Source organism: Kitasatospora sp. NPDC059673 (assembly GCF_042734215.1).
GTDB lineage: Bacteria > Actinomycetota > Actinomycetes > Streptomycetales > Streptomycetaceae > Kitasatospora.
This window is the reverse complement of sequence record NZ_JBHWEN010000035.1, coordinates 1-57,671: the sequence shown is the minus strand read 5'-3', so window position 1 is coordinate 57,671 and position 57,671 is coordinate 1. Positions and strand designations below refer to the sequence as shown.

48 protein-coding genes and 1 tRNA gene (1 of these 49 running past the window's edge) are annotated in these 57,671 nt (G+C 71.0%); 31 read left to right on the top strand and 18 right to left on the bottom strand.

What is annotated here, in order from left to right; all coding sequences use genetic code 11:
- Positions 1–1,012: the start of a DEAD/DEAH box helicase gene (locus ACFV18_RS29970; protein ID WP_380488380.1), read on the bottom strand. The gene continues 1,385 nt to the left of window position 1, outside the view; 1,012 of the gene's 2,397 nt are visible here — the first part of the coding sequence; its start codon is at positions 1,010–1,012; its stop codon lies beyond the left edge, outside the window.
- A gap of 223 nt (positions 1,013–1,235) precedes the next feature.
- Between ACFV18_RS29970 and bldG the strand changes: the two genes are divergently transcribed.
- From bldG to ACFV18_RS29910, 12 genes are all read left to right on the top strand, one after another.
- Entirely contained in the window at positions 1,236–1,577 is a 342-nt protein-coding gene (gene bldG / locus ACFV18_RS29965) for an anti-sigma factor antagonist BldG (RefSeq protein WP_073807489.1), read from the top strand.
- 157 nt (positions 1,578–1,734) lie between these two features.
- Entirely contained in the window at positions 1,735–2,148 is a 414-nt protein-coding gene (locus ACFV18_RS29960; protein ID WP_380488379.1) for an ATP-binding protein, read from the top strand.
- A gap of 162 nt (positions 2,149–2,310) precedes the next feature.
- Entirely contained in the window at positions 2,311–3,039 is a 729-nt protein-coding gene (locus ACFV18_RS29955; protein ID WP_380488378.1) for a small secreted protein, read from the top strand.
- Positions 3,040–3,105: 66 nt separating this feature from the next.
- Positions 3,106–4,632 (top strand): methyltransferase, encoded by a 1,527-nt coding sequence (locus ACFV18_RS29950; RefSeq protein WP_380488377.1) that lies wholly within the window; start codon positions 3,106–3,108, stop codon positions 4,630–4,632.
- A 298-nt stretch (positions 4,633–4,930) separates the two neighbouring features.
- Positions 4,931–5,419, top strand: coding sequence for a DUF3592 domain-containing protein (locus tag ACFV18_RS29945; RefSeq protein WP_380488376.1), 489 nt, complete (start codon positions 4,931–4,933; stop codon positions 5,417–5,419).
- Between the two features lie 413 nt (positions 5,420–5,832).
- The gene (gene topA, locus ACFV18_RS29940) at positions 5,833–8,712 is read left to right on the top strand and encodes a type I DNA topoisomerase (RefSeq protein WP_380488375.1); all 2,880 of its coding nucleotides are present in this window, start codon (positions 5,833–5,835) and stop codon (positions 8,710–8,712) included.
- A gap of 78 nt (positions 8,713–8,790) precedes the next feature.
- Positions 8,791–11,877, top strand: coding sequence for a dTMP kinase (gene tmk, locus ACFV18_RS29935; protein ID WP_380488374.1), 3,087 nt, complete (start codon positions 8,791–8,793; stop codon positions 11,875–11,877).
- 140 nt (positions 11,878–12,017) lie between these two features.
- Complete coding sequence (locus tag ACFV18_RS29930; protein WP_380488373.1) at positions 12,018–13,223, top strand: DNA polymerase III subunit delta'; 1,206 nt, start codon at positions 12,018–12,020, stop codon at positions 13,221–13,223.
- Positions 13,224–13,397: 174 nt separating this feature from the next.
- Positions 13,398–14,459: a hypothetical protein gene (locus tag ACFV18_RS29925; RefSeq protein ID WP_380488372.1), complete on the top strand. Its 1,062-nt coding sequence runs from the start codon at positions 13,398–13,400 to the stop codon at positions 14,457–14,459.
- Positions 14,460–14,707: 248 nt separating this feature from the next.
- A complete protein-coding gene (locus tag ACFV18_RS29920) occupies positions 14,708–16,294 on the top strand; it encodes an alpha/beta hydrolase (RefSeq protein ID WP_380488371.1) in 1,587 nt (528 codons plus the stop codon).
- 120 nt (positions 16,295–16,414) lie between these two features.
- Positions 16,415–17,068, top strand: coding sequence for a leucine efflux protein LeuE (gene leuE, locus ACFV18_RS29915; RefSeq protein WP_380488389.1), 654 nt, complete (start codon positions 16,415–16,417; stop codon positions 17,066–17,068).
- Between the two features lie 107 nt (positions 17,069–17,175).
- Positions 17,176–17,249 (top strand) — tRNA-Thr (locus ACFV18_RS29910).
- 130 nt (positions 17,250–17,379) lie between these two features.
- Here the strand turns inward: ACFV18_RS29910 and ACFV18_RS29905 are convergent.
- Together ACFV18_RS29905 and ACFV18_RS29900 are read right to left on the bottom strand one after the other, a co-directional pair.
- The gene (locus ACFV18_RS29905; protein ID WP_380488370.1) at positions 17,380–18,975 is read right to left on the bottom strand and encodes a tyrosine-type recombinase/integrase; all 1,596 of its coding nucleotides are present in this window, start codon (positions 18,973–18,975) and stop codon (positions 17,380–17,382) included.
- Entirely contained in the window at positions 18,972–19,730 is a 759-nt protein-coding gene (locus ACFV18_RS29900) for a helix-turn-helix domain-containing protein (protein ID WP_380488369.1), read from the bottom strand. The genes ACFV18_RS29905 and ACFV18_RS29900 overlap by 4 nt, the downstream gene beginning before the upstream one ends.
- A gap of 36 nt (positions 19,731–19,766) precedes the next feature.
- Here ACFV18_RS29900 and ACFV18_RS29895 point away from each other — a divergent pair, with 36 nt between their 5' ends.
- The 6 genes from ACFV18_RS29895 (at position 19,767) to ACFV18_RS29870 (ending at position 27,606) form a co-directional block, all read left to right on the top strand.
- On the top strand, positions 19,767–19,994 hold the full coding sequence (locus ACFV18_RS29895) for a hypothetical protein (RefSeq protein ID WP_380363736.1): 228 nt from the start codon (positions 19,767–19,769) through the stop codon (positions 19,992–19,994).
- Between the two features lie 303 nt (positions 19,995–20,297).
- The gene (locus ACFV18_RS29890; protein ID WP_380488368.1) at positions 20,298–21,650 is read left to right on the top strand and encodes a DUF3631 domain-containing protein; all 1,353 of its coding nucleotides are present in this window, start codon (positions 20,298–20,300) and stop codon (positions 21,648–21,650) included.
- A 476-nt stretch (positions 21,651–22,126) separates the two neighbouring features.
- A complete protein-coding gene (locus ACFV18_RS29885) occupies positions 22,127–22,942 on the top strand; it encodes a DUF2637 domain-containing protein (RefSeq protein ID WP_380488367.1) in 816 nt (271 codons plus the stop codon).
- A 401-nt stretch (positions 22,943–23,343) separates the two neighbouring features.
- Complete coding sequence (locus tag ACFV18_RS29880) at positions 23,344–23,904, top strand: MobC family plasmid mobilization relaxosome protein (RefSeq protein ID WP_380488366.1); 561 nt, start codon at positions 23,344–23,346, stop codon at positions 23,902–23,904.
- Between the two features lie 8 nt (positions 23,905–23,912).
- A complete protein-coding gene (locus ACFV18_RS29875; RefSeq protein ID WP_380488365.1) occupies positions 23,913–25,637 on the top strand; it encodes a relaxase/mobilization nuclease domain-containing protein in 1,725 nt (574 codons plus the stop codon).
- A 277-nt stretch (positions 25,638–25,914) separates the two neighbouring features.
- Entirely contained in the window at positions 25,915–27,606 is a 1,692-nt protein-coding gene (locus ACFV18_RS29870; protein WP_380488364.1) for a hypothetical protein, read from the top strand.
- 147 nt (positions 27,607–27,753) lie between these two features.
- On the opposite strand, the gene ACFV18_RS29865 is transcribed toward ACFV18_RS29870, so the two are convergent.
- Genes ACFV18_RS29865 through ACFV18_RS29855 form a run of 3 tightly spaced genes read right to left on the bottom strand, consistent with a single transcriptional unit; the run spans position 27,754 to position 29,990 of the window.
- Positions 27,754–28,164 carry an NUDIX hydrolase gene (locus ACFV18_RS29865; RefSeq protein ID WP_380488363.1) on the bottom strand — a complete coding sequence of 137 codons (411 nt, stop codon included), beginning with the start codon at positions 28,162–28,164 and terminating at the stop codon, positions 27,754–27,756.
- 3 nt (positions 28,165–28,167) lie between these two features.
- Positions 28,168–28,719, bottom strand: a complete 552-nt coding sequence (locus tag ACFV18_RS29860; protein ID WP_380488362.1) for a flavoprotein — start codon at positions 28,717–28,719, stop codon at positions 28,168–28,170.
- Entirely contained in the window at positions 28,716–29,990 is a 1,275-nt protein-coding gene (locus tag ACFV18_RS29855) for a helix-turn-helix domain-containing protein (RefSeq protein WP_380488388.1), read from the bottom strand. Before ACFV18_RS29855 ends, ACFV18_RS29860 begins: the two co-directional genes overlap by 4 nt.
- A gap of 528 nt (positions 29,991–30,518) precedes the next feature.
- On the opposite strand from ACFV18_RS29855, the gene ACFV18_RS29850 reads away from it, so the two are divergent.
- The 5 genes from ACFV18_RS29850 to ACFV18_RS29830 are packed head-to-tail and all read left to right on the top strand — an operon-like array spanning position 30,519 to position 34,992.
- Positions 30,519–31,229, top strand: coding sequence for an ATP-binding protein (locus ACFV18_RS29850; protein WP_380488361.1), 711 nt, complete (start codon positions 30,519–30,521; stop codon positions 31,227–31,229).
- Positions 31,226–32,128 carry a phosphotransferase gene (locus tag ACFV18_RS29845; RefSeq protein ID WP_380488360.1) on the top strand — a complete coding sequence of 301 codons (903 nt, stop codon included), beginning with the start codon at positions 31,226–31,228 and terminating at the stop codon, positions 32,126–32,128. The genes ACFV18_RS29850 and ACFV18_RS29845 overlap by 4 nt, the downstream gene beginning before the upstream one ends.
- A 34-nt stretch (positions 32,129–32,162) precedes the next feature.
- Complete coding sequence (locus ACFV18_RS29840; RefSeq protein ID WP_380488359.1) at positions 32,163–33,158, top strand: nucleotidyltransferase domain-containing protein; 996 nt, start codon at positions 32,163–32,165, stop codon at positions 33,156–33,158.
- 10 nt (positions 33,159–33,168) lie between these two features.
- Positions 33,169–33,846: a histidine phosphatase family protein gene (locus ACFV18_RS29835; RefSeq protein WP_380488358.1), complete on the top strand. Its 678-nt coding sequence runs from the start codon at positions 33,169–33,171 to the stop codon at positions 33,844–33,846.
- Between the two features lie 9 nt (positions 33,847–33,855).
- A complete protein-coding gene (locus ACFV18_RS29830) occupies positions 33,856–34,992 on the top strand; it encodes a hypothetical protein (protein WP_380488357.1) in 1,137 nt (378 codons plus the stop codon).
- Positions 34,993–35,142: 150 nt separating this feature from the next.
- Here the strand turns inward: ACFV18_RS29830 and ACFV18_RS29825 are convergent, their stop codons facing one another.
- Positions 35,143–38,232 carry an N-6 DNA methylase gene (locus ACFV18_RS29825; RefSeq protein ID WP_380488356.1) on the bottom strand — a complete coding sequence of 1,030 codons (3,090 nt, stop codon included), beginning with the start codon at positions 38,230–38,232 and terminating at the stop codon, positions 35,143–35,145.
- A gap of 821 nt (positions 38,233–39,053) precedes the next feature.
- Here ACFV18_RS29825 and ACFV18_RS29820 point away from each other — a divergent pair.
- Positions 39,054–40,331: an MFS transporter gene (locus ACFV18_RS29820; RefSeq protein ID WP_380488355.1), complete on the top strand. Its 1,278-nt coding sequence runs from the start codon at positions 39,054–39,056 to the stop codon at positions 40,329–40,331.
- 27 nt (positions 40,332–40,358) lie between these two features.
- On the opposite strand, the gene ACFV18_RS29815 is transcribed toward ACFV18_RS29820, so the two are convergent.
- The 5 genes from ACFV18_RS29815 to ACFV18_RS29795 form a co-directional block, all read right to left on the bottom strand.
- Positions 40,359–41,261 carry a LysR family transcriptional regulator gene (locus ACFV18_RS29815; protein ID WP_380488354.1) on the bottom strand — a complete coding sequence of 301 codons (903 nt, stop codon included), beginning with the start codon at positions 41,259–41,261 and terminating at the stop codon, positions 40,359–40,361.
- A 155-nt stretch (positions 41,262–41,416) separates the two neighbouring features.
- On the bottom strand, positions 41,417–42,202 hold the full coding sequence (locus tag ACFV18_RS29810) for an SDR family oxidoreductase (RefSeq protein WP_380488353.1): 786 nt from the start codon (positions 42,200–42,202) through the stop codon (positions 41,417–41,419).
- 47 nt (positions 42,203–42,249) lie between these two features.
- Entirely contained in the window at positions 42,250–43,143 is an 894-nt protein-coding gene (locus ACFV18_RS29805) for an RNA polymerase sigma-70 factor (protein ID WP_380488352.1), read from the bottom strand.
- A gap of 79 nt (positions 43,144–43,222) precedes the next feature.
- Positions 43,223–43,825 (bottom strand): superoxide dismutase, encoded by a 603-nt coding sequence (locus tag ACFV18_RS29800; protein WP_380488351.1) that lies wholly within the window; start codon positions 43,823–43,825, stop codon positions 43,223–43,225.
- 123 nt (positions 43,826–43,948) lie between these two features.
- Positions 43,949–45,475 (bottom strand): ATP-dependent DNA ligase, encoded by a 1,527-nt coding sequence (locus ACFV18_RS29795; protein WP_380488350.1) that lies wholly within the window; start codon positions 45,473–45,475, stop codon positions 43,949–43,951.
- Positions 45,476–45,620: 145 nt separating this feature from the next.
- On the opposite strand from ACFV18_RS29795, the gene ACFV18_RS29790 reads away from it, so the two are divergent.
- Positions 45,621–45,857, top strand: a complete 237-nt coding sequence (locus tag ACFV18_RS29790) for a hypothetical protein (RefSeq protein WP_380488349.1) — start codon at positions 45,621–45,623, stop codon at positions 45,855–45,857.
- 12 nt (positions 45,858–45,869) lie between these two features.
- Here the strand turns inward: ACFV18_RS29790 and ACFV18_RS29785 are convergent, their stop codons facing one another.
- The gene (locus tag ACFV18_RS29785) at positions 45,870–48,323 is read right to left on the bottom strand and encodes a YbhN family protein (RefSeq protein ID WP_380488348.1); all 2,454 of its coding nucleotides are present in this window, start codon (positions 48,321–48,323) and stop codon (positions 45,870–45,872) included.
- A gap of 128 nt (positions 48,324–48,451) precedes the next feature.
- On the opposite strand from ACFV18_RS29785, the gene ACFV18_RS29780 reads away from it, so the two are divergent.
- Together ACFV18_RS29780 and ACFV18_RS29775 are read left to right on the top strand one after the other, a co-directional pair.
- On the top strand, positions 48,452–48,730 hold the full coding sequence (locus ACFV18_RS29780) for a hypothetical protein (protein ID WP_380488347.1): 279 nt from the start codon (positions 48,452–48,454) through the stop codon (positions 48,728–48,730).
- A gap of 89 nt (positions 48,731–48,819) precedes the next feature.
- Entirely contained in the window at positions 48,820–49,314 is a 495-nt protein-coding gene (locus tag ACFV18_RS29775; RefSeq protein ID WP_380488346.1) for an NUDIX domain-containing protein, read from the top strand.
- A 174-nt stretch (positions 49,315–49,488) separates the two neighbouring features.
- Here ACFV18_RS29775 and ACFV18_RS29770 read toward each other — a convergent pair whose 3' ends face one another.
- Genes ACFV18_RS29770 through ACFV18_RS29760 form a run of 3 tightly spaced genes read right to left on the bottom strand, consistent with a single transcriptional unit; the run spans position 49,489 to position 51,715 of the window.
- Positions 49,489–50,184 (bottom strand): class I SAM-dependent DNA methyltransferase, encoded by a 696-nt coding sequence (locus ACFV18_RS29770; RefSeq protein WP_380488345.1) that lies wholly within the window; start codon positions 50,182–50,184, stop codon positions 49,489–49,491.
- Between the two features lie 52 nt (positions 50,185–50,236).
- A complete protein-coding gene (locus ACFV18_RS29765) occupies positions 50,237–50,974 on the bottom strand; it encodes a tyrosine-protein phosphatase (RefSeq protein ID WP_380488344.1) in 738 nt (245 codons plus the stop codon).
- A 51-nt stretch (positions 50,975–51,025) separates the two neighbouring features.
- Entirely contained in the window at positions 51,026–51,715 is a 690-nt protein-coding gene (locus tag ACFV18_RS29760) for a hypothetical protein (protein WP_380488343.1), read from the bottom strand.
- A gap of 314 nt (positions 51,716–52,029) precedes the next feature.
- Between ACFV18_RS29760 and ACFV18_RS29755 the strand changes: the two genes are divergently transcribed.
- From ACFV18_RS29755 to ACFV18_RS29740, 4 genes are all read left to right on the top strand, one after another.
- Entirely contained in the window at positions 52,030–52,764 is a 735-nt protein-coding gene (locus tag ACFV18_RS29755) for an RNA polymerase sigma factor (RefSeq protein ID WP_380488342.1), read from the top strand.
- The gene (locus ACFV18_RS29750) at positions 52,761–53,669 is read left to right on the top strand and encodes a hypothetical protein (RefSeq protein WP_380488341.1); all 909 of its coding nucleotides are present in this window, start codon (positions 52,761–52,763) and stop codon (positions 53,667–53,669) included. The genes ACFV18_RS29755 and ACFV18_RS29750 overlap by 4 nt, the downstream gene beginning before the upstream one ends.
- Positions 53,670–53,945: 276 nt before the next feature.
- Positions 53,946–54,083, top strand: a complete 138-nt coding sequence (locus tag ACFV18_RS29745) for a hypothetical protein (protein WP_380488340.1) — start codon at positions 53,946–53,948, stop codon at positions 54,081–54,083.
- A gap of 112 nt (positions 54,084–54,195) precedes the next feature.
- The gene (locus ACFV18_RS29740; RefSeq protein WP_380488339.1) at positions 54,196–55,731 is read left to right on the top strand and encodes a protein kinase; all 1,536 of its coding nucleotides are present in this window, start codon (positions 54,196–54,198) and stop codon (positions 55,729–55,731) included.
- Positions 55,732–55,738: 7 nt separating this feature from the next.
- Here the strand turns inward: ACFV18_RS29740 and ACFV18_RS29735 are convergent, their stop codons facing one another.
- Together ACFV18_RS29735 and ACFV18_RS29730 are read right to left on the bottom strand one after the other, a co-directional pair.
- Entirely contained in the window at positions 55,739–56,242 is a 504-nt protein-coding gene (locus ACFV18_RS29735; protein ID WP_380488338.1) for a potassium channel family protein, read from the bottom strand.
- Positions 56,239–57,549: a hypothetical protein gene (locus ACFV18_RS29730; RefSeq protein ID WP_380488337.1), complete on the bottom strand. Its 1,311-nt coding sequence runs from the start codon at positions 57,547–57,549 to the stop codon at positions 56,239–56,241. Before ACFV18_RS29730 ends, ACFV18_RS29735 begins: the two co-directional genes overlap by 4 nt.
- Positions 57,550–57,671: the final 122 nt, after the last annotated feature.

The following is a 57,671-nucleotide window of genomic DNA, read 5'->3' as shown; positions in this document are numbered from 1 at the left end:
CGCGGTAGGCGGCCACCCGGGCGGCGAGCGGTTGGCCGAGCTGTTCCTGGGCCTGCAGGGCGACCAGTTCGGCGGCCCGGCGGGAGCGGACGAAGACCACCGTCCGGGTGCCGCCGTGGACGAGGTCGGTGAGCAGGTGGCCGGCCTCGGCGGTGGCGGAGCGGCGGACGGGCGCGCCGTGCTCGCCGACGTTCTCGGTCAGTGGCGGTTCCCACAGCGCGAACACCAGCGGGCCGCGTGGCGAGCAGTCCTCGGTGACGGCGGTCGCGGGCAGGCCGGTGAGTCGCTGCGCGGTGACGGCCGGCTCGGCGGTGGTGGCGGAGGCCAGCAGGAAGGTCGGCGACGCGCCGTAACGGGCGCACAGCCGTCGCAGCCGGCGCAGTACCTGGGCGACGTGCGAGCCGAACACGCCGCGGTAGGTGTGGCACTCGTCGATCACCACGTACTTCAGCGCCTTAAGGAAGGACGACCAGCGCGGGTGGGCAGGGAGTATGCCCCGGTGCAGCATGTCGGGGTTGGTCAGCACGTACGACGCGTACTGGCGGACCCACTCGCGCTCCTGCGGCGGCGTGTCGCCGTCGTAGAGCGCCACCCGGACCCGGTCGGGGACAAGTTCGGCGGCGCGCCGGCGCTGGTCGGCGGCCAGCGCCTTGGTCGGGGCGAGGTACAACGCGGTGGCGCCGCGTCCGGTGCGGGCTTCGGTCCCGGTCAGCAGGTCGCTCAGCACGGGGGCCAGATAGCCCAGCGACTTGCCCGAGGCAGTACCGGTCGCGATCACCGTGGTCCGCCCGGCCGCGGCCAGGTCCATGGCCTCGGCCTGGTGCGCCCAGGGCAGCAGCACGCCCAGCCGGGCGGCGGCCGCGACCACCTCCTGACGAATTCCTTCCGGCCAAGGGGCGTAGCGCGCCTCCCGTGCGGGCAATTGCTCCGTATGGGTGAGGCGATCCGACCTGCCGCGTTCGGTGGAAAGCGTCGCGAGCAGGGCCTCGGGCTGGTGGTGACGGGGCGGCATGAAGACCCAGTGTGTCACCGGCGTGACGGAGAATCGCTGTTAACCATCGTGCGCCCATGGTCGCAAGTGGTTGAATGAAGCCCGTGACGGCCGCATGGCCGAGGGCCGCAGAAACCGAGGCTCCGACCTGCCGGTCTGCCGCGCCCTGGGCCTGCGACCACGCGGTCGCAGCCACGGGGCTGAAGATCGCAATGACGTAGCAAGGCAAGGTGCTGGAGGTTCCGTGGACCTGTCCCTGTCGACCCGTACTGTCGGCGATCGCACGGTCGTCGAGGTTGGCGGCGAGATCGATGTGTACACCGCCCCCAAGCTGCGCGAGCAGCTTGTCGAGCTCGTCAACGACGGCAACTACCACTTGGTCGTGGACATGGAGGGCGTGGACTTCCTCGACTCCACCGGCCTCGGTGTGCTGGTCGGTGGCCTGAAGCGGGTGCGCGCGCACGAGGGCTCGCTGCGCCTGGTGTGCAACCAGGAGCGCATCCTGAAGATCTTCCGGATCACCGGTCTGACCAAGGTGTTCCCGATCCACAACTCGGTGGACGACGCCGTCGCGGCGACCGACTGATCCTTCCGTCGGTCCGCCGTTCCAACCGAATCTTCTCGATCGACCGCCGCCGGTCGGCCGGGCGCTGAGCCCTGCCCGGCCGGCGTGGTCGGTGTTCCCGCCGCCGCCGCGCGGGCCGGAGTGGCCCTGCGGCGGGGAGCAACCCCGGAGGGGAGACATGGCAACCGTCGAACTTCGATTCAGCGCACTGCCCGAGCACGTGCGGACCGCCAGGCTGGTGGCCGCCGCGGTGGCCAGACGCGCCGGGGTGGACGAGTCGGTGCTCGACGAGTTGCGGCTCGCGGTGGGCGAGGCCTGCTCCCGTGCGGTGGCGCTGCACCAGCGCAACGGCGTGGACGGCGCGGTCCGGGTCGCGCTGATCGAGCAGGAGAAGCGTTTTCTCATCGAGGTCGCCGACGAGGCCGGCCCGGCGCAGGCCGCCGGTGCTGAAGGCGGCGGCTCGGAGGACGAGGACGCGCTCGGCCTGGCGGTCATCACCGGCCTGGTCGAGGATGTCGAGGTCGGCAACGGCGCCGACGGCGGGGTGATCCGGATGAGCTGGTCGGTCTCCCCGACCGACGCCGACGTCTGAGGCCCGCCTGCTCCCCGCGCACCGGTGGACCGGAGCCGGGCTCAGGCCGCTGAGCTGCCCGGATGCCTCTGGCTGAGGCCTTCCGCGCAGGCCGGGGCGGGCGGCCGTGTAGGTTCGCTGGTCGATGCCCGGGACCGGGTGTCAGCGACCGAAAGGGCCCCGGTGAAGAAGCGACTGGTCACCGTCTCCGCGCTCGGCGCGCTGCTCGCGCTCGCCGCTGTCGGCTGTTCCGCCGACGACTCGGCGAAGAAGCTCGACGGCTGGGCGAAGAACGTCTGTGATGCCGCGAGGGACCCGATCTCGCAGTCCCGGGCGGCGCTTGCCGACACCGGGAACGTCAAGGACGGCGAGTCCCCGGTCGACCTGCAGAAGCGGCTGTCCACCGACCTGGCCGCGCTGGCCACCACCAACCAGCAGCTGGCAGACGCCGTGCAGAAGGCCGGCGCGCCGAAGATCGACAACGGGGCGAAGGTCCAGCAGGACGCCGTCAACGAGCTGAAGCAGGTCGCCCAGGGCTATCTGGACGCGCAGAAGAAGCTGGACGGGCTGACCAACGCCGATCAGGCCAAGTTCGCGGACGGCCTGCGCAGCGTCGGCGACCAGGTGCAGCGCCTGTCCCAGGTCTCCACCGGCGCGCTCGCCACGCTGCAGAGCGGCGACCTCGGCGCCGCGCTCAAGAAGCAGCCCGGCTGCAAGGCGGCCTCCACCGGCGCACCCGCCGCCGATCCGTCCGGCGGCGCCAACCCGTCCGGTGGCGCCAACCCGTCCGGCGGCGCCAACCCGTCCGGGGGCGCGTCCCCGGACGCGTCCGCGTCGCCCGGCGGCAACGGCGCCCCGTCCTCCGGGGCACCCGGCCAGGGCTCCGGCTCGCCCTCGCCGAGCAAGAGCTGAGGTCCCGTCGGCCCGTCGCCGGGTGCGGTGGACGGGCCGCGCTGGTGGACGGGGGAGAATGGCGGGGTGACGAACAGCCCCGTTCTTGATACCGGCCGGACGGCGGAACTGCGGGAGGCGCTGCTGAAGGCCTCCTTCACCGCCGATGGATTGCTCGACCTGCTCGGCCCGGCCGCGTACGCGGCGCTGGCCCGCAGCGAGGCCGTCCCGGCGCTGCGGGCGACCCGTGGCGGCTCGCCGCTGGAGACCCTGGTGCGGCTGTTCCTGCTGCAACAGCCGGTGCCGGAGGCCGCCGCCGCGGCCGCCCTGCCCGTCGAGGGCCTGCTGGCGGACGGCTGGCTGGTGCGCGACGGCGCAGAGCTGCGCGCCACCGTCGACGTGCGGCCGTACGCCGACGAGGTGGCCGGCCTGCCCAGCGCGGCCGCCTGGGTGGTGTCCGACCTCGGCTGCGCCGTCGGCGGCGCGGGCGGCATCGGTTCCGGGCGGACGGCGGCCGGCATCGAGCGCCGCGACCTGGTGCTCGGGGTGGGCGGCGCGTCCACCACGCTGGCCAACCTGACGGTGCGTCGCCCGGTCCGCGAGGTGCTGGACCTGGGCTCCGGTTCCGGCGTGCAGGCGCTGCACGCGGCCCGGCACGCCCAGCGGGTCACCGCCACCGACCTCAACCCGCGTGCCCTGCACTTCACCCGGCTGACCGCCGCGCTGTCCGGCTTCGACAACGTCACCACCGCCGAGGGCAGCCTGTACGAGCCGATCGGCGAGCGGCGCTTCGACCTGATCGTCTCCAACCCGCCGTTCGTGATCTCCCCGGCGGGCCGTTTCACCTACCGGGACGGCGGGATGGCCGGCGACGAGCTGTGCCGCAGCGTGGTGCGCGGCGCCGCCGACCACCTGGAGCCCGGCGGCTACTGCCAGCTGCTGGCGAACTGGCAGCACGTCAAGGGCGAGGACTGGCGCGACCGGCTGGCCGGCTGGGTGGCCGGCACCGGCCTGGACGCCTGGGTGGTGCAGCGCGAGGTGCAGGACGTCGCCCAGTACGCCGAGCTGTGGCTGCGTGACGGTGGCGACCACCGCGGCGACGAGTACCGGGCCCGGTACGAGGAGTGGCTGGACAGCTTCGAGGCGGCCGGCGTGGAGGGCATCGGCTTCGGCTGGATCACCCTGCGGGCGTCCGGCGCGGCCGACCCGGTGGTGCGGATCGAGGAGTGGCCGCACCCGGTGGAGCAGCCGCTCGGCCCGCACATCGAGGAGTGGTTCGCCCGCCAGGACTTCCTGCGCGGCCACGACGACGCCGGGCTGCTGGCCGCCCGCTACCTGCTCGCCGACGAGGTGGTGCAGGAGCAGATCGGCGCGCCCGGCTCCGAGGACCCCGAGCACGTGGTGCTCCGGCACAACCGGGGCATGCGGCGCGCCACCAAGGTGGACACCGTCGGCGCGGGTTTCGTCGGCGTCTGCGACGGCACGCTGGCCGCCGGGGAGATCATCGACGCGATCGCCCAACTGCTCGGCGAGGACGCGGCGCAGTTGCGGGCCCGGGTACCCGAGTCGCTGCGGCTGCTCACCGAGCAGGGGTTCATCGAGCCGGTCCGCTGAGCCGGCCGGAGCCCGGGCCGGGCGGGCTGAGCCGGCCGGAGCCGGGCGGGCAGAGCCGGCCGGTGCGCAGGCGGTGACATTGGTCACCCGGAGCCTCGACAGGGCGCGTTCCCGTGGTCGAAGCTCCGGGTGACCTGTGCGGCCCGGCCGCGTTGGACACCATCGGCCCCGGGCGGCCGCCGTGTTCACCCTGGCGTTCCCCGGGGGTGGTCCGTCGGACGCCGAGTGTCCGCCGCCGGTTGTCCACCGGGTGCCAGGGTGCTGTCCACAGGCTGTGGGCAGTGCGGGGGAGGACCGGGTGGAGACGCCGACGACGCTGGTGGGCGGGGCGGTCCTGGCGGTCTTCGGGAGCGCGCTGCTGCTGTGGTGCGCCGTGGAACTGCGCCTTCGCCACCACCTGCGCCGGTACGGCGTGCCCGCCACCGCCCAGGTGGTCGCCGACCCGGACCGGACCGAGGCGATGGACAGCAGCCCGCTGCTCTCCTACCCCGTGGACGCCGCCGGCGGGCCCGCTGACGCCGGCCTCGGCACCGTCCACGAGCTGCGCCCCGACCCGCGGGGCCGCCTGGTGCTGGCCCGCCCGCGCGGGCACACCCCGCTGCGCCGCCCGCCGCAGCTGGCAGCCGGCGCGGCCGTTCAGGTCGCATACGACCCGAGGCGGCCGGACCGGGTGGTGCTGGCCGCGCACCAGGAACTGCCCTCGCTGCCCGCCGACCTGTTCTGGGCGCTGCTCGGCACCTCGGCGCTGGCGGGCGGCCTGTCCCTGCTCGCGCTCGCCCTGCGCTGAGCGAACCGGCCCCGCAGGCCCCGCGCCGAGCGAGCCGTCCCGCCCGATCCGCGCCGAGCGAACCGCCCACCGACGCACGGTTGCCCGTTCCCGTCCGGGACGGCCCGGCCCGATTACGGAGCGCACTGTTCCGCTCTCCTTCCCCCGCCGTCCGGGATGCCGGTAAACCCACCCGGACCGCCCGTGGACGCGCCGGTCCGGGCCCGGTGGAAGGCCTGCTTGCCCCGGAAAGACATGCCCGAAGAGCGGCCATCGGGTTACCGTTCGAGTGGCGTCGGTCGGCCTTGCCGGTGAAAAAGCGGTATCCGTCCGTTTGACAAGGGTGGCCAGGGTACGGTCACACTCCGCTGGTGGGACCGTCGCTGGTGCGACAGCCCAGGAGCTTTGGTTACGACCGGGAGAGAAGAGCGAAGGTGTCCCCGAGCAGCGAGACCGCGCACGGCAAGCGACTCGTCATCGTCGAGTCGCCGGCCAAGGCCAAGACGATCAAGGGCTACCTCGGCCCCGGCTACATCGTCGAGGCCAGCGTCGGTCACATCCGCGATCTGCCCGGCACGGCCGCCGAGGTTCCGGACGAGTACACCGGCGAGGTGCGCCGCCTCGGAGTCGACGTGGACCACGACTTCGCGCCGATCTACGTGGTGAACCCGGACAAGAAGTCCCAGGTCACCAAGCTGAAGTCGCTGCTCAAGGAGTCCGACGAGCTCTTCCTGGCCACCGATGAGGACCGCGAGGGCGAGGCGATCGCCTGGCACCTGCAGGAGGTACTGAAGCCCAAGGTGCCGGTGCACCGGATGGTCTTCCATGAGATCACCAAGGACGCCATCCAGGAGGCCGTGCGCAACCCGCGCCACCTGAACAAGCGCCTGGTCGACGCGCAGGAGACCCGCCGCATCCTGGACCGCCTCTACGGCTACGAGGTCTCCCCGGTGCTGTGGAAGAAGGTCATGCCGAAGTTGTCGGCGGGCCGGGTCCAGTCGGTCGCCACCCGCCTGGTGGTCGAGCGCGAGCGTGAGCGGATCGCCTTCACCTCCGCCTCCTACTGGGACTTGGTCGGCACCTTCGCCACCGGCCGCACCGCCGCCGACGCGGCCAACCCCGAGAGCTTCGGCGCCCGGCTGGTCACCGTGGACGGCAAGCGGGTGGCCACCGGCCGCGACTTCGGCACCGACGGTCGCCTGAAGAACGCCGCGAACACCCTGCACCTGGACGAGCAGGCCGCCCGCACGCTGGCCGCCGCGCTGGAGCAGACCGCGTTCAGCGTCCGCAGCGTCGAGTCCAAGCCGTACCGTCGCTCCCCGTACGCGCCGTTCCGCACCACCACGCTGCAGCAGGAGGCCAGCCGGAAGCTGGGCTTCGGCGCCAAGCGGACCATGCAGGTCGCGCAGAAGCTGTACGAGAACGGCTTCATCACCTATATGCGTACCGACTCGACCACGCTGTCGGAGACCGCGGTCGTCGCGGCCCGCGCGCAGGTCACCCAGCTGTACGGGGCCGACTACCTGCCGTCCGCGCCGCGCACCTACGCCTCCAAGGTGAAGAACGCGCAGGAGGCGCACGAGGCGATCCGCCCGTCCGGCGACCGGTTCCGGACGCCCGCCGAGACCGGGCTGGCCGGCGACGACTTCCGGCTGTACGAGCTGATCTGGATGCGCACCGTCGCCTCCCAGATGAAGGACGCGGTCGGCCAGTCCGTCACCGTCAAGGTCGGTGGCCGTTCCGCCGACGGCCGGGACGCCGAGTTCTCCGCTTCCGGCAAGATCATCACCTTCCACGGCTTCCTGAAGGCCTACGTCGAGGGCGCCGACGACCCGAACGCCGAGCTGGACGACCGCGAGCGCCGGCTGCCGCAGGTGGCCGAGGGCGACCCGCTGGCCGCCGAGCGGCTCACCCCGGAGGGTCACGCCACCAAGCCGCCGGCCCGGTACACCGAGGCCTCGCTGGTCAAGGAGCTGGAAGACCGCGAGATCGGCCGCCCGTCCACCTACGCGTCGATCATCGACACGATCATCAACCGGAAGTACGTCTTCAAGAAGGGCACCGCCCTGGTGCCGTCCTTCCTCTCCTTCGCCGTGGTCAACCTGCTGGAGAAGCACTTCGGCCGGCTGGTCGACTACGACTTCACCGCGAAGATGGAGGACGACCTCGACCGGATCGCGGCCGGCCAGGCCGAGTCCGTGCCGTGGCTCAAGCGCTTCTACTTCGGTGAGGGCGAGGCCGACGGATCGGCCGCCGCCGGCGCGGGCAACGGTGACGGCGACCACCTCGGCGGCCTGAAGGAACTGGTCACCGACCTCGGCGCGATCGACGCCCGGGAGATCAGCTCCTTCCCGATCGGCGACGGCATCGTGCTCCGGGTCGGCCGCTTCGGCCCGTACGTGACGCGCCCGGCCGCCGTCGAGGGCGAGCCCGAGCAGCGCGCCGACGTCCCCGACGAGCTGCCGCCGGACGAGCTGACCGTCGAGCTCGCCGAGGAACTGTTCGCCAAGCCCAGCGGCGAGCGCGAACTCGGCACCGACCCGATCAGCGGCAACCCGCTGGTCGCCAAGGCCGGCCGCTACGGCCCGTACGTCACCGAGGTGCTCCCCGAGGGCACCCCGAAGACCGGCAAGAACGCCGTCAAGCCGCGCACCGCCTCGCTGTTCAAGTCCATGGACCTGGACACCGTCACGCTCGAGGACGCGCTGCGCCTGCTCTCGCTGCCCCGGGTGGTCGGCACCGACCCCGAGGGCAACGAGATCACCGCGCAGAACGGCCGTTACGGCCCGTACCTCAAGCGCGGCACCGACTCGCGGTCGCTGACCAGCGAGGACCAGCTGCTCAGCATCACCCTGGACGAGGCGCTGGCGATCTACGCCCAGCCCAAGCAGCGCGGCCGGGCGGCTGCGGCCGCCCCGCTGAAGGAGCTCGGCAACGACCCGGTCAGCGAGAAGCCGGTGGTGGTCAAGGACGGCCGGTTCGGGCCGTACGTCACCGACGGGGAGACCAACGCGACGCTCCGCAAGGACGACGAGGTGGAGACCATCACCCCGGAGCGGGCGTTCGAGCTGCTCGCCGAGAAGCGCGCCCGCGGACCGGTGAAGAAGGCCGCCAAGAAGGCCCCGGCGAAGAAGACCGCCACGGCCGCCAAGAAGACCACGGCGACCAAGACCGCAGCGACCAAGACCGCCGCGGCCAAGAAGACGGCGGCGAAGAAGACCACCGCGGCGAAGACCACCGCGGCGAAGAAGACGGCGGCGAAGACCGCGGCGAAGAAGTCCGCCACCGCGGAGAACACATCCGAGGAGAGCTGACGGACGCTGCGTAACGGGCCTGTTCGAATCCGGGCGGGCCCGTTAAGGTCAGGCCCGCGCACTCGCTACGCTGACGGTATGACGAGCGAGGAGCCGCCCCCCACCGCACGCGCCGCCGCCCGCGGCCTCCCCGAGGTCGCCCCCGCCGGGACGCCCGGCGAACGGGCCCGCGCGTTGCTCCGGCTGCGGCCCTACCGGAAGCTGTGGACCACCCAGCTGGTCGGCGGCACCGCCGACCGGCTGTCCGTTCTGGTGCTCGTCCCACTCACCGTGGTCGCCGCCGTGCTCGGCGGGCAGTTCGGGCACGGCTACCGCTCGCTCGCGCTGGCCGTCGCCGCCCTGTTCGCGGCCCGGCTGCTCGCCTCCGGCCTGTTCGGGGCGGCCCTGCTCGGCCCGGTGCACGCCCTGGTCGGCGGCCGGATCGACCGGCGCTGGAGCCTGCTCGGCGCGGATCTGTTCCGCGCCCTGCTGATCGGCCTCGCCCCCTGGTGGGTGATCTGGTCGCCCGGCTCCGCCACCTGGGCGCTGCTCGGCTCGGTGTTCCTGGCCGGCGCCGCCGAACGGGTCTGGACCATCGGCAAGGACGCCGCCGTCCCCGGGCTGCTGGCCGTCCCCGAACAGGCGGGCCCGCCGGCCGCCGCCTCGCTGGACGCCGTCCGCACCCTCGACCTGCGCACCGGCTGGGCGTCGCTGCCGCTGGCCGCCACCGGACTGATCGGCTTCACGCTGCTCAACAACGTGCTCGCCGCAGTGGGCCTGCACTGGCTGCGCGACCACCAGCTCACCGCCGCCGCACTCGGCACCGCCGCGCTGTTCGCCGTCAACGCCGCACTGCTGTACTTCCAGGAGCTGCCCGCCGGGGCCACCGCCGCGCCGCGCTCCCCGCTGCAGGGTCTGCGCGCGCCCACGGACGCCACGCCCGGCCCGTCCCTGAAGAAGGGCCGCACCGGCTCCGCCCCGTACTTCACCTTCTCGATCGCCGCCGCCTACGCCTCGATGGCGGGCGTCGCCGCGCTCGGGCTGCTCACCGCCACCGAGCACCTGGCCGGCCCGATCGGCTACGGCCTGGTGGTGCTCGCCGCCGCCGGCGCGCCCGCCGTCGGCATCCGGCTCAGCCGCGCCACCCTGCCCGGCCTGTCCCGCCGCCGGCTGCTCGCGCTCGGCCTGGTCACCGCCGGCGTGGCGCTGATCCTCGCCGGGCTGGTCCTCGACTTCGTCCTGGTGCTGCTGTTCACCATGCTGGCCGGCCTCGCCGCCGGCGTGGTCATCGCCACCGGGCGCGGACTGCTCGCCCAGGAGATCGAGGAGATCCGCCTCGGCAAGGTCACCGAGCACCTGTACGCCGTGCTGCGGGTGGTCGTCGCCGTCGCCCTGATCGGCATGCCGCTGCTGGCCGCCGCCTACGGCGAGGTCTCGCTCGGCCAGGTCCGCGCCGGCAGCTTCACCTTCATCCACGGCGGCGCCGCGCTCGCGGTGTCCACCGCCGGACTGCTCACCCTGGTGCTCGCCGCCGTCGTCCTGCTGAAGACCGACGACCAGCGCGGCGTGGTCCCGTTCGGCCGGGAGCTCGTCCAGGCCGTCCGCGGTGGTGCCGGGGCCGCACCGCACCGGGTGGCCGGCAAGGGCTACTTCATCGCCCTGGAGGGCGGCGACGGCGCCGGCAAGTCCACCCAGGCGCAGGCGCTCGCCGAATGGATCCGCGCCAAGGGCCACGAGGTCGTCGTCACCCGCGAACCCGGCGGCTCCCCGATCGGGCAGCGGCTGCGCGCCCTCGTCCTGGACGTCGGCAACACCGGCCTGTCGCACCGCGCCGAAGCGCTGATCTACGCCGCCGACCGGGCCGAGCACGTCGAGAACGTGATCCGGCCGGCCCTGGAGCGCGGAGCCGTCGTCATCACCGACCGCTACATGGACTCCTCCATCGCCTACCAGGGCGCGGGCCGCGACCTGGCGGCCACCGAGGTCGCCCGGATCTCCCGCTGGGCCACCGGCGGGCTGGTGCCCGATCTGACCGTCGTGCTCGACGTCGACCCGACCGCCGCGCGGGATCGTTTCACCGAGGCGCTCGACCGGCTGGAGTCCGAGCCCACCGAGTTCCACCAGCGGGTCCGCTCCGGGTTCCTCGCGCTGGCCGCCGCCGACCCGGCCCGCTACCTGGTCGTCGACGGCAGCCAGGCGCCCGCCGTTGTCACCACCGCCATCCGGCACCGGCTCGACCGCGAGCTGCCGCTCTCCGACCAGGAGAAGCTCGCCAAGGCCGAGCAGGAACGCAAGGCCCGCGAGGAGGCCGCCCGCAAGGCCGCCGAGGCCGAAGCCGCCCGCAAGGCCGCCGAGGAGGCCGAGCGCAAGCGGCTCGCGCTGCTGGAGGAACTGCGCGCCGAGCAGGCCGAGAAGGACCGGCTGGCCGCGGAGGAGGCCGCCCGCGTCAAGGCGGAGCAGGAACGCAAGGCCGCCGAGGAAGCCCGCCTCGCCGCCGAGGCGGAAGCCGCCCGCAAGGCCGCGGCGGAGGCCGAGCGGCAGGCAGCCGAGCAGGCCCGCCTCGCCGCCGAGGCCGCCGCTGCCCGCAAGGCCGCCGCCGAGGAGGCCGCCCGGGTCGAACTCCAGCGCCAGCGCGACCTGCAGCGGGAGGAGCAGCGGCGGCGCGCCGAAGAGGCGCTGCAGCGGGCGGAGGAGGCCCGGAAGGCCGCCGAGGCCGAGGCGGACCGGACCGCGGTGCTCCCCAGGATCGAGGAGCCGGCCGCCGAGTCCGACAGCGAGACCACCCGGGAGCTGCCGAAGCCGGTGATCGACGAGACGGCCGTGCTGCCGAAGGTCGAGGACGCCGAGACCGCGGTGCTGCCCAAGGCCGAGCCTGCGCCCAAGCCCAAGCCGGCGCCCGGGGCTCCGAAGCCCACGCCTGGGACGCAGAAGCCCGAGGCCGCCGCGCCGAAGCCCGAGGCCAAGCGGGTGCCGCCCGGGCTGTTCCGCGACGAGGACGACTCCTCCCGCACCCGCGAGCTTCGGCCCCGGCCGGACTGGGCGGAGGAGACCCCGCTCGACGACCTGCCCAGCCTGACCGACAGCCTGCTCGGCTCCCGCGAGGAGTGGGCCCGCTGGGAGGCCGAGGCCCCCGAGGCGGCGCAGGACGAGCAGCCGAAGCGGGGCTGGCGCCGCCGCAAGGACTGACCGCCGACGGCAGGACCAATCGCGGGGAGCCGCACGGCGCAGGACCGGCCGCGCGGCTCCCCGCGCCCGTCCGCTGCGCCGACTGTGTCTCCGTGCGGCGTTAGGCTCGTCGGGTCGGTGACGGCGAGGAGGAGCGCGGCGTGAGTGTGTGGGACGACCTGGTCGGACAGGACCGGGTGGTCGAACAGTTGCAGGCGGCCGCGCGGGCGGCCCGGGCCTCCGTACTGGCGGGCCGGGGCGAGGCCCCCGAGGGCAACGCCTCGCTGATGACGCACGCCTGGCTGTTCACCGGCCCGCCCGGCGCGGGGCAGGTGACGGCGGCCCGGGCCTTCGCGGCGGCGCTTCAGTGCACCAGCCCCGACCTGGACCTGGGCGGGACGCCCGGCTGCGGGTTCTGCGACGGCTGCCACACCGTGCTCTCCGGCAGCCACGCCGACGTCAAGCAGGTGCGCACCGACGGTCTGTCGATCGGCGTCGGCGACATGCGCGACCTGGTGCTGCGGGCATCGAGCTACCCGACCGGCGGCCGCTGGTCGGTGATCCTGGTGGACGCCGCGCACCGCCTCACCGAAGCGGCCGCGAACGCGCTGCTGAAGGGCGTCGAGGAGCCGTCGCCGCGGACGGTGTGGCTGCTGTGCGCGCCGTCCGTGCAGGACGTGCTGCCGACCATCCGCTCGCGCTGTCGGCTGCTGGTGCTGCGCACGCCCCCCGCGGAGGCCGTCGCCGACATGCTGGTCCGGCGCGACGGGGTGGAGCCCGAGGCGGCCCGGCTGGCCGCGCTGGCCGGGCAGGGCGACATCGACCGGTCCCGGCGGCTCGCGGTGGACGAGCAGGCCCGGGCCCGCCGCGCCGAGGTGCTGCGGATCCCGCTGGAGGTCGCGGACCTGGGCGGCTGCCTGGCCGCCGCGCAGCGGCTGGTCGACACCGCGAAGGCGGACGCCGAGGCGCTGGCCGAGACCCAGGACGCCAAGGAGACCGACGACCTGCGGGCCGCCTACGGCGCGGCCGAGGGCAGCCGGGCGCCGCGCGGCATGGCGGGCGCGGTGAAGGAACTGGAGAAGCGGCAGAAGAGCCGGGCGACCCGGACCCGCCGGGAGACGCTGAACGTGGCGCTGGGTGACCTGCTGGGCTTCTACCGGGACGTGCTGGCGGTCCAGCTGGGCGCGGGCGGGCCGCTGGCCAACGAGGACCAGCGGCCGGCCGTGCAGCGGGTGGCCGGCGAGGGCGCCGCCGAGAACACGCTGCGGCGGATCGAGGCGGTGCTGGCCTGCCGGCGGGCGCTGGAGCGGAACGTGGACCCGCTGCTGGCGGTCGAGGCGATGACGGTGGCGCTGCGGGCGGGCTGAGCGGTTGCTGTGACCGTGGGCTGAAGGCTTGGGGCGTCGTTGCCGTTAGCTCGTTCGAGTGAACGTGGGGAGACGCCCGTACCGGCCGGCGGTCCGCAGGCGCGCGGTCTTGCACCCTGTGCACTGGCCACGCGCCCGCGTCCGGCCGGTCCTTCCCCGAGGTGGTGCGTCCCCATGCCCCGATCGCTCCTCGTCCTGTTGTTGCTGGTGGCCGTGGTGGCGGGCGGTTGGCTGGCCCGGTCGGCGGTGTCGCGCTGGCGGGACCTGCGGGCCGCGCAGACGTACGAGCTGGCGGCGGAGGCGCGTCCGGTGCTGGTCCGGGCCGGGGCGGCGGTGCTGTGCCTGATGTGCGTGAGCGCGCTCGGGGTGGCGGCGCTGCTGGGGGCGGGCTTCGGTCGGGTGGCGGTACGGCAGGCGGGGGCGGTGGTCGGCGCGGAGCGGCCCGTCCTGGCGGCGCCCCCGGAGCCCGCTGCCGCGTCGTCGGCGGCGTTGTTCAGCAATGTGAGCCGGCCGGCGGGCGGCGAGTTGCTGCAGGGCGAGGTGCCCGGTCCGGACGGGCGGCCGCGCGCGGTGCGGGTGTGGCTGCCCGCCGAGTACCGGCAGGAGCCCGCGGCGAGGTTCCCGGTGATCGTGGTGCACTCCGGGACGGCCGGGCGGACCGCCGACGAGGACATGCCGGGCGTGTTCGACGGCGTGGCGTCGGCCGTCGAGCTGGGCAGGGCCCGCCCGTTCGTGCTGGTCGTCCCCGAGGCCCCGAGCGGCACCGGCCACCCCTGCGACCTGGTGACCGCTGCCCCGCAGGCGGTCGCGGACGACGAGGCGCTGCGCGCGGCCGTCGGCGCGGTCTTCCGCACCCGGCCGGCCGGCCCCGACAGCTGGGCCGTGCTGGGCGTGGACGACGGCGCCCCCTGCGCGGCCGCGGCCGGGCTGACCCGCCCCGACCTGTACGGGGCGGCCGCCGCGGTGTCAGGCCAGTACGACGGGCGGGCGCTGGCGAGTGCCGCGGGCGAGGCGCCGGCCGGGTCCTCGTCGGCGCGGCTGCTGCTGGCCGCGGCCAAGCGGGACACGGACGGGCTGGAGTCCGCCCGGGCGGTGCAGCAGGCGCTGCGGGAGGCCGGGGCGCGGGCGGAGGTGCGGATCTCCGACATCGTCCAGGACTTCTCGGCGGACCGGGAGCGGATGCGGCTGGTGCGGGTCGCGGTGCAGTACCTGGCGGAGCAGCTGCCGAAGCCCTGAGCGGCGCGCTCGGTCCTGAACGGCGCGCTTTGTTCTGAGCGCCGCGCTCGGGCCTGAGCGGCGCGCTTGGTACTGAGCGGCGCGCTTGATGGTGTGACGATCGGATTTTGGGCAGGGTGGCCGCGCGAGGTGGCGGGCGGGTGGAGTCCCGGGTGCGGCGTTCGCGGCCGCTAGGCTCGGCCTTCCGGCGACGGCCGGGACGGTCGGCTCGCGGGTCGGCCCGCTTCCAGGGGAGAGGACCCACGTTCATGAGAGTCGCCCGGCCCCGCCGGCTCCTGCCCGCCGCCGCGCTGGCCGCCGCCGCGTCCCTGCTGCTGGCGGGCTGCACCTCGGGCCACCCGGCGCCCACGGCGGGCGGCCCGCCCAGCCAGTCCGCCGCGGCTCCCGCGAACGGCGCCACCCCGCTGGAGCCGCTGCCCACCGACCTGCCGCCCGGCCTCGCGCCCTACTACGCGCAGCAGCTGAGCTGGAAGCCGTGCACCACGGACTTCGAGTGCGCCACCTTCAAGGTGCCGCTGGACTACGCCCACCCCGGCGACGGCCACGACGTGGAACTGTCCGCGATCCGCAAGCCCGCCACCGACAAGGCGCACCGGCTGGGCTCGCTGCTGCTCAACCCGGGCGGCCCCGGCGGCTCGGCGATCGAATACGTGCAGGCCGTCGCGTCGCGCTACGACCCCGGGGTGCGCGCGAGCTACGACCTGGTCGGCTTCGACCCGCGCGGCGTCGGCAAGTCCGCACCGGTGACCTGCCTGGCCGATGACCGGATGGACGCCTACGCCGCCGCCGACATCACCCCCGACGACCAGTCCGAGATCGACGCCCTGGTGGCCGTCGACAAGGAGTTCGCGGCGGGTTGCTCGGCTCGGGCCGGTGAGCTGCTCGCCCACGTCTCCACCGTCGAGGCGGCCCGGGACATGGACATGCTGCGGGCGCTGGTCGGCGACCAGAAGCTCCACTACGTCGGCAAGTCGTACGGCACCTTCCTCGGCGCGACGTACGCGGGCCTGTTCCCGGGCAAGGTCGGCAAGGTGGTGCTGGACGGCGCGATGGACCCGTCGCTGGACGCCCGGGCCGGCAACCTCACCCAGGCCGGCGGCTTCGAAACCGCGTGGACGGCGTTCGCCAAGGACTGCGTCAAGCGCGACGACTGCCCGGTCGGCCGCACCGAGCAGGAGGCCGGCGACAAGCTCGCCGCCCTGTTCAAGAAGCTCGACGCGCAGCCGATGCCCACCGACACCAACCGGCCGCTCACCGAGGCCCAGGCGCTCACCGGCGTCGCCGAGGCGATGTACACCGAGGCCCTGTGGCCGCACCTGCGCGCCGCTCTGGCCACCGCCCAGGCGGGCAACGGCAGCGGACTGCTGCGGCTCGCCGACGAGTACTACAGCCGCTCCGAGGACGGCACGTACGAAAACCTGATGTACGCCAACATGGCCGTCAACTGCCTCGACCTGCCGGCCTCGTTCGCCGACCCGGCGGCGGTCACCGCCGCACTCCCGGACTTCGAGAAGGCCGCGCCGCACTTCGGCCGCGACATGGCCTGGATGGCGCTCAGCTGCGCGTACTGGCCGGCCAAGCCCACCGGCGCCCCGCACACCGTCCGCGCGGCCGGCGCCGACCCGATCGTCGTGGTCGGCACCACCCGCGACCCCGCCACCCCCTACGCCTGGGCCAAGTCCCTGGCCGGGCAGCTGGAGTCCGGGCGGCTGCTCAGCTACGACGGCGACGGCCACACCGCGTACGGGCGGCACAACACCTGCGTCGACGACGCGGTGAACCGGTACCTGCTCGGCGGGGCGGCGCCCGACAACGGGAAGGTCTGCAAGGACTGACGCCCGCCATGGTCCGGATACCGGGACCATCTGTCAGGAGTGTTTGTGCGTGAAGGGGCTGGCGCTAGCATGGCGCAGCCCCTTCGGCGTTCCTGCCTCCCGGACCCCTTGGAGACCGCAGTGCTCGGAGTCCACGACCTGACCACCTACGTCCTTGGCGCACTGGTCATCGTCCTGCTGCCCGGACCCAACTCCCTCTACGTGCTCTCCGTCGCCGCCCGCAAGGGCATCCGCACCGGCTACCGCGCCGCCTGCGGCGTCTTCCTCGGCGACCTCATCCTGATCAGCCTCACCTCCCTCGGTGCGGCCTCCCTGCTCCGGGCCAACCCCGCCGTCTTCGCCGTCGTCAAGTTCGGCGGCGCGGCCTACCTGCTGTGGATCGGCCTCGGCATGCTGCGCGCCGCCCGGCAGATGTGGCGCGAGCGGACGGTCGTCGCCACCGCCTCCTCCTCCGCCCCCGCCGACGAGGACACCGAGCGGCCGTTCCGCCGCGCGCTGGTGATAAGCCTGCTCAACCCCAAGGCGATCCTCTTCCTGCTCTCCTTCTTCACCCAGTTCGTCGACACCACCTACGGCGCCCCCGCCCTCTCCTTCGCCCTGCTCGGCACCGTCCTGCAGGCCTTCTCCTTCCTCTACCTCTCCCTCCTGATCTTCGCCGGCACCTCCCTCGCCAACGCCTTCCGCCGCCGCAAGCGCCTCTCCGCCGGCCTCACCTCCTCCGTCGCCGTCCTCTTCGCCGGCTTCGCCGCAAAGCTCGCCATCTCCTCCGCCTGACCCGTCGCCCCACCACCGCGTACGGACCACCCCCAGAAACTGTGTAGACTGACCCGCGTTGCCAATGCGACCCTGGGCTCACCAGCTCGGTCTCTCCGGGCAGCGGTGCCGCCTTAGCTCAGTTGGCCAGAGCAACGCACTCGTAATGCGTAGGTCGCGGGTTCGAATCCCGCAGGCGGCTCAGAGAAGGCCCAGGTCATATAGCCCATGACCTGGGCCTTTTGCTGTTCCTTGACCTACGGGCAGGCGTCAGCGACGCGCTACAAGATCGCTTGCGTGAGCGATGCGTGAGCGCCGGTGTTGATCTTGGGTTAGCCCTTGGCCTTCTTGGCCTTGGACTTCGCCTTCTTCGCCGCCTTCCGCTTCGCCTTCTCCGCTTCCGCTGCGGCCTTGGCATGAGCCTCGGCTTCGGTCTTCCGCTGGAGGGGGACGAGCTTCGCGGCGGCCTCGGCCGCGCCCTTGGCGATCTCGGGCAGGACGCTGGTGTAGGTGTCCGACGTGATCTTGATGGAGGAGTGGCCGAGCATCTCGGACACCACCTTCATGTCGACCCCGCCGGCGAGGGCGAGCGTGGCCGCGCCGTGGCGGAGGTCGTGCAGCCGGATCGGCGGCAGCCCGGATGCGGCGATCAGTCGCGCGAACATCTCGGTGACCTTGCCAGGGTGGAGCCAGGACCCGTCCTCGTTGGTGAAGACCCGGCCGGTGTTCTTCCAGGCAGGCCCCCAGTCGTTTCGCTCCTTCCGCTGCTCCTCGCGGTGGCGTCGCATGACGGCCACCGTGTCGTCGTCCAGCGCCACGGTCCGGAAGCTCCCGTCGGTCTTGGGGTCGGACTCCTCGACCTCCCAGCCGTCCTGCACGAGCTGGGTCGTCACGGTCAGCGAGCTGTCGTCGAGGTTGGTCTCGGACCACAGCTGCCCGCACGCCTCGCCTCGGCGAAGACCGCGGAAGGCGATCACGTGCCACATCGCGTACAGGCGGTCGTCAGCGACGAAATCGAGGAACGCGCCAGTCTGTTGCGGCGTCCAGACCATCACGGGGGAGGGCTTCACGCCGGTCTCCCGCCACTGCGCGACCCGCTCGGGTGTCCACACCAGACCCTTCGGCTTGGTGGCCGGGTCGAGCTTGACGTGGGCGGCCGGGTTGAGGCTGATCAGGCCCTCGGGGATCGCGGCGTTCAGAGCGGTCCGGAGCGTGGCCCGGATGCGCTGGCGGGTGGCCGCGCCGGTCGTTCGCCGGAAGGGCGGCATCTCGGCGAGTTCGGTGCGCAGAGCCTTGCGGCGGGCGCGGTTCTCCACGCCCTTGATCGGCACCGTGGCGAGCTCGGCCTTCAGCGCGTGCCGCAGGGCGTTGTTCTCCAGGATCTCCTCGTTGGCGTCGGCGATGGCCGTGAACATCTCGGCGAGCGTGTTCACCCGCAGCCGGTCGACGCGGATGTGCCCGATGCGGGGCTTGAGGTGGACCCGCACGTCACACCCGTAGCGGGTGATGCCGGACTTGCGGATCTTCTTGCCAGCCAGCCAGGTATCGAGCCACTCGCCCACGGTGACGCGGCTGGACAGATCCTGACCGGCCTTCAGGCGGTTGCGGGTCTCCTCGATGTCGGGCAGCTGGGACTTCTCGTCGGCGACCTTCACCAGGAGCTCGGCGACCAGGGCCAGGTCGTCCGGATCCTCCTTGCCGAGGGCGAGCAGGCCGCGAACGTGGTCGAGATCGGCCTGAGCCTCCTTCAACGTCTCGTAGCCGGCGCGGTTGAACGAACGGCGGGTGCCGTCCTCGGCGTTGGGCAGCTCCTGGCGTATGGAGTAGGCGCCGTGCTTCCGGCTGCCGAGCTTCGGGCACGCCTTGCCGAGCGGCTTCCCGGTCTCGGCGTCGCGGCAGTAGCAGCGGTGGTAGGTGGAACCCTTCATTCGTCCTCCAGATCGGTATCGGTGTTCAGTGGGGGAAGCTTGGCGTCGAGAAAGTCGAGACTCGGTGCGAGGTGCGGGACTTCCAGGCCGATCTCGCGCAGGTGTGCCCTGACGGGTTGAAGCCGCTCGCGGACGGCTGCGACGAAAGCGTCGAGTTTGTCCTGCGAGCCGGGAGGCCATTCCTCCCGGAACAATTTGAATTCCAGCTGGAACGCGTCGTGATGTTCCTCCTGGAGCTCTTGCCAGATCCGTTCGTGATTCCGGTAGAGGCGGAGCCGGTACATCCCGAGCGAGTGGCGGGCCTCTCCTGTGAAGTGGGTGAGCGCCGACCAGCGGTCGCTGGGCATCTCTGGCAGGTAGTCGACCCAGCCGCCGAGGGCTGGGGAGAAGAGCAGCTCGACCGGCGCTATGTCCAGGGCCTCGGCCACGACGATCAGCTCGGGAATCGTGATCGTCTTGCGCCTGCCGGACTCCCAGTTGGCGATGACGTTCCGGGGGACTTCGTAGCCCAAGTCCCCTGTTTCGTCGGCCACATCCTGCGCGGACAGCCCAAGGTCTTGCCTCCTTCGGGTGATTGCTCGGATGACGTCCTTGGTGATCCGTTCGGGCCAGTCGGGCGCGTCTTCGTCGTCGGTGGACCAGTGTTCCTCGCGGCGTTGTGTCATATCGACACAGTAGCCACTGGAAAGCTCTTCTCCGTTGCGGCACTCTGCCGCAGCCCCCCGGTCCGGGGGAAGCTCGGATTTGGAGTTCATGTGCGAACTGGTGACATATCGGCGACGGCGCAGGGGATGGGTCGGGCCGAACTTCTCAGGCTGCCGGCGGCCATCGACCTCGACACCGCCAACCGGGCCATCGGCCTCGGGCGGAGCAAGGGCTACGAGCTGGCCCGCCTCGGTGCCTACCCCTGCCGGGTTCTGCGACTGGGCAAGAAGTACCGCGTGATCACAGCGGACCTTCTGCGCCTGCTCGGCATCGACGCGGCGTTCGGCGAAGGTTCGGCGGCTGATGCAGCTTGACGTGGTGAGAGCCCGATCCACAAGCCTGTCTGCCGTGGGCGTACTTGCCCGATTGGAGTGGATCTTCCAGCGGCATGACCGTACGTTCGTGCTCCCTCGGCGGCCTCGGCCGCCGAGGGAGCACCGCCAAGGTGCAAGCAGTCCCTGTGAGTTGAGAGGGCCAGGATCCCCGGCCCGACCGCCCCAGGACGCACGAAGGCCCCCGGTGCTGCGAACACCGAGGGCCAGGCGAAGTCCTTACCCACGACCTTCATCGGCGGCGCGCGACGGATCAGGTCCCGCGCCCCAGTCTGGAGCTTCAGCATGGAGTCTACGTCCCACCAGCCCGATCCGGCAGCTTCCACCGTGAGTTGGCCGCCGGTCGCCAAGGCCGGCAAGCCCGGCACCTACCTGCCCGCCCAGCAGGCCCTCGTGTCCACAGCCTGTGGACACGACGCCGAGGCGGCGCCTGCCGAGCCCGCCGTCCCGGACAGGGCCGACCTGATGCCCGACACCGAGGCGACAGAGGGCGCCGACCTGCTCGCGCAGCTGAAGGCCCGGATCGCGAAGTTCGTGATCCTGCCCTCCGAGGAAGCCCTGGATGCCGCCACGCTGTGGGTCGCGGCGACCCACCTGCAGCGCTCGTGGCAGCACGCCCCGCGCCTGGCCGTGGTCGGCCCGGCGAAGCGGTGCGGCAAGTCCCGCCTGCTGGACGTGCTCACCGAGACCGTCCATCAGGCGCTCCTGACGGTGAACTCGTCTCCGGCCGCTGTGTTCCGCTCGATCACCGAGAACCCGCCCACCCTGCTGGTGGACGAGGCGGACACGATCTTCGGCAGCCCGAAGATGGCGGAGAAGAACGAGGAGATGCGCGGCCTGCTGAACGCCGGGCACCAGCGCGACCGGTACGTGCTGCGGGTGGTCGGAAACGACCACACCCCGCGCAAGTTCCCCACCTTCGCCATGGCGGCTATCGCCGGGATCGGCGATCTCCCGGACACGATCATGGACCGGTCGATCGTGATCCGGATGCGGCGGCGTGCCGAGGGCGAGACGGTCTCGCCGTACCGGTCTGAGCGCGACAAGCCCGGGTTCCACGAGATCCGGGACCGGATCGCCCGCTGGACGGCACCGCTCGCCGACCGGGCCCTGTGCCTGGAGCCCGCTATGCCGGTCGAGGACCGCGCGGCCGACACCTGGGAACCCTTGGTGATCGTCGCCGACCTCGCCGGAGGCCCCTGGCCCCGCCTGGCACGGCAGGCGTGCAGGCGCATGGTCGCCGCCGAGGTCCAGGCGGAGGAGGACAACCCCGGCGGCGCACGGATCCTCGCCGACATCCGCCGGATCTTCCACGCCGCCAGCGAGCCGGAGCCGGACAGCATGACCACCGGCCAGCTGCTGTTCGCGCTCAACGGCAACGACGAGGCGCCGTGGGCGGAGTCGGCCCGGGGCGGGCTGACTCCGCGCGCACTCGGCGCGATGCTCCGCGAGTTCGGCATCACCTCCGGCAACGTGCGCCTCGGCGACGGAACCCAGCGCAAGGGCTACACGCGCCACAAGTTCCTCGACGCCTGGCGCCGCTACTGCCCCACCGTCCACCCCACCAGCCCCGCCCTCACGGCCACGGCCACGGCCACGGACGAGAGCGCCGGCACGGGCGCGGGCGGCAGAGGCTGACCACCATCCCCGAACTGCCGTCCCTGCCGTCCCTGCCGTAACAGCGCAGGTCACAGCACCTGCTATCGGGACGCAACGGCCGCCCAAGACGGAAACGCCCCCACCCCGGGACGGCAGCACCCCGCCTGCAAGACGGCGCGCGGGACGGCAACCGTCCCACGCCGCCACCGGCCCGCCGCCGCCCGAACCACGGCGCGAGCGGCGGGCCCGCCCCGGGACGGGAAACACAACCGTCTTGTGCCGTCCCAGCCGTCTCTGTCGTAAAACCGCAGGTCAAAGGCCCTTCCGCTGGGACGGATACGGGACCCAAGACGGATACGCGCCGTGTCCCGAACCTGAACAGCGCCGCGCCCACGGTGCTACCGGCCAGCCGCGCCCGCCCCAGCCCAGAGCCCGTCCGACAGCGCCAAGACGGCAAGACGGCAAAGACGGCAATCCCGCAAACCACCACCCGATCCGCGAGGACCACCTTCCGCATGACCGCCACCAACCCCATACGCCCCCGCCTGGACGCCGTCCTCGTACAGGCCGCCATCGCGGGCGCCCTGTCCTTCGCCCACCTCCACGACATCGCCGAAGCCGCCGGACAGCACGGCTGGAAAGCCTGGGCCTACCTCGTCTCGGTCGACCTGCTGCTCGTCGCTGCATGGCACCGCATGCGCAACCTGCGCACCACCGGACACCCAGCCAGCATCGCCTGGACCTGGTTCGCCATCGCCCTGACCGCCTCCCTCGGCGCGAACGTCGCCACCGCCGGCCTCCTCGACCTCGCCCACGTCCCCGCCTGGCTGCGGATCCTCGTCGCCGGATGGCCCGCCCTCGCCTTCTTCGGCGGCACCCTCCTCGCCCACAACACCACCACGACCAAGGCCCCCGCCGAACCCGAACCCGCCAAGGACGAGCTCCCGCTCCCCGAAAACCCCGAGCCCTCCCCAGCAGCCCAGCCCGTACCAAACGCGGAGCAGGACGGCCCGTCCAGCCCCGCGCCGGTGGCTGAGCGCAGGGACGACGTCCCGGCCTCCGACGAAGAACCGGTCGCGCCTCGCAAGCGCCCCGGACGCCCACCGGCGAAGACCATGGACCAGCTCGTGGAGATGATGCGGCCGGTCGTCGCCGAGCGCGGTGTCAGCGTCGCAGTGGTCGAGAAGGCCCTCAGCGACGCCGGGATTCCGATCAGCAGCAAGCGGCGGACGGAGCTGATGACGCTCCTGCGGGATGAGCAGGCCGACCCTCAGCCCGACCACGCCGCCCGCGAGCTCGAGCAGGCGCGTGAGCACCCGGTGCCGGCCTGACACCCCTCCATGGGTGGCCGCCCGCCAACGACCCGTACGGCGCCTGGCGGGCGGCCCCTTCACCGCCAAGTGGTCTGGCGGATGTCCACCTCGTGGTCAGCGAGATCCGCCAAAGCACCGGATCACCCTTCCGCCGAACCGGTCGCCGCCCGATCCGGTCCGTGCGCCGCGTTCGCATCCCGCTCGCACCACAGCACCTCGACGACCCCGCGACAGGAGATCAGCCCGTGACCGACACCCAGTACCCCCGCGGCGCCGCCAGTGAGAGCGCGAGGGAGAGGAAGAAGTCCCATACCGTGAAGGGTCTTTGGCAGCGGGCGTTCGGCAGCCGTGCCCCTGGCGGAGCCAGTAGTACCGCGTGTCCGACTCGTGGCCGGACTCGCGGGATCTCCGCCCCAGGGGTGGCGGAGACGGCCCAGCGCGAGGGCGCGCCGGGCCAGGAGGTCGGGGCCGAGGGCGGCCCCGACCCGGACAAGCTCCTTGCCGTCCAGCAGCAGATCCTCGCCGACGTCCGCCCGACCGAGACCGACAACGAGTCCTCCGACCACAGCGCCGCTGATGATGCCGCGCCGAAGAACCGCCGCTACACCGGCACCAAGCGCGAAGAGCGCGTCGGCCCTCTGCGGTTCGAGCCCAAGGAAGAGCCTCGGCTGCGTGCGGCTGCCACCGCCAACGGCTACCGCGGCCTGTCCGGGTTCGCCGCCGATGTCGTCCTGGCCTTCATAGCCGGCCGGTTCTTCATCGACCTGCCCCTGGCGGAAGAACGCCGACTCATCCACGAGTTCCGCGCCCGCGTCCTGCGCCAGATCAGCGGTATCGCCAGCAACGTCAACCAGATCGCCCGAGCCCTCAACGGCGGATACGAGCCCCCGGTCGACATCCGCCGCACCCTCGACGAACTGCACTGCCTGCTCACCGAGATCGCCGAGGCCCTTCGCCAGCCCGCCAACCAGGAAGGCTGAACACCGCCGTGATCGCCCCCATCAAGAACCCCGGCTCCAACACCCGCGGCCTGCTCGCCTACCTCTACGGACCCGGCCGCCACGACGAGCACCGCGACCCGCACATCGTCGCCGGCTTCGCCATGCTCGCCATGCCCGACCCCGGCCGCGACGAGAACGCCACCCTCACCCAGCTCGCCCGCTACCTCGACGAGCCCGTCCGCCTGCGCAACAGCGAGCCCGGCAAGAAGCTCACCGACCACGTCTGGCACTGCCCCGTACGCGCCGCACCCGAGGACCGCTACCTCTCCGACGCCGAGTGGTCCGAGATCGCCGAACGCATCGTCCAGGCCGCCGGCATCGCCCTCAAGGACGACGACCTCGCCTGCCGCTGGATCGCTGTGCGCCACGCGGACGATCACATCCACATCCTCGCCACCACCGTCCGCGAGGACGGCCGCCGCCCCAAGCTCCACAACAGCGGCCAGCGTGTCGGCGCCGAGTGCCGCGAGATCGAGAAGGACTACGGCCTGCGCCAGCTCGGCACCGGCGACCGGACCGCCGAACGCCGCCCCACCCAGGCCGAGATGCACAAGGCCAAGCGCCTCGGCTGGGAACAGACCAGCCGCGAGTGGCTCCAGGACCGGATCCGCGCCGCCATCCCTCACGCGAGCAACGCGGAGGAACTTCTCGCCTACCTCCAGGCCGATGGCGTCGAGGTCAAGATCCGCCGCTTCCCGTCCGGCGACCTTCAGGGCTACTCCGTCGCCCGCCCCGGCGACCTGAAGGCCAACGGGCAGCCGAACTACATCCCCGGCGGGAAGATCGCCCCCGACCTGTCCCTGCCCAAGCTCCAGGCGCTCCTTGCGGCCGGCAGGCCGGAGGAGCACCCCACCGCCCGCCGCAACAAGCCCGCCACCCGCTGGCAGCACGCCACCAACGCCCTCGACACCTTCACCACCGACCACGACACCGCCGGCGGCAGTGGTGACGCGCGTGCGCAGGCGCACATCACCGCCCTCGGTGAACTGATTGAGGCCACCGCCCAGACCGCGCCCCAGGACCTGCGTGCCGAACTCCGGGCAGCAGCAAAGATCTTCGCCCGCGCGCAGCGCTCCCAGATCAGCGCCGACCACTCGGCGGCAGCCGGTCTGCGACAGGCGGCCCGCGACCTCGTGCACGCCAGCAGGGGCAAGGACGGCAGCACCCTCGCCGTCTTCGTCGCAGCCCTCGTCTGGGCCGCGATCCTTTCCCAGCGTTGGCACACCGCCAAGGGCCATGCTCAGCAGGCCGAAGCCGCGCGCCGAACCGTCCAGCACCTCCAAGCCGCCTACGACCACGCCGCCGCCGACCAGCTCGCGTTCCTCGCCCAGCGCCAGCCCAAGGAGCAGACCCGCAACACCCTCGCCAGCGACGTCCGGGCCGCCATCCCCGACCACGCGACACGGATCCTCGCCGACCCCAGCTGGCCCGCCCTCGCCACCGTGCTCGCCGACGCCGAGGCCGGCGGCTACATACCCCGCCAGCTCCTCACCGAGGCCGCCGCCCGCCGCGAACTCGGCAGTGCCCGCCTGCCCGCCAAGGTCCTCATCGCCCGTATCCAGCACACCAGCTACAACCCCGCACCCAACCGCACCGTCGAGGCGGCACTCCTGCGCTCGTCCGCCGCCCCGTTCGTCCGCCACCACATCACCACCCCGCCGCCCACCACGAAGGCCCGGCAGCGGCCCGGTACCCAGCCCCGACACCGTTGACCGCCAGCGCCCGAAAATCGGTGCTCGTTGGGTCACGGCGCTGCTGTGGCGCCGGCTTGGTGCCACAGCAGCGGTCGCCCTATTCCGGCAGCATGTGCATGTCGATTGCCCATAGGGCCAGATTGAGGACGTGTACGGACGGCCTCGGTGTCAACGACGCGAGGACTAGCGGTAGATCTACGTTCCTCTGAAAGCCGCGCCGGGTGATGTTTCGGTGAACTACACTGTGGAGCTGAGCTGGCACAGGTATTCGGCCTTTGTAGAGGGTGGCCTAGCGATGACTGAAGAAGCTGACCTGCCAAGCGATGAACCTGTGACCACAGCAGATGATGCACCGTCTGAGGGCGCCGTTGCGGCTCTCCCAGAGCGCGTTGCGGACGAGCTGGGGGTCGACTTGGCAGCCTACTTGCTCGGGTGCCAGCCGGGTGACCTCTCCTCGTACTCTTCAGGAGAGGTTCAACTCTCGGAAGGCCAGCTCGCAGTTCTGGCTGACCTTGCGCATCTACGCACACAGCTCCCTGAAAGCCTTAATTTCAAGGACGTTGCGGTTGGGGTTCTGACGCAGTTTAATGACGACGGAATTTCGATCGCCAGAACACTCCGTCTTATATCCCTTGCCGACGAGCGCGTGCCGGCGGGACAGACCGAAGTCGAGATGGCACTCGTCCAGATCGCACTTGATGCATATCCAGCTTTCTTGTTCCTGTCGGAGCTTGATCCGTTCCCAATTCCTATGCCCATGATGAATCTGGGTAATCGCCATGTCACTGCGCTACTTTTTCGCCATCCCGCAGCTTCTCGGTTTTCGGGCGCAGTGCTGCAGGATGCAGTTTTCAAACAGGTCTTCACATATGTAAACGAACATGCCGGTCATGTGGCCAATGTCTTTCGCAATACTGGCAATGGCGGCGGGCTGCAGCTTTCCATGCTTCCCGACATGCTCGTCCACCGCGCATGGACCCAGATAGACAAAGGCGTTATCTCGCCTGGAGATTTCGCGAAGCGGGTGCTGCAGGAGCTGCACCTAGTGCGCGCTGTCTTTGCGGGAAAGAGCCGTTCAGCCACCGCGCTCGTAGGCATGGCCGGGGTTTTGCTCCCGCCCGGTATCCAGCTAACCGTGGGAAATGTTCTGATCCGCCCGACAGCGGGAATGGATAAGCAATTCATTCCTCCTGGAATTCAGGGTAAACTGGCCGGAACTGATGCAGGAGGCGTCACCACGACAATTAGCTACGAGGGTGACCTTGTCATGGAGGTCAAATTCCCCTACAAGGTACGCATCATCCCGGAGGGTATTGGTCTCAGCGAGTGGCCCGAAGATTTGCAGCCGCCCAAGGAGATCGAACAGGCACTTATCCGTCTTCGGTTCGCGTTGCTTCTGGCGGTTGAGCGTGAGGGCCATCGTCCCCAGATCGTGCCGACTTGGCGTATCTATGACGAGCCCATCAAGCAAGGGTTTTCGGCCTCCTGGAACGACTCCCGACAGACTTCCTCTCTCGTTCCGACTCAGCTCTCCGAAGAAGACGTGGCAGCCTGGCAAGAGTGGTACGACCGGCTCTCGGACCCATCGGTCGCGAAGATCGAGCTGGCAATGACTCGGGTTCTCCGAGCGATTGCTGAACGGCGCGAGCTGTCTGACGTGCTTATCGACTCCGTGATCGCTTGGGAGAATCTGTTCGGAACCAAAGAGGGTGAACCGACCTTCCGTATCACGAGCTGCCTAGCCAAGTTGTTGTGCGCACCGGGCCCGGAGCGGCTTGAGCTGCGGCGTGAACTTGGAAAAATCTATGGGCTTCGAAGTGATATTGTGCATGGAGCCAGCAATCTCGAAGCGAGGCATCAGTCGCGCTGTCACGAGGCGCTAGATGTAGCAATCAGGGCTATCAAGATTCTTGTATCAGAGCGCCGGGATATTCTGGCCGAGAAAGACGGGGCGCTGCGCAGTGCCGCCCTCCTGCTCGGCGACTAGGTTACCTTGAATTGTCGAAAAATTGGACACTCAAGAATTTCCGCCAGGCGCGGCTGGAGAGTGAGATGTTGATTCGATACTAAGCTAGTTTAGGTGCAAACGGTGCTGCGGGCGGTCACCAGTTGGTGGTCACCCACAGCTGTTCACTCAGCCTTTGAGTGCGATGTCCAGGTATGCCTGCACTGGCTCGAAGATCCCGTACGGAACGTATTCGGGGATCTCTGCAAGCGCCACCCACGCCAGTGCGTCCAATTCTCGTGGGTCACCGACGGCAACGGTGCCGCTGACGATCTCGCAGGCCGCGTACGACATCCATCGGCCAGTCTCTGGGTGGACGCGCTCGCCGAGGATCTTGACGGCGGCCACGTTCAGCCCCGTCTCCTCAGCGGTCTCGCGGACAGCCGCATGCTCGGGAGACTCGCCGGGCTCGATCTTGCCTGCCGGGAACTGCCACAAGAGCTGGCCCTCGCTGACCCGGCGCCGGACCATCAGCACCCGACCCTCTCGGATCACGATCGCGGCAGCGACACCTGGCGGCCCGTCTGAAGGCGGGAGCATCGGCTAATCCCTCTCCGCCGCTGAGGCCGCCACGGGGCGGAGCAGGTCGAGGACGTGGGTCCAGTTGTACGTGTCGCGGCCCCCGCCGGCCTTGGGCTTGTGGGGTACGTAGTCACCGATCAGGACGCCCATCGACCGGAGCCGGGCCAGGCTCTCCCCGTACGCGGGGTGGGCAGCCTGGGCGGCGTTGACGTAGGGCTGGACGGCCACGGGGATGCCGAGGCCGTACGCCTCGCAGAGGATGCCGAGGGCGAGGGTGTCGGAGATGCCGGCGGCCCACTTGTTGATGGTGTTGAAGGTGGCCGGGGCGACGGCGATCGCGTCGGCCGGGGGCAGCGGCTGGGGGATGCTCGGCGTGCGCCAGGCGGAGCGGATCGGGTAGCCGGTCTGGGCTTCGACGGCTTTCTGGTCTATGAATCCGAGTCCGTTCGGGGTCGCAATCACGCCGACTCCCCAGCCCTCGGCATGGGCAGCGGCGATCAGTTCGCCCACTCCGTCGGCGATGCCCGACGCGCAGACGACGACGTAGAGGAACGGCTCGCGGTGCTCGGTCAAACCTGGACTCCCAACTCCTGGCAGAAACGGCGAAGCTCCGGGACGGCGCCGCGCTGGTCGCGAGCGGCCATGTCACCGGCCAGCTCGAGCACGCTGGGCCGTCGGCGGATGTCCTCCGAGGCACAGCTCTCCGCGATCCTGAGCGCTTTGTATCCCTCGGCCAGTCTGCCCTGCTGGCTGTAGGCCCGTGCAGCCTCCACCCACAGTGCCGCTCGGCGCTCGGGGACCGGGATGCGCCTGCGCATCAGGGGCTGGGCGGCTTCCAACGCCGTTCCCGCGTCGCCCAGGACGACCGAGGCGCTCACCGAGTGAAGTGCCACGTTGGTCGGACTGAAGTTCGCCCAGGCTTCGGGGCTGTCGAGGTCGACGTAGCGCGCGACCTCCTGGGCCTCGACGAGGAACTCGGCGGTCGTGGCGCGGTCGCCGCCGGCGCTTGCGGCCGTCACCCCGCGAAGGAGCATGAGCCCCAGCGCGGCGAGGTACTCGGGCGGGCGCCGGTCGTAGCTGCCGGAGAGCTGGTCGGCGGTGTGCCGGATGAGGGTGACGGCGGGCGCGGTGTGCCGGTCGCGCGCGAGGACGTGCGCCTGGACGCGGACGCTGGAGGCCATCACCACGGGGTCGGCGCTCCGTTCGGCCTCGGCCATGGCACGGCCGACCGCCAGCCAGGCGTTGCCGTGGTCGCCGAGCTTGAGCAGCAGGCTCACCGCGGTCTGGTAGGCCGTCGCGAGGAGGCCAGACAGGACCTGGTCGCCGCCATGGACGGCGTCTTGAGCCTGGCGAAGGTCGGCGATCAACGACGGCAGCGCGCCTTCGAGTTCGGTGTACCGGCAGGTGTAGAAGAGCCTCCGGGCATGGGAGAGCCGGGCCGCGAGTGCGGCCCGGGGTTGTGGCGTGTGCTCGGCCGGAACAGGGCCCGGCAGCAGCGCCTGGACCAGCTCTATCCCCACGCGGGGACGGGGTGTCGGGGTCGCGAGCGCGGCGACGCTCGCGGCCAGAAAGTTGCGACGGTGCATGTCGTCCGTCCTGCTGTCCGCACTGGTATGGGAGGACAGGCCGAGGCTTCCCAGCGGGATGTCGAGCACAGCTGCGACAGCGCGCAGGACGTCGATGTCCTGCGTTCCCTTGCCGCTCTCCAACCGGCTGATCTTCGACTGGTGGTAGCCCAGTTCGGTGGCCACGTCCGCCTGAGACCGGCCGCTCAACACTCGTGCGCGGCGGATCACCTCTCCGATCCCACCCGCAGCGGAGTGTCCTTTGGCCGTCCGCGACATGGCTTCTCCTGCCAATGCTGATCCTGCCCTGGCGAGCCGAGCGTAGCCGCACCAGGACAACCCGTCATGCACGATCTGCATGGATCATGCACGCGGAGCCCATGCCCTAACCGTGGTGCATCGAGATGGAGTTGTCTGGTCGTCAGCAGCTCGATCACCCTCGCAGCTTGCGGTTCCCCGCTCCCGCATGACCGAGGCCCATCTGCGGTCTCTCGCATGCGCGGCTTCACCCAGTGGCTAAGGAGAAGCGCCGATGACCCTCCGCTCGGACGCACAGAGGGGCGAGACCGCGCACCAGCGGGACGCAGTGGCCGTTCCTCTCGCTTCGGAAGCCGGCCGGGCGTCGAACGCAAGCGCGAGCCACTCCGACCGTGCCGCCGCGCGTCGCGAGCGTTTCGCCACCGCTGGCACCCACGCCCGAGAAGTCCTCGACCGCCACCAGTTCGAGGACGGCCGGTGCAGCGACGGCTGCGGCCCCTGGCCGTGCAACAGCGTCGTCGATGCTGTCCAAGCCTGCGACGGTGACCGGTGACCGCCTTCACCCACGCTCGGCGTATTTCGTTCATCGGCACCAGGCGTGACCACGTCCCACCAGCCCGAGAAGCCGTCGTCCGAGTCGCCCGCTCGTGGGGGATCGACCCGACTTCGCTTGGCGACATCGCTCTGGTCGCCGACGAGCTGCTCGCCAACGCGGTCATCCACGCGTCGGGGAGACTGCTCGCCGGCATTTACCTGTCACCGGACGGGGACCGGGTGGTGATCGAGGTGTACGACCCGTCGCGCCGGATGCCCACCGGCGCCGCGAACTTCGGCAACGACGAACTGACCACCGGTCGAGGCATGCTGCTGATCGAGGGCCTGTCGGAGACCTGGGGCGCGGAACCGACGACCCATGGCAAGAAGGTCTGGGCCGAACTGGCGGTGCCCGCTGTCGCGGTACCCGAGCACCCTCGCTCGGCCCGCCGGGCGGCACTCATCGCGAGCCTCGTCCGCACCGACCGTCCCAGGCCCCGTCCCCACGCGCCCACCTGGCCACGCGCCCGCGCGTACAGATGGTTCTCGCAGCACCGCTCGCCGCGCGCCTACCGACTCCGCCCGTGCTGGTCCAGGCGCACCGGCTGGGCGGTGACGGGGGCCGGTCGCTCATTCCCCCGGGAGCGGCCGGCCCCACCCCGTCCGACTCGCGCGGAGCAGCCGTGCTCCACCCGAACTTTGCTCTACGGAAGGATGGATGGATGAGTGACTGGGAGTTCGTGAAGGACAGAACGGCCACGCAGGGCGCGGTGTGGAGGTCCGCCGACGGCCTGCTCTACAAGCGGACCGGCGGTGAGGATCTGCGGGTTGAGACCGAGTTCCAGCAGCTGGCCGCCGGCCTTGGTTACCCGGTGCCGGAGATCGTCGACAGCGGCTCAGAGAACGAGACCTACTTCGTCATCGAGCGCGCCATCGGCGACAGCTCGCTTCACGAGGAGGCGCTGGCCGACGCCAGGCAGGACGGTCAGGTCAGCTACCAGGTGATCAGCACGGCGGCGGCCGTCGCATCGAAGCTCCTGCAGGCCCAGGCGAGGCACCCCCTCCCCGCCACGCCGTGGTTCGAGAAGGCGGCCTTCGCGGCAGAGGTCTTCGAGGAGAACCCGGACTTCGACACCCCGCGCGTCCACGAAGCGGTCAAGCACGCCCTCGACCGGCTGGCCCAGCTCCCGATGGTGCACGGGCACCTGGACTACGGCCTGCCAAACGTCCTTCAGGCCGGCGTCATCGACTGGCAGCACCACGGACCGGTCCCGCTCGGCTACGACGTCTACCCCGCGCTCGACATCGTGGCCTTCAAGGGCGGCGGCAAGGGCTACGGCATCACCCCCGAGCAGCGCGCCGCCTACGTCGCCGCGCTCGACGAGACCACCGCGCCCCTGATCGGGCAGCGGGTGAGCGAGCACCTGGGTGACTTCCTGCTCGTCAAGTGTTTCTTCTTCCTCGCCCTCATGCGGCCCACCGATCCCACGCGGCACGACAAGCACATCAAGTGGCAGTACCGGCGCACCCTCTTCACGATGGGACTTGATCAGTATGAGTCGTCCGACACGATCGACACCGGCACCTTCCCCACTCTGGAACGGTTCACCGCTGAACACCGGTAGGCCGGTCCCCACCGTCCGCGATCGCGACTACCTGATGGACCATCACGGAGTCGTCTTCAAGGTCATCGGCGACAGTCACCCCGGCAGCCACTACCTCGGTTACGTCAAGTACCACCCCGACGAGAAGGGCGACCGGCGGCTGTTCGGCCGGACCTACCGGCAGAACAGCGTCGTGTCGAAGTCCTTCGGCATCCTGGCCGGCAGGCCGGAGTGCTACGTCTACTCCGACACCCTCGGCTGCGTCATCACCGGCATCCCGCGCGAGGACGTGGCCGTCCACTACTCCTGCCGTCAGGCCCTCGCCGCCATTTACGAGGACCCCGGCGCGGTCGCCGACAATCCGGCCGGCAAGGATCTCCTGGCGATCACCGAGTGGATCACCGCGAACGACGCCCAGGGCCTGATCGGCGTCACCGGCTCCTTCCTCGTCGGCTGCTTCAACGAGCGCTCCGACATCGACCTCGTCTGCTACGGACCCGAGGGCTACCAGGCCGCACAGGAGCTCTTCCAGCAGACCGAGCTGATCCGGCCGTATGACGGAGACGACCTCACCCGGCTGTACATCCGCCGAGCTAAGTACATGGAGGGCAGCTCGTTCGACGCCCTCATCAAGCAGGAACGCCGCAAGCTCCAAGGACTCACCGCCAACGCCTGCGCGCACATCAACTGCGAACCCATCCGCTCCGACCGCGACAAGACCTTCGCCCGGATCTCCTCCAAGGAGATCGGCGAGATCTCGCTCCTCGCCAAGATCACCGACCACGCCGAGGGTCTCACCACCCCGGCCGTCTACGGGATCAAGGTCAAGACCATCCTCAGCTCGACCATCGACGAGGCCGACTCCTTCGCCCGCCGGATCACCCACATGCGCTCCTACCTCGGCGCCTACACCGGCGCCTTCAGGTCCGGCGACACCGTGCACCTGTCCGGCAAGCTCGTCCACACCAAGGACGGCGAACACAGCGGCTTCGGCATCGAACTCACTCCCTGGACCGTCAGCGGCTCCTACGTCGCCAACCTCGCCGGATAGGAGCCTCGTCTTGCCCCTGCTCGTCATCCGACACGCCGAGTCCGTCGAGAACGCCGACAAGTACAACGGCTTCTACCAGGACCCCCGCCCCTATAGCGGAGCCACCGCCCATGCCATCTCCCGCACCATCGTCGGCCTGACCCCGCGCGGCTTCCGGCAAGCCCAGTGGCTCGCCGAGGTCCTCCCGCAGCTCGCGGGCTCCGATCTGCTGCACGTCTACACCTCGACCTACCGCAGGGCGATCGACACCGCCGCGATCGCCCTGCCGGCCCTCCCCGATGGCTGGCCCCAGCAGACCGCGCTCCTGGACGAGCAGCACTACGGCGACGCCACCTACATGACCAAGCGCGAGCTGTACGAGAGCTACCCCGCACTCGCCGAGGACCGCCGCCTGCGCAAGCACGTCTGGACCGCGCCAGGTGGCGGCGAGTCGCTCGCTGAGGGCGTGCTCAACCGGGCCGCCGAGTTCGCCGCCCTCGCCCAGGCCGAGCTTCAGGGCGCGCGTACCGTCGTCGCCTTCACCCACCAAACCGCTGCGGTGGCGCTGCGATCCCTGCTCGAAGTCCGCACCCTGCCCGAGATCCTCGCCGAGGAGCGGAAGGGCAAGATGCCCAACGCCGCGATCCTCCACTACGAGCTGCACGACGGCCGGCTCACCCGGACGGGAACCACCACCCCGCCGATCTAGGAGACGCCCGTGCGACACCTGTTCCTCAACGGGCCCGTCCAGAACGGGCCCTTCACCTTCGCTACCTGGCCCGGCAAGGCCGTCGGCATCCGCCTTGCCGCCGCCCTCAACGCCATCCTCGGTTTACCGCCGGCGCCCCACCTGTGGAATACCGTCACCCTCGCCGGAGACCTCCGCCACCGCCAGGCCGAGGGCCCGAAGATCCCACGCCAGCGCTTCGAGGCCGACCTGATAGCCGACAAGTACACGCCTGGACAGTCCCCGGAGGGCGGCATCATGACCGACACCGACGCCGAGGTCGCCGGCCTCGCGCTGGAGATGATCGAGAACAACCTCCGCGCCGGCGCCCTCACTATCAGCCGCGAGACCGTCCCCACCTGCCGGGCCTGCGGCCACATGACCGGCACCGGCAACCACCCCTGCAACGCCTGCGGCAGCACCCACACCGAGGACCGCACCGGCCTCCACCTCGTCGCTGAACTCGCAAAGGACCGTCCCGTCCTCGACCGCTCGGATATCCACGCCAGCCACCGCCAGCAGCCAAAGCACCTCCAGCACACAGCTGCCAACGTCGCCCAGCGCCTGATCCTCTCCCGAACCCGCGACCACGGCATTGACCTCTCGCCGCTTGGGCTCCACGGCCTTGTCCTCGACCCGCGCGCCGGCATCCATGCGACTGTCCTCGCGGCAGCCCGAAGGCACCAGGTGGACGCAGCTGTCATGACTACCACTCAGAACGCCGCCAACCACATCGCCGCTCATGGCCAGCACTTCCGTGAGTTCGACGGCATCCGGGTCCAGTACGCTCTCCACGGCCACCTTCCGTACGATCACATGGTCAGCGTGCAGCCGCTACACGATGCGTACCGAGCCACTCAGGAGGTCAAGGATGGCTTCGAATCGTGGTTTCTCCCGGTCCTCTCGCTGAGGACCAAGACCGTAACGAGGCCGGATCAGCTGCCCGCGCTCTTTAAGCACTACATGCGGGCACACCTAGCCAAGCCTGTTGTGGCCGACGGAGCCGCCTTCGAAGCTGTACAGCGCTCGATATCCGCCGGCGACACGGAATGGATCACGAACAGGCAGGCAATGGCCAACGTGATGGCTGCCCGAACGGAAAGGTTGGTTGCTGCTACGGAGATGTGACAAGCCGTTCCGACAAGCTCGCCACTCTCGGCTTGATTGTTGTCCCGGAGGTCCCCTCCTGGATACCCGACCAGGAGGGGACCTCCGCTCGTAGGCAGGCCGATTAATCCAATGGCCCGAACGAACCGAATGCCTGCCGGCTGCAGGGACTCAAATGACTACCTCGCCGACTAGTTCGTCAATCTCGGGACTAATGTTCGCAGAAGAGAGTTCACCTCTAACGAGATCACGGGCTCTCTGGAAACCAACCGCTTGAACATCAACACTGGCCGCTACATCCTGCGCAAGTGTCGACAGTTCGGCCAATCTCATGTGCCGAGCATCCTTCGGATTGAATCGTGGGATCGGCAAATGCCAGAGGTATTTGTTGAAGTGTCGGGCGCCGAACAATCCTCGCGACTGCAGGGCAGAGACCTTGCCGAGAGTAACTTCGCTGTTCAGAATGGCGGTCAGATAGAGGGCTGACTCCAAGTCGTGAACGGTAAGCCAGAAAAGTGAATTGTCGATGATCAGTTCAGGATCTTCGGTGTATGCTGCAGCGAGAGTGGTCCCTGATGCGACATGCACTACACGGTACTTTCCCCGGCGAAGCTGTTTTGCGAGCTTCCCCTGGTAGTTAATCTGATCCATCAGAGAAAGCTTACTCTTGTCGCCCTTATTGGCTTCCCAGACCGCCGATGCGTCGTTCCACCACGCTGAGAGCCCCTCATAGTCGGCAATTTTTCCTTCGTCCAGAAGCTTGCCATCAATGACTGGCAGCACCGCACGCCACGGCTCAAGGAGCCGGTATGGAACGAGCGTCGATCCTAGGGCAACGCGATGGAAGAATGCCGACTCGATCCGTCCGGTCAAGCCCGGAAGATCCTTCCAAGGCTTTTTCTCCAGCGACGTACGGAGAGACTGAACACGGACATTCCCTGAAGCAACGCCCAGCTGACTTACCTCGCGCTCGGTAACGTACAGGAGGAACCTAGGCGCGATAATAGCGCCCTGAAAAACGATATCCGAGTATGGCGACTTAGGACTGTCGTCGTGAGACAAGGCCACAGATACGCCCGCTTGCTCCTTGACGATGCTTCTGGCCTTGTCAAGTCCGATTGAACGGATTCCCAGATTTCCCGTGAAGACTCGAACGTCATTGGGCATCCGGGCGGCTTCGCCTGTCTTTCGTCCGAGAACGACAGCTGCTGGCACTGGAAATATTGCTGGGCGAATCTTCTCAAGATCCCAGACTTCATCGAAGCTGGCGCGTACCTTGACATCGGTTTCAGAGCTTTGGCCCATGAGTGTCAACCATCTGCCCGACCTGAAGCCTTCGTACTGGGCCCGAGATAGTACAGCCTTGGGCACAACGAATCCGAATTTTCCGTCGGCCTTTAGATATTGCTCGACGCTTCGAGCAATAAAGAGTCCGACCAAATCCTGATGCGCAGAGCTGTGTTTTCCGGCCCACAGGTTTCGTGCCTGGCTGAACCGCTTAAACTGCTTCTGCATGGCGTCGGTCATGTACTTGTAGGCGACCCACGGAGGGTTTCCTACCAGAACATCCATACGGCGGTTCGGGAGCGCGAACCACAGGGGACGGACCTGATTACGGACGAAATATCCCCAGATGTGATTTTCGTTGTTTGCGTTCAAGTCGCAAAGGAGGTTGAATGTGTCGATGAGAGTTCGCCGATCCTCCTTGTCGATTACGCCATATCGCCTGAGTGTCGAATCAATTTGCGGCTTCGGCTTCCCGCTAGTGGTGTAAGTCTGAGCAAGACTAGCTAGCTCGGTGATGAGCCGATCAAATGTGGCCGGATCGTCAATGGTGGACAGAGGGAAGCACAGAGATCGGCCGGCAGAGAACAAGACCCCTTGACTCTCATGCGCGGCTAGATCCGCAGTGTCTACCTCGATGCGCATGACCCTTTCGTCTATTGACGCGGCATCGTTGATCCACTGCATTGAGTCGCCCAGATAAACTGGAACATTTATTGGGCCTCGGTCGGCAGAGAGTCGAGCGAATCCGATGGCAAGCAGATACGTAACGCGCGCCAGGACAACGGACACTGGGTGAATATCCATGCCATACACATGCGACAGGACGCTGTTTAGCGCATCGCGATTGCTGAGCCCCTGGGTATCTGCCTCATGGAGATGACGGCGGACGGCGTGAAAAATGAAGGTACCGGACCCGCAGGCCGGGTCCATAACTTTCTGGTCGAGAGGGTTAGTAAGAGCTGACTCGACAACGTGCTCAGCCAACCAGTCTGGAGTGTAGTACTCTCCAAGGCTCTTTCGCGTGTCGGCGCCGATGACGGACTCATACAGAATCTTCAGGACATCATGCTCGACGTTGCCCCAGGAGAATCTCTTCAGTTTCCGGGTGACGTTTGCGACGAACTCTTCCCCGTCCGGGACCTTCAAAATCCAGTCGAAGAAATCGGCTTCTACAACGTTGCTGATCTGCGAATCGGCGAATGCCGCGCCATTGACGAGGGACTTCGGATTTCTGATTGCACCCTCTAGATCAATTCCGGTTACGGCGTGTGCAATGATGTTGGCTTCGAGGACCAGGAGAGTGTGGTCAACAAACAGATGTGCATCGTCGTTGAAGCTAGTGCCCAACGCGGTACGAAGAAGTTTCGCCCAGAGGTGGCGCTTCAGCCTGACTTCTGGATCGCTCTTGGCGGCTTCGTAGTAGGCTCGAAGAAGCCTCTGGTCAGCGCGAAATGAGGGTGACTCGGCACCAAGGCGAGCCTCGATCTCTGCAGGACTTGGAGGGATCGAGCGCCCGGTGGCAAGGATGGATTCGATCCAGACCTGCAAGGCCTCAACGTCCGGATCGGACGGGTCGACTTCGAGAGTGTCGACCCGAACCAGGATATCATTGATAAGTCGGTAGAGATTCCACGTCGCCCCATCGGTAAGAATTCCCAGATAATTCGATCCGATTGTGCGACTCTGCGTCTGAACATATCCCGCGAGCTGATCTTCAGCTTCTGCGACTACCTTGGGATTTCTGATGTCCTTCTTGACCTCAATGACGCATTGGCCGACCTCGATATCGATTCTCCGCCGAGTTCCGTCCTGGGTCGGAACCTCGAGTCGGACTACAGTATCTTCATCAAGGCCCATGGGTGAGGCGAGCAGAAAAGAGCGAATGCCGGCCTGAACGTCGGCTTCTTTTCTGGAGGGCGTCCTTGTCGCAAACTCAGTGACCGTCCGAAGAAGGTGCTCTTGGAGAGTTGGCATGACGCCTCCCGGAAGATGGCAAGGATAGGGCGTGATTCTACCACGGCCGGCGAGGAATGCGGGTCATTCTGCTTGATCGTTGAGTGCGCACGGCTGGGCGGCGCGGGTCGATCTTTATCGCGCGTCTGAAGGGTAGTTCAATTGGATTATTCGTTTGGACCGCCTGTCGCTGCCTGGAGGGTTGGCCGCCCGGCGTTTCGTCTCTACCGGGTTGGCGCCGGGTGGTCGGTTGCGAGTTGCCGCTTCGGGCGCCTCCTGAAGCATGTCTCAAGGTTCTGGACCATCGGTGTCCGGTGGTCCCGCTCACAGGTCGCTGTGCAGATAGCCGGCGATACGTTACTTGTCGGCGAGAGGATGGCCCGGGTCGCCGATTCCCTGTCGGGCGTCTGCTCCGGGCGCCTCTCGGTGTTCGCTGTGGGGCAGGTCTGCGTGAGCGATGCGTGAGCGGACGAGGCGGCAGGTGCCGGTTCGGGCGGGATCGTGGATCACAGCGCAACGCTCTGACCTGCGGGTTCATCACCAAGCGATCTACGGCGACACCAGCCATCATGATCACTCTCGGGCTCGTAATGCGTAGGTCGCGGGTTCGAATCCCGCAGGCGGCTCGCGCCGTTGCCGCAAGGTTTGCTTAAGCCCCGCCTTCAGAACCTTTCGCTACCGCAAGTGATCCGGTCCGGCCACGATCGGGGTGATGGCCGTTGGATGGGGGAGCGAGAGACGTGGGGATCCTGCCAGTTCGTAGGGGGAATCCGGGCCGGGGTCGGCTTTGGGTGAGTAGGGGGGCCGGGCAAGGGCGGGGTGGCCGGGTTGAGGCTGAGGCCGTGGTGGGGGCGGGGGATGTGGCGGCGGTGGGTTCTGGGGAGCGGCCGCGGTCGTTGTTGGGGGGCCATGCGGACTTTCGGAGGTTGTTCACCGCGTACAGCTTGAGTCAGGTGGGTACTCAGGTCAGCTACGTGGCGGTGCCGGTGGTGGCGATCGAGGCGCTTGGTGCCGGGGCCTCTCAGGTCAGTGTGTTGGCGTTTCTGGGGTCGTTGCCGTTTCTGCTGGTCGGGCTGCAGGCCGGTGCGTGGCTCGAGCGGATGCCGCGGCGGCCGGTGCTGGTGGTCACCGATGTGGTGCGTGGTGTGTTGATGGCGTCGGTGCCGGTCGCCTGGGTTTTTGATGTGCTGACCAGCGCCCAGCTCTGTCTGGTGGTGCTGCTCGTCGGTGTCGCGACCGTTTTCTTCGAGGTGGCGTCGGGGGCCTATCTCCCGCGTCTCGTCGGTAGGGAACACCTGATGGAGGCGAATGCCAGGCTGGGCGGCATGTTCGCGGGCGCGGAGGTCGCGGGTCGGAGCATCGGCGGTTTCCTCGTTCAGGTGCTGACCGCGCCGTTCGCGATTGTGGTCAACGCCGTGACGTACCTGTGGTCCGCCGTCTGGCTGGGCCTGATCCGCGAGCGGGAGCCGCGGTTGGAGAAGGCCGGCACGGCCAAGCCTCTGTGGCCGGAGGTCCGGGCCGGCCTCGGGTACGTGTTGGGTCATGGGGTGCTGCGGAGCGTCTCGTTGGAGGCGTCCTGGAGCAACTTCTGCCTGCGGATCGTCATCACGCTCGTCCCGGTGCTGTACGTCTCGGCGCTGCACCGTTCCGCCTCCCTGGTCGGTGCCTTCCTGACCTCGGGTGGTGTGGGGGTGTTCCTCGGGGCGGCGGTCGCCCGCCGGATCGGGCGCCGGCTCGGTTACGGCCGGGCGCTGTGGGTGGTGGGCGCCTGTTGCGGGCCGTTCGCGTTGGCGGTGCCGTTCGCCGTGGACGGGGCCGCGGTGTGGATCGGCATCGTCGCCTGGGCGGTGGTGGCGTTCAAGGTCGGTGTCGACAATGTGCTGAAGGCCGCGATCCGTCAGCACGTCACCTCGGACGGGATGATGGCCAGAATGGGGGCGACCTACCGTTTCCTGATCACCGGGGTGCTGGCGATCGGTTCGGCGGTCGCGGGTATGCTGGCGGGCGCGACCGGGGTGCGGATGGCGATCCTGGTCGGCGCGGTGGGCCTGACCGGGAGCTGGCTGGTGCTGTTCTGCTCGCCGGTTCGCAGGATGCGGGAGCTGCCCGGCACCGAGTGAGTGCCCGGGCCGGCGCCGGCGATCCGGTCAGAGCGTTGCCTGCGCGGTCCTCGACAGTGCGGCGATCGTCGCGCGGATCGCCGGGCGACGATCGCCGCCGGCCCGCCAGACCGCGTAGACGTGCCGGCTCAGCAGCGGCCTCGCCCGGACGATCCTTACGCCTTCCGGGATCGGGTCCCGGCCGAGCCGTGGGATGATCGCGATGCCGAAGCCGGCCTGTACGAGCGCCAGTTGGGTGGCGTATTCGCCGGCCGTGTGGACGATCCGGGGCTCGATGCTGTACCCCCGCAGGGTGTGGAGCAGCCATTCGTAGCAGCCGGAGCCGGGGGTCCAGCTGATCCACCGGTCGCTGTGCAGTTCGACGAGGTCGACCGTTTCGCGCGCTGCCAGTGGATGGCTCGCGGGCAGCGCGATGTCGGCGACGTCGTCGAGCAGTTCCGTTCGGCTCAGCCCGGGCGGGAGGTTCAGCGGCACGTTGAACCAGTCCTGCAGCACTGCGATGTCGAGGTCGCCGCGGATCACCAGCGGTACCGACGCGTCGGGTTCCAGTTCGGAGATCCTGGGGCGCAGCGCCGGGAACTCGGCGGCGAGGCGGACGAGTGTGCCGGTCAGCAGGCCGCGAGCCGCTGTCGGGAACCCGGCTATCGACACCTGCCCGACCACCGCGCCGCGGTGCCCCTCCAGTTCGGCCTCGGTCTGGTCGACCAGGGCCAGGATCTCGTCGGCCCGTTCGACGAGCAGTTTCGCGGCGTCGGTCAGCAGCACGCCCCGGCTGTGGCGTTCGAGCAGGGTCTGCCCCACCTCGCGTTCGAGCTTCGCGAGCCGCTGGGACACCGCCGAGGCGGTCAGGTGCAGGACTGCCGCGGCCGAGCTGATCGATCCGGTGGTGGACACCGCGTGCAAGGCCCGGATCCCGTTGAGCTCCAGCATGTGCGTCCTTCCGCGGGTGGTCGGCGTCGAAGCCGTTGAGGACGGACAGCTCCGGCGGACGATCACCGCTGTGTCCTGCCGCAGCATGCCACGGACCGGGCGGTCGAACACCGCCCGGGCCCGGCAGGGGGCCGCACACGAGAGTGCGGGGGAGTTCAGGCGCGGCGGGTGGCCAGGTAGTCGGACCAGGTGGCGGTGCCGTCGGGGTGGGTGGGGGTGGTGAGGTGGCCCTGGCGGAGGGCGGTGCCGAGGCGGCCGGGGAGGTGGACGGGGAGGACGCGGCGGCGGTGGGGGTGGGTGGTGCGGAGCCAGGTGGCGGCGAGGTGGGTGGAGGGGTGGATCTCGGGGCCGCCGAAGTCCGGGGCGTGGCCGACGGGTTGGCCGAGGGCGAGGGTGAGCAGGCGGTCGGCGACCTCGGTGGGGTGGACGGGCTGGCAGGGGGTGTCGGCGAGCATGGGGAGGACGGGCAGGCGGGCGAGGGCGGTGAGCATGCCCTCGAGGAACTGGGGGAACTGGGTGGCGCGCAGGTTGGTCCAGCCGAGGCCGGATTCGGCGAGCAGCCGCTCGACTTCGAGTTTGACGCGGAAGTACTTCGTCGGGACCTGGTCGATGCCGACGATCGAGATGTTGACGAGGTGTCGGACGCCGGCCCGGCGGGCCGCGTCGAGGAGGTGGCGGAAGGCCGGCAGGTCGTCCTTGGGGTGGCGCGGGTCGCTGGCGCAGTGGATCACCGTGTCCACGCCGATCAGCGCGGCGTCCAGGCCGACGTTGGCGACGAGGTCGCCGGTGCGCCAGTCGGTGCCGGCCGTGCCGGGGAGGTCCGGCGGGGTGGTGCGGCGGGTCAGGGCGCGCACGGTGAGCTCGGTTTCGTGCGCCCGGCGCAGAATTTCGCGGCCGAGCACGCCGGTCGCGCCGGTCACCAGCAGGGTGCGGTCGTTCATGGTCGGTTCCTTCCCGGAGGGGATCTCGGAAGGAAGGAACCGGGCAGTCAGGCGTTCTGTGACAGCGGGCGGTGGCGGGCCGCGAAGTGGGCGAGTTTGTCGGGGTTGCGCAGGATCCGGACGGTGGTGACGCCGTCCGGTCCGGCGTCGATGGAGCCCAGCGTGGTGAGCCGGTCGCCCTCCCAACCGAGCACCGCCGGAAGGCCGTTGGCCTCGGCGGCCTCGAACCGGACGCCGGTGGTGAAGCGGGCGAACAGCCCGGCGAGGAAGCGGGTGACGTTGTCGCGGCCGGTCACCGGGCGCAGCGCGGCCCGGACCTTGCCGCCGCCGTCCGCCCACACCACGACCTGTTCGGCGAGGAGTTGTTCGAGCCGGTCCAGGGCGCCGTCGGCCGCGGCGGAGAGGAAGCGTTGCAGCAGGGCGGCGTTCTGGGCCGGGTCGGGTGCGGGCTGCGGGGCGTCGTCGGTCAGGTGCCGGTGGCCGCGGTGGTAGAGCTGGCGGGCGGCGGGCTCGGAGCAGTCCAGGACGCCGGCGATCTCGCGGTGGCTGTAGGCGAAGGCGTCGCGCAGCACCACCGCGGCCCGCTCGGGCGGGGTGAGCCGCTCCATCAGCGTGAGGACGGCGAAGGACACCGCCTCGCGCTGCTCGGCGTGTTCCATCGGCCCGAGGGCGCCGCCGCCGGTGGCGACCGGTTCGGGCAGCCAGGTGCCCGGGTACTCCTCGCGCCGGGCCCGGGCGGAGGTGAGGCGGTTCAGGCAGAGGTTGGTGAGCACCTTGTTCAGCCACGGCCCGGGTGCGGCGATCTGCCCCGGCAGCGCCCCGTGCCAGCGCAGGTAGGTGTCCTGCACGGCGTCCTCGGCCTCGGCGGCGGATCCGAGCATCCGGTACGCGAGCGAGAACAGCCGTGGCCGGTGGGTCTCGAACTCCTCTGCCGCGTTCATGACGCCCACGTTAGCGGGGCCGGACGGGACGGCCGTGCCGGGGCCCTGCCGCGCGCGGGGCCCCGGCGGACGGATGCCGTCAGGCGGAAGTGGCAGTGGTGAAGCGGGTGGTGACGTCCTGCCAGTTGACGACGTCCCAGAGGCGGGTGACGTAGTCGGGGCGGACGTTCTTGTACTGGAGGTAGTAGGCGTGCTCCCAGGCGTCGAAGGCGAGCAGCGGGACGGTGCCCTGGCCGACGTTGCCGTGGTGGTCGTAGACCTGCTCGACGATCAGGCGCTTGCCGAGCGGCTCCCAGGAGAGGATGCCCCAGCCGGAGCCCTGGACACCGACGGTGGCGGTGGTCAGCTGCTGCTTGAACGCCTCGAAGCTGCCGAAGTGCTCGGTGATGGCCTCGGCGAGCGCGCCGTCCGGGCGGTCGCCGCCCTCGGGAGAGAGGTTCTGCCAGAACAGCGAGTGCAGGACGTGGCCGGACAGGTTGAAGGCGAGGGTCTTCTGCAGGCCGACCAGCGAGCCGAACTGCTCCTTGTCGCGGGCTTCGGCGAGCTGTTCCAGCGTCAGGTTGGCGCCGTTGACGTACGCCTGGTGGTGCTTGGAGTGGTGCAGCTCCAGGATTTCGGCGGACATCGCCCGCTCCAGGGCGGAGTAGTCGTAGGGCAGGTCAGGCAGCGTGTAGGCACCCATGGGTGAGCAGCCCCTCTCGGTCGACGGATGATCCGTTGCGAGGGCCACCCTATTGCAACTCTTTTGCAAGAGCGATGACGGGGCATTAACGCTGGGTGTCGGCCGATACGGGCTGAGGGGGCGTCAGGGAAGCAGCGCCGCCACCGACTCCACGGTGTCCGCCTCGGCGGCGCTCTTGTCCTCCCGGTAGCGCAGCACCCGGGCGAAGCGCAGCGTCACCCCGTCCGGGTAGCGGCTGGAGCGCTGGACCCCGTCGAAGGCGATCTCCACCACCAGCTCGGGCCGCACCACCACGCCCCAGCGCTCCTCGCTGACCGCCAGGTCGCGCAGCCGCTGCGTCTGCCACTCCAGCAGGCTGTCGGTGAGGCCCTTGAAGGTCTTGCCGAGCATCGCGAACGTGCCGTCCGGCCGCCGGGCCCCCAGGTGCAGGTTGGACAGCCGGCCGGTGCGCCGCCCGTGCCCCCACTCGGCGGCCAGGACCACCAGGTCGAGGGTGTGGACGGGCTTCACCTTCAGCCAGGACGAACCGCGCCGCCCCGCGCTGTACGGTGCGTCCAGCGACTTCACCACCACCCCCTCGTGCCGGTGCTCGGCGGTCGCGGCGCGGGTGAACTCCTGGGCCAGCCGCCGCTGTTCGGGATCGGACGGGTCGTCCACCCTGAGGTGCCGGACCCGGGCGGACTCCGGTACCAGCGCGGCGAGTTCGGCGTGGCGTTCGGCGGCGGGGGCGTCCAGCAGATCCCGGTCGCCGGTCAGCAGCAGGTCGAAGAAGACGGCGGACAACGGAAGTTCGGTGTGCTCGCCGTGCGAGCCGACCCGGCCGGAGGTCTGCTGGAACGGCCGCGGCAGCCCCTCCTCGTCCAGGGCCAGCACCTCGCCGTCCAGGATGAGCCGATCCTGCGGCAACTCCCGTACCAGGGCGACGACTTCGGGAAGCCGGGCGGTGATCTCGGCGAGCGTCCGGGTGTAGATGCGGACGGTGTCGCCCGCGCGGTGCGCCTGGATGCGGATCCCGTCCAGCTTCTCCTCCACCGCGCACGGGCCGAGCCGGTCCAAGGCCTCGTCCACGTCCTTGGCGCTCTGCGCCAGCATCGGCTGCACCGGGCGTTCGACGGTCAGCCGGAAGGCGTCCAGTGCGGCCGGGCCCTGCTCGATCAACCTGCCTGCCAGCGGCCCGAGTTCGCCCGACAGCATGAGCGCCCGCCGGACCGCTCCGGCCGGTGCGCCGACGGCTGCCGCCAGGCCCTCCACCGCCACCGCGTCCAGCGCGCCCTGACGCAGCTCGCCGGAGAGCAGCCCGAACAGGAAGTGCTGCTCCTGCTCGGTGGCCAGCGCCATCAACTCGTCCACCTGCCGCCGCCGTTCGCGCTGCGAGCCGGGACCGGCGAGGGCCGCGAGGGCGGACAGCCGGCGGTCAAGTTCCAGCACCCCGAGAGTCGCTTCGGCGGCCGGCGCGGGACGCTCCCGCAGGGTCTGCCAGCCCACCCCGACCTTCCGCTGCGGCAACCGCCCCGCCAGGTACGCCACCACCAGCGGCGCCTCCTCGGCCGAGACCCGCCCGAACAGCTCCGCCAGCACCCCCACCTTCTCCGACCGCGCCGCCGTCCCCGCCAGCCGCGCCGACGCCCCGGCCACCTCTGCCACCAGCATCCCGACCACCCTCCACCACACGGGCCCCACCCCACCGTACGAGCGCACCCCCGACCCTACCCGCGCCGGGCGCGCGCGGGCCCGGATGGCGGATCGGCCGTTCCAAAGATGACGGTTCCGGGGGGTTGCGCCGGATACTGGTGGTATGCGCCTGAATGCGGAGAACCCCGAGAACCCCGAGTACCCCGAGGACGACGACGAGCCGACCCCGACCGTGATGGAGGCGGGGGACGCGGAGCGGGAGGCGGTGGAGCCGGAGGTGGACGATCTGGAGGTGCTGCGGCGCCAGCGCGAGCTGGGGGCGGCGCCGGCCGACGAGGGGGATGCGGTGGATCAGGTCCGGGAGGTCGCGGTGGGGGACGAGGACCACCGGGGCGAGTGACCCGGTGCGGGGTCAGATCGCCCGGCGGCGCTTCAGCCAGGTGAAGGCGACCCAGCCCGGCAGCACCGGCAGGACGAAGGTGAGCAGCCGGTACAGCACCACCGCGGCGAGCGCGGTGCCGTAGTTCGTGCCGGCGGTCGCGTTGAGCATGCCCGCGGTCAGGCCCTCCACTCCGCCCACACCGCCCGGCGTCGGCACCACATTGCCGGCCGCGTTGCCGGCCAGGAAGCTCACCGCGACGGCGTTGAACCCCGGGTGCTGGCCGACCGCGCGGGTGCAGCAGTACAGGCAGACCACGAAACACATCGACACCAGCAGCTGGCCGGCCACGCCGGTGGCGAGCCTGCCGGGCCGCTGGGCCAGGTCGAGCAGGCGCGGCAGCACCTCGGCGCGCAGCGGCCGCAGCAGGGTCTGGGCGCGCCGCCGCAGCGAAGGCACCGCGGCGATCGACACCGCGACGACCGCGGCGGCGACCCCGGCCAGCCACAGCACCCAGCCACTGGCCAGTGACGGGGAGTCGTCGCCGGACGTGGTGTCCGCGCCGACCAGGGCGCTGAACACGGCGAGCTGCAGCATGTGCAGCACCAGGCCGAACAGCTGGCTGACGCCGATGCTGGACATCGCCTGCGCGGTGGGGATGCCCGCGCACTGCAGGTAGCGGGTGTTCAGGGCGAGGCCGCCGACGCCGCCGGGGGCGGCCACCTTGACGAAGGCCCCGGCGACCTGGGCGGCGAGGGTGGAGCGGAACGACAGTTTCTCGGGGACGAAGCCGCTGAACGCGAAGCTCGCGACGGGGTAGCTGGCCGCGGCCCAGAGCGCCGCGCCGGTCAGCCACAGCGGGTCGGAGTCGGCGACCAGCGTGACCGGGTTGACGTCGGTGTTGAACAGGAAGTTCAGCAGCGCGTACCCGACCGCGATCCCGGCGACGATGCTGAGCAGCGTGCGCGGGCGCAGCCGTTCCAGCCGGACGGGTTCGGTGGCGGCCTGCGGCATCTGGCGCTGCACCTCGGCGCGCAGTTCGCCGGTCAGCTGCTTGTGCCGGGCGAGCGCGGCGCGGGTGTGGCGGGCCAGGGCGATCGGCTGGAGGAGTGGCAGTGCGCTGCCGACCGGTCCTCGGCCGAGTACGTCGATCGCGGCCCGCACCGCCCGTTCCGGTCCGGCGTGCACGGCGAGGACGGCGAGCATTCCGGCGACGTCCAGACGCAGCAGCAGGTCGCCGGCCGCGATCTCGCCGCGGGCCAGGCCGACCAGGTGGACCCGGCCTTCGGCGTCCAGCAGCACGGTGTGCGGGGAGAGCGAGCGGTGCGCGATCCGGCGGCGTTGCAGCAGGGCCAACTGCTGCCAGGCGTCGCGGAGTTCGGCATCGGTGGGGGTGTTGTCGGCGGGCTCGTCGCCGGACTGGTCCGGTGCCGGGGCGTACTCGGTGAACAGTTCGGCGAACGGCCGGGCGTCGATCCGCCGGTAGGCGACCAGCGCGGCGTCGGGGCTCAGCTCGACGGCGGCGACGGGCGTGCGGGTGCGGGCGCCGGCGGCGGACGCGGCGTGGCCGAGCAGGGTCTGGTGTTCGAGTCCGGCGCGCAGCGGGCGCAGGCCGAGCGGGCGGGGGGCGGTGCGCAGGCGCAGGGCCAGCCACAGGTGGCCGAGCAGTCCGCTGGCCTGGACGTGCCGGTCGAGCAGGTGGACGTCCAGCTCGGGGCGGCCGTCGCGCTGGGTGACCAGGTAGCGGGTCGGTCCGATGGCGAGCACCGCGTCGGGGCGTACCCCGCAGGCGGCCAGTGCGGCGCCGATCTGGTCCTCGGTGGGGGTGCCGACCGGCTCGCCGACGGCGTACCGGGTGGCGTGCGCGGCGGTCCAGCCGAGCAGCAGCGACAGCACCAGGGACAGCGGGGTGGCGTACCCGGTGATCAGCCCGGACAGGCCGGACATGGTCAGGGTGACGGCCAGCGCGGTGCGCCAGCGGCGCATGCCGGCGGTGCCGATCGCGGTCATGAACGCCACCACCGGCGCGAGGTGCCCGTACACCGGTGCGGTGCGGCCGTCGCCGCCGGACAGTGGGTGGGTGAGCGTGGTGAGGTCGCCGGCCAGCAGGTCCAGGGTGAGCGAGAGGCCGTACGCGAGGACGGCGGCGAGAACGCCGTCGGCGACCCGGCGGCCGTCGGCGTGCAGCAGGCGGTCGACCGCGTAGCCCAGCGGCACCAGCAGCAGGGCGCCGCCGCACAGTGCGGCCGCGAGCTGGACGGGCGGCCAGGGCACCTGGTCGGTGATCCGGGAGACGTCGGTGTCCAGGCCGAGCGCGGCGGATTGGGCGTAGCCCGCCAGCAGCAGCACCAGGGCGATCCAGCACAGCCCGGAGACCAGGCGGATCAGGGCGGCCGGGTGCCGGACCCGGTCCGTCTGCCCACCGCGCGGGGCGGGGTGTGCGGTGCGCTGTTCCTGGGATTCGTCGGCTTGTATCACCGTGGCCACGGGGCATGGTCCCACACTGCGAGACGCCTGAGCTGGCCTTTCGGTAAAGGGAGTTCGAGGCGTCGCACAGGATACGGGCCGATAATGGGCATATCGGGCCAGCGAAGGCCGATGAAGGGAGGCCGGTGATGACCAAGCGACCGACCGACAGAATGACCAGGCTCCGCAAGGGCAGCCAGCAGGTGCTGGAGCACCGCACCATGGCGGCGAACCCGGCACCCCTCGCACCGCAACTGCACACCGATACCACGCGCGCCGCCGAGACCGGCGGCTACCTGGGCGACGTCGCGTTCAGCCACGGCGGGCGCCGGACGCCCGCGATGGCGGGCCCGGCCGACGGGCCCGCCGCCCACACCGAACTGCCCGGGCACCGGCACCGCGGGGCGGAACGGCACTCCGAGCACTGAGCCGTCCGGCACCGGGAACCCTCGGCGCACCGCATTCGACGGGGGTGGGAGAGTGGGGCCGCACGCCCCCACCCCGCCGAAGGAGTGACATGGCCGACGCCCCCGAATTCGCCACCCGTGAGGACTGGCTCGCCTCCCTGCACCGCGTGTACGCCGCTGCGGGCTGCCTGATCACCGACCCCGACGGGCGGGTCCTGATCGTCAAGGCCGGCTACCGGGACGCCTGGCAGTTCGTCGGCGGCACCGTCGACCTCGGGGAGAACGCGCAGCAGTGCGCCACCCGCGAGCTCTTCGAGGAGACCGGGCTGCGCCGCGAGGCGGGCGACCTGCTGGCCGTCGCCTGGACCCATTCCAGTGGCGAACTCGGCCACCCCGCTTGCCACTTCCTCTTCGACCTCGGCGTCCTCCCGGCCGACACGCCGATCGTGCTGCCGGCCGGCGAGCTCGACGCCTACCGGTGGGCGAGCGTCCCCGAGGCGATGGCCCTGCTCGGGCCGGCCCGGGCGCTGCGACTGGAAGCAGGGCTGGCTGCGAGGGCGGACGGGCGGACGCGGGTGGTGACGGCGCCGAACTCCGGTTTCTGAGGGGACTGCGCGACAAACGCACACCATGTCCGTGAGGTCGCGAGCACGTGCGAGTCGGTGTCCTGTGCCGCGACCCTGCGGTTGCGCGCGTGCCCATTCGCGCAGTTCTCCCCCAGCCCTGGCGGGCCGGGAGGCCCCCCACGCGCCCCTGTCTTCGTACTCGCCCGCTCGCCTTCAGGCCTTGCGCCAGACGTACGCGGCCGAGACCGGTTGGCCCCGGTGGCGGGACCACTTGGGTTTGAGGGCGATCCACTCGTCGCCGACGGTCTGTTCGCGCATCTCGGCGAGCTGCCAGCCCGCGGCGAGGCCCGCGGTGAGGTGGTCGCTGACCAGGTGGACGTGGGTGGTGATGGCGATGGGGCCGTCGGGGCCGTCGTAGTGGGTGGGCATGCCGGCGGACATGATGAAGGTGGGGTGGAGGCCGACCAGGACGAACAGGCCACCGGGGCGGACCAGGCGATGGGCCTCGCGGTAGAGGGGGCCGAGGTCGGCGAGGTGCTCGTCGACCAGGGAGCAGGCCGCCAAGTCGTACGCGGCGGTGGGGAGTCCGGTGGCGGCGAGGTCGGCCTCGGTGAGGGTGCGGTGGGCGCCGCGGGCGCGGGCGCGGGCGAGCATCTCGGGGGTGAGGTCGACGCCGTCGATCGCGCCGACGCCGCGCTCGTGCAGCCAGGCGCCGGTGCGGCCGGTGCCGCAGCCGAGGTCGGCGGCGGTGGCGGCCTCGGACCAGGCGGGGACGGCGAGCCGGGCCAGGACGCCGAGGTCCATCGCGTCCTGAACCGTCCGTTCGTAGCTGTCGACCCACCCGGCGTAGCCCGTACGGACGTCGACGGTCGGGTAGCCGCGGGTGTCGAACAGGGCGAAGTCCACCATGCGGCGCAGTATGGTTCGCGCCCGGGGAGAGCGCGAACCATTTAACGGAGCGTCAGCTCGCGTCGAGGAGCCTGGTCCGGACGGCGGCGACCTCGGCGGCGGGCAGCCACTGCGCGGCGTCGAACTCGGTGAGCACCGCGTGCAGGGCGCCCTCGGCGGTGGTGCCGGCGTCGGCGAGGACGCGGGCGATGCCGGCCTCCTCGTCGGGGCGGTCGAGGATGGTCCACAGCGGCCGCAGGTTGGCGGCGGACAGCAGGTAGTCCTCGGCGATCGCGGCGGGTTCGACCCCGGCGAGGGCGAGCAGGACCAGCGCGGCCAGGCCGGTGCGGTCGCGGCCGGCGCCGCAGTGCACCACGATGCCGCCGCCCTGGGCGTGCGCGACGGCGGTGACCAGCTGGGCGACGGCGTCCCGGCAGTGGTCGAGGTAGGGGCGGAAGGACAGCGGGGTGCCGTCGAGGGCGCCGAAGCGGGCCCACCAGCCGGGGCCGGCCAGCGCGTCCAGCGGGACGCGGACCAGGTCGAGGGTGGCGGGCGTGGGCAGCAGCGGCCGGTACTCGACGGGGTCGCGCAGGTCGATCACCGTGCGCACGCCGTAGCCGAGCAGGGCGTTCTGGCCCTCGGCGGTGAGCCGGTCGAGGTTGTCGGCGCGGACGATCGCGCCGGTGCGGGTGCGCCGGCCGTCGCGGGTGGGCAGGCCGCCCAGATCGCGGACGTTCAGGCAGCCGTCCCAGTCGAGCTGCCGCTGCTCGTGCGACAGTGCCGTCGCGGACGTGGTGGCGGTCCCCGTCATGTGCTTCCCCCCGGATGTGAAGTACCGGCGCGTGCCGGTACTGGAAGAGACTCAGTCCGCTTCGCCGTGGTTCCCGGACGGGAACTCCCACAGTGGGCGGCCGAGCGTGTCGAGCGCCCGGACCAGCCCGAAGCGCCGGTCGCGGGCGGACAGGAAGCCGCGGGCGGCGCCGGCCAGGACCTGCCGGGCGGCCGGGTCGTGGCGGCTCCACGCGCCGTGCAACTCCAGGACGCCGTCGGCGAGTTCGGCGCGCTGGATGCGGGCGACGCCGGCGATCGCGAGGGCGCCGTTGACGCCGTCGAGGGCGGCCTGCGGCAGGTAGGGCCCGCGGTCGTCGGGGCGCAGTCGGCGGCGCAGCTCGGGCAGCGCGTAGCCGCGGACGGCGGCCACCGAGTCCTCGACGGCGACCAGCCAGCGCGGGCCGGGCGAGACCTCCCACCAGACCTCGCCGCCGACCGGCATCACCTCGCCGATCGGGGCGCGCCAGCGTTCCAGCCCGGTGGGGGTGTTGGCGCAGGGACGGATGCTCCGCCGGTCCCAGACGGCCTTGTCGGTGACGGAGAGGTTGACGGTGTAACGCACCCGCCCGTCGGCGTGCACCGCCTGCACGCCGAGCACCGCCCACCGGTCGTCGTCCGGCAGCGAGAACGAGTGGCGCCAGCCCACCAGGCCCAGGGCGCGCAGGGCGGGCGCGAAGTGCTCGCGGATTCCCGTCGTGTACAGCTCCTGGGCGGTGCTCATGGCGTCTCCCGGTTCGATGACTCGTGCAGCGGAGCGGGCGGGCGGCCACCCTGCTCCGGATCGGGACGGAATGTCCCTCTTCGCACCGTATGGCGGGAGATCGGGGGGAATCCGCAGGCGAACGACAGCACCCGACGGGACGAAAGTCGGCCCGGCGCGGGTCCTTGGTCCCGAAGCTGACGGCCCGTCTGCCTGCACCGCGCGCACACCCGGCGGCGCCCCGGACAGGCCCTTGCCCCACACCGGGCAGCCACCGCTCCGTCACCGCCCGTGCCGCGCCCCGCCGGTGGGGCGGGGCACCCGGATGGCGCATCATGTGGCGGGTGCACAGTGCTGAACACCACGGGGCGGGCGACGGCGACCGGCGCGGCCGTCCCGACGTGCCGGACCAACCGGCCGGCCGGCGGGCGGATCTCGCCACCGCCGTCCGGGCCGCCCAGGACGGCGACGAGGAGGCGTTCCGGGTCCTGTTCCGGGCCGTCCAGCCCGGACTGCTGCGCTACCTGCGGGTCCTGGTCGGCGGCAAGGCCGAGGACGCCGAGGACATCGCGTCCGAGGCGTGGCTGCAGATCGCCCGTGACCTGCCGGGTTTCCGCGGTGACGCGGACGGTTTCCGCGGCTGGGCCGCGACCGTCGCCCGCAACCGGGCCATGGACCACCTGCGCCGGGTGCGCCGCCGACCGGTCGCCGACCTGCCGGTGGAGTACCTGGCCGAACTGGCCGCCGCCGAGGACACCGCGGGCCAGGCGATGGCCACCGTCGCCACCTCCGACGCGCTCGCGCTGATCGCCTCGCTGCCGCCCGACCAGGCCGAGGCGGTGCTGCTGCGGGTGGTGCTCGGGCTGGACGCGGAGAGCGCCGCGAAGGTGCTGGGCAAGCGGGCCGGCAGCGTCCGGATGGCCGCGCACCGGGGGCTGCGGCGGCTCGCCAGGACTCTTGACCAGACCGGGGGAGCGGCCGCCGGGATACCCCGGTGGGCGGCCGGGAAAAAAATCTCCGCGCAGGGTGTGACACCGGCGCAGGTGCCGACGCTGAGGGATATGAGATGAGCACCAACCGATCCCGCCGGATCGATCGCGCCGCCGCGGAGCAGCTGCTCCGCGGTGCGACGGTCGGCCCGGAGGCCGGTCAGGACCCCTCCGGTGGGCAGCAGCCCGTGCCAGGGCGGCCCGAGCTCGCCGCCCTGCTCGCCGCTGCCGCGGCGACCGTGGCGGTGGAGGACGGCCCGCCGCCCGGCGAAGAGGGGGCCATGGCCGGGTTCCGGCTGGCTCGTCGTCAGCCGGCCCCCAGTCAGCACCGGAGACGAAAGATGGCGGACACCGCGCTGGCGCGGGCCCTCAGCGCGAAGGCCATGGCCGTCGCGCTGGGCGCGACCGCCGTCGGCGGAGTCGCCGTCGCCGCCGGGACGGGCCGGCTGCCCGAGGTCCTGGGCGGTCCCGCCCCGGCCCCGCCGGCCGCCGCCGCGCCCGCGTCCTCCTCGAACGCGTCCGACGGATCCGCGACGAGTACCGCACCGGGCCGCACCGCCAAGCCCTCCAGCGCCGCCACCCGGCCGGGCGGCGCGTCCGACCGGCCCTTGGACCCGGCGTCCGCCGATCCGGGGCAGGCGCCCGACCTGGCCGTCCTGTGCCGGGGCTTCGCGGCGCGGGTCTCGTCCGGCGCCAAGCCGAAGGAGGCCGCCGTCGATCCGGCGCTGGCCGACCTGCTGCAGGCGGCCGGCGCCCCGGAGAAGGTGACCGGGTACTGCGCGCAGCTCACCTCCCGCGGCGACCGGAACGACGGCCACCGGAACGACGGCGACCAGAACGGCGACCAGAACGACGGCGGCAAGTACGGCGAGGGCCGCGCCCGCCCGTCGGCCGGTCCGTCCGGGTCGCCGTCCGCGCCGGTGTCGGGGCGGCCCGGCCGTGGCACCAACCAGCAGTCCAGGGGCGGGGGCAACGACCAGGACTGACACCGACTCCGGACGGCCGGCGGGTTCCCCTGTGCCCGCCGGCCGGCCGGACCGCACTCCGGACGGGTGACTGGCTCCCCCGGGCCCCGCCCGTCCGGAAACACTCCGGTCGGCCCGATGGACTCCCCCGGGTCCGTGGCCGTCCGGAACCGCTCCGGACGGACGGGCTGAACTCCCCCCGGGTCCACCGTCCGTCCGGAGCCCACCCCCGGCGTCCCGCCCGAAACCTCTGGAGTCCCCGGTGACCGACCTGACGCACCGCCAGGCGAGCTGGCGATGAGCTTCCCGCGCACCTCACCCCGCGCCGAGCGCGCGGCCCGGCTGGCCGTGCAGGGCTCGCCGCGGACCCCCCGCGCCCTGCTCACCGCCGCGCTGGCCGCCCTGATCGCCGCACTGCTGGTGCAACGCCCTTAGCCGGAGCCGGTGCCGCCGCCTGTGGCCGGAGCCGGTGCAGCGCCCGCGGCACGGCGTGGGCAGGTGCCCGCTATGGTTCACGGGTGCCCGACCGAGGTGAGGGGAGTATCCGATGATCGGACGCGCGCTGAACGGGCGCTACGAGGTCGGCGAGATACTCGGCGTCGGGGGGATGGCCACCGTCTACCGGGCCGTGGACCACCAGTTGGGCCGCCCGGTGGCGGTGAAGGTGCTCAACGGCGGGCTCGCCGACGACCCCCGGTTCGCCGAGCGGTTCGCCCGCGAGGCCCGGCTGGCCGCGCTGCTGGTGCACCCGCGGATCGTCACGGTCTTCGACTCCGGCCTCGACCAGGGCTCCCCGTACCTGGTGATGGAGCTGGTGCACGGCGACACCCTGGGCCGGCTGATCGCCGAGCAGGGCACCCTGCCGGTGGAGCGCGCCGTCGGCATCGCCGCCGCCGTCCTGGACGCGCTGTCCGCCGCGCACGCCCAGGGCCTGGTGCACCGCGACATCAAGCCCGGCAACATCATGATCACCACCGACGGCGGGGTGAAGGTGGTGGACTTCGGCATCGCCCGGGCCGGCTCCTCCTCCGGCCAGCAGCTCACCCAGGCCGCCTCGGTGGTGGGCACCGCCGCCTACCTCTCCCCGGAGCAGGCCACCGCCGGCGAGGTCGATGCCCGCGCCGACCTGTACGCGGTCGGCTGCGTGCTGTTCGAAATGCTCACCGGCGCACCGCCGTTCACCGCCGACACCCCCGTCGCGATCGCCTTCAAGCACGTCACCGAGTACCCCGTGCCGGTTGTCGCCGTCCGCCCCGACGTGCCGCCCGCGCTGGACGCCGCGATCCTGCGGCTGCTCGCCAAGCACGCCGCCGAGCGCCCCGCCGACGCCAACGCGGCCGCCGCCGAACTGCTCGCCGCCGTCCCGGCCGCACCCGCCGACCGCACCGCCGAACTGCTCGGCGCCGCCACCCAGGTGCTGCCGCCCGCCCCCGCGACCGTGCCGCCGCCCCCGCAGCACCAGCCCTGGACCGAGCAGCAGCGCACCTCGGTGCTCCCGCCGATGCCGATGTCGATGCCGATGCCCGTTCGCCAGGAGGAGGAGCGGCCCGCGCCCCGGCGCGGCCGCAACCCGCTGGTGTACGCGGGCGTCGGTGCCGGGGTGTTCGCCTGCGTGGTGGGCATCGCCGCGTTCTCGCTCAGCGGGGGCGGCGACTCCTCCACCTCGACGGCCCAGCCCACCACCTCGAGTTCGCCGCCCGCCGCGAGCAGCAGTTCCCCCGCCGCCTCCCCGTCCGCGAGCGCCTCGGCCCGCCCCAGCACCTCGGCCAAGCCGTCCACCAGCGCCAAGCCCACCGTGGCCGCCCAGATCGCCCAGCTGCGCGCCGACATCGCCCAGGCCACGTTCGCCCGCGACCGCGACCGTCAGGACACCCTGACGGCTCTCCTCGACCAGGCCACCCAGGCCGTCAACGACCACCGCGCCGACGACGCCGAGAGCGCCCTCAAGGACGCCCAGCGCGTCCTGCGCGACCTGGGGGGGAAGCACAAGGCCGTCGACAACTCCACGCTGAACGGCTGGAGCGGCCGCCTGAACACGCTGCTCTCCGCCGTGCACGCGCAGGCGGGCCGGGACGAGCAGTAGCGCGGGCTCAGTCCCGGTTGCGGGCCCGGCTGATGGCCCGGGTCCGCACCTGGCGGGACAGCGCCGTCACACCCGTGGTCAGGAACACCACGGTGTACAGCACTTGGATCATCACCACGATCCGGGCCACCTGTCCGGACGGGTGGATGTCGCCGTAGCCGACGGTCGCCATGGTGATCACCGTGAAGTACAGCGCGTCGACCTTGGTGGTCAGGCCGACCAGTTCGCCCGGCTGCTTGGACATCCCCAGGTACGCCGCGGAGAACACCACCAGCGCCCCGGACAGCAGCGTCAGGATCACCGGGACGGGCCGCCCCGGCCGGCCCAGCACCTGCCGCTGGGCCTCGCGCAGCAGGCCCGCCCCGACCAGGGTGAGCAGGGCGATGAAGGTCAGCCAGCTGACCAGTGGGTGGTGCGGCCCGAACCAGTCCAGCGGCACCGTGAAGAAGGCCGTCAGCAGCAGCACCGGACCGCCCAGCAGGGCGAGGTACATCCGGGCCAGCTCCTTCATGCCGGCGCGGCCTTCCCACCGTCGGAGGCGCCGGTCGTGCCCCCGGGCTCCTCGGCCGGGGTGTCGAGGAACTCCAGCACCGCCAGCACGGCCAGCAGCACCACCGCGATCCACAGCACCACCACCGCCGTCGGGTAGCCCCAGGTGAGCAGCACGATCGCGGCCACCACGACGGCGCCCCAGCCCAGCCAGGCCTTCCACCGGTGCACGAACCGGCCGACCGGGCCGAGCCGCATCCCGATCCCCTCGGCGGCCCGCCGGACGGACCCCAGACCGGCCTGCCACAGCTGCCGCACCCAGCCGGCCCGCCGCCCGGAGCCGGTCAGCCAGGCCGCCAGGGCGATCACGATGCCCAGCGCCAGCAGCATCCGGACGGCTGCCCGCAGGTAGCGCACCAGGGTGTCGTAGACCGCCATCGCGGCGGCCTGGTCGACGTCGGCGGGCAGCTTGTCCAGGTAGATCGCCCGGAACACGCTCAGCCCGATGCCCAGCAGCCCCGCCGCGAAGGCCATGCCGAGCGCCGCCCCGACGGTGGCCCGGCGGTGGTGCACCGCCAGCAGGATGCCGCCGACCGCGCACAGCACCGCCAGCACCGGCACCCAGAACCCGGCCAGGTCGAGCAGCCGCAGCCCGGTCTGCGCCTTCTTCACGGCCTCCGACTGCACCAGGACGAAGTCGGTGTGCACCTCGGGGATCTTCGCCGCCAGCCCCAGCCCGTTCGCCACCAGCCGGTCCTTGACCTGGGCGATCACCGGTGCCAGGTCGAGGGTGACGGTGTCGCCCTTGACCTGCACGGCGCCGCCGCCCTGCCCGGTCAGCACCTTGGTGAACGCGGCGTGCGCGTCGCGCAGGATGGTCTCCCAGATGCCCGCGAAGGCGTCCGACTGGACGACGTTCAGCACCTGGGTGTGGACGAACCCGGTCAGTCCGTCGGTCAGCGCCGGACCCACCTTGCCGAGCGCCGCGTTCAGGGCGGGCCGGTCGGTGGGCGCCACCTCGTTCAGCAGGTCGGAGACCGGCAGCTGGTCCATGATCGCGCTCGTCGCCCGGTTGGCGACCGCGCCCTGCACGGCCGGGTCGGAGGCCAGCGGGGCCATCGTCGAGACGAACCGGTTGGTGTCGGTGACCTGCGCCCGGCTCCAGGAGGCGACCACGGCCAGCGGGGTGAGCACCGCGGCCAGCACGATCAGCAGGATGGCGAAGAACGACCGGACCCGGTGCCGGGGGCGCGACTCCCGCGACTCCAGGGAGGCGACCTTGGCCCGCAGTTCGGCGAGCTCGTGTTCGTCCGGGGACTCGGGCGTCATCAGTGCTCCCAGGTGATCCGCCATCAGGTGAATACCAGGAGATACCGGAACAAAACAGCCAGCCACTCGGGCTACGCCGGACACGCCGGAGCCCCCGCGCCGCCGAGGGGCGGTGCGGGGGC

Bases quoted from the DNA above. Each gene is read 5' to 3' on its own strand.
- ACFV18_RS29960 (WP_380488379.1), top strand. From the start codon at position 1,735: ATGGCAACCGTCGAACTTCGATTCAGCGCACTGCCCGAGCACGTGCGG.
- tmk (WP_380488374.1), top strand. From the start codon at position 8,791: ATGACGAGCGAGGAGCCGCCCCCCACCGCACGCGCCGCCGCCCGCGGC.
- ACFV18_RS29925 (WP_380488372.1), top strand. From the start codon at position 13,398: ATGCCCCGATCGCTCCTCGTCCTGTTGTTGCTGGTGGCCGTGGTGGCG.
- ACFV18_RS29920 (WP_380488371.1), top strand. From the start codon at position 14,708: ATGAGAGTCGCCCGGCCCCGCCGGCTCCTGCCCGCCGCCGCGCTGGCC.
- ACFV18_RS29905 (WP_380488370.1), bottom strand. From the start codon at position 18,975: ATGAAGGGTTCCACCTACCACCGCTGCTACTGCCGCGACGCCGAGACC.
- ACFV18_RS29900 (WP_380488369.1), bottom strand. From the start codon at position 19,730: ATGAACTCCAAATCCGAGCTTCCCCCGGACCGGGGGGCTGCGGCAGAG.
- ACFV18_RS29895 (WP_380363736.1), top strand. From the start codon at position 19,767: ATGGGTCGGGCCGAACTTCTCAGGCTGCCGGCGGCCATCGACCTCGAC.
- ACFV18_RS29890 (WP_380488368.1), top strand. From the start codon at position 20,298: ATGGAGTCTACGTCCCACCAGCCCGATCCGGCAGCTTCCACCGTGAGT.
- ACFV18_RS29885 (WP_380488367.1), top strand. From the start codon at position 22,127: ATGACCGCCACCAACCCCATACGCCCCCGCCTGGACGCCGTCCTCGTA.
- ACFV18_RS29870 (WP_380488364.1), top strand. From the start codon at position 25,915: ATGACTGAAGAAGCTGACCTGCCAAGCGATGAACCTGTGACCACAGCA.
- ACFV18_RS29865 (WP_380488363.1), bottom strand. From the start codon at position 28,164: ATGCTCCCGCCTTCAGACGGGCCGCCAGGTGTCGCTGCCGCGATCGTG.
- ACFV18_RS29855 (WP_380488388.1), bottom strand. From the start codon at position 29,990: ATGTCGCGGACGGCCAAAGGACACTCCGCTGCGGGTGGGATCGGAGAG.
- ACFV18_RS29845 (WP_380488360.1), top strand. From the start codon at position 31,226: ATGAGTGACTGGGAGTTCGTGAAGGACAGAACGGCCACGCAGGGCGCG.
- ACFV18_RS29840 (WP_380488359.1), top strand. From the start codon at position 32,163: ATGGACCATCACGGAGTCGTCTTCAAGGTCATCGGCGACAGTCACCCC.
- ACFV18_RS29825 (WP_380488356.1), bottom strand. From the start codon at position 38,232: ATGCCAACTCTCCAAGAGCACCTTCTTCGGACGGTCACTGAGTTTGCG.
- ACFV18_RS29815 (WP_380488354.1), bottom strand. From the start codon at position 41,261: ATGCTGGAGCTCAACGGGATCCGGGCCTTGCACGCGGTGTCCACCACC.
- ACFV18_RS29810 (WP_380488353.1), bottom strand. From the start codon at position 42,202: ATGAACGACCGCACCCTGCTGGTGACCGGCGCGACCGGCGTGCTCGGC.
- ACFV18_RS29805 (WP_380488352.1), bottom strand. From the start codon at position 43,143: ATGAACGCGGCAGAGGAGTTCGAGACCCACCGGCCACGGCTGTTCTCG.
- ACFV18_RS29800 (WP_380488351.1), bottom strand. From the start codon at position 43,825: ATGGGTGCCTACACGCTGCCTGACCTGCCCTACGACTACTCCGCCCTG.
- ACFV18_RS29795 (WP_380488350.1), bottom strand. From the start codon at position 45,475: ATGCTGGTGGCAGAGGTGGCCGGGGCGTCGGCGCGGCTGGCGGGGACG.
- ACFV18_RS29790 (WP_380488349.1), top strand. From the start codon at position 45,621: ATGCGCCTGAATGCGGAGAACCCCGAGAACCCCGAGTACCCCGAGGAC.
- ACFV18_RS29780 (WP_380488347.1), top strand. From the start codon at position 48,452: ATGACCAAGCGACCGACCGACAGAATGACCAGGCTCCGCAAGGGCAGC.
- ACFV18_RS29775 (WP_380488346.1), top strand. From the start codon at position 48,820: ATGGCCGACGCCCCCGAATTCGCCACCCGTGAGGACTGGCTCGCCTCC.
- ACFV18_RS29770 (WP_380488345.1), bottom strand. From the start codon at position 50,184: ATGGTGGACTTCGCCCTGTTCGACACCCGCGGCTACCCGACCGTCGAC.
- ACFV18_RS29765 (WP_380488344.1), bottom strand. From the start codon at position 50,974: ATGACGGGGACCGCCACCACGTCCGCGACGGCACTGTCGCACGAGCAG.
- ACFV18_RS29760 (WP_380488343.1), bottom strand. From the start codon at position 51,715: ATGAGCACCGCCCAGGAGCTGTACACGACGGGAATCCGCGAGCACTTC.
- ACFV18_RS29755 (WP_380488342.1), top strand. From the start codon at position 52,030: ATGTGGCGGGTGCACAGTGCTGAACACCACGGGGCGGGCGACGGCGAC.
- ACFV18_RS29750 (WP_380488341.1), top strand. From the start codon at position 52,761: ATGAGCACCAACCGATCCCGCCGGATCGATCGCGCCGCCGCGGAGCAG.
- ACFV18_RS29745 (WP_380488340.1), top strand. From the start codon at position 53,946: ATGAGCTTCCCGCGCACCTCACCCCGCGCCGAGCGCGCGGCCCGGCTG.
- ACFV18_RS29740 (WP_380488339.1), top strand. From the start codon at position 54,196: ATGATCGGACGCGCGCTGAACGGGCGCTACGAGGTCGGCGAGATACTC.
- ACFV18_RS29735 (WP_380488338.1), bottom strand. From the start codon at position 56,242: ATGAAGGAGCTGGCCCGGATGTACCTCGCCCTGCTGGGCGGTCCGGTG.
- ACFV18_RS29730 (WP_380488337.1), bottom strand. From the start codon at position 57,549: ATGACGCCCGAGTCCCCGGACGAACACGAGCTCGCCGAACTGCGGGCC.